The organism is Streptomyces durmitorensis (genome assembly GCF_023498005.1).
Classification (GTDB): Bacteria; Actinomycetota; Actinomycetes; order Streptomycetales; family Streptomycetaceae; genus Streptomyces; species Streptomyces durmitorensis.
Genome location: NZ_CP097290.1, coordinates 1 through 57,671, shown reverse-complemented (window position 1 = coordinate 57,671; position 57,671 = coordinate 1). Strand labels below are relative to the sequence as shown.

General features: G+C 71.6%; 24 protein-coding genes and 1 pseudogene (1 of these 25 running past the window's edge). 16 read left to right on the top strand and 9 right to left on the bottom strand.

What is annotated here, in order from left to right; all coding sequences use genetic code 11:
* The 4 genes and pseudogenes from M4V62_RS43265 to M4V62_RS43250 form a co-directional block, all read right to left on the bottom strand.
* Window positions 1–10,349, bottom strand: a pseudogene (locus tag M4V62_RS43265) (amino acid adenylation domain-containing protein) (its annotated part extends 4,432 nt beyond the left edge of the window); the annotation flags it as partial.
* Between the two features lie 225 nt (window positions 10,350–10,574).
* Window positions 10,575–27,644, bottom strand: coding sequence for a type I polyketide synthase (locus M4V62_RS43260; RefSeq protein WP_249593263.1), 17,070 nt, complete (start codon window positions 27,642–27,644; stop codon window positions 10,575–10,577).
* A 286-nt stretch (window positions 27,645–27,930) separates the two neighbouring features.
* Window positions 27,931–28,662 (bottom strand): TetR/AcrR family transcriptional regulator, encoded by a 732-nt coding sequence (locus M4V62_RS43255; protein ID WP_249593262.1) that lies wholly within the window; start codon window positions 28,660–28,662, stop codon window positions 27,931–27,933.
* 4 nt (window positions 28,663–28,666) lie between these two features.
* Window positions 28,667–30,283: an MFS transporter gene (locus M4V62_RS43250; protein WP_249593261.1), complete on the bottom strand. Its 1,617-nt coding sequence runs from the start codon at window positions 30,281–30,283 to the stop codon at window positions 28,667–28,669.
* Window positions 30,284–30,619: 336 nt separating this feature from the next.
* Here M4V62_RS43250 and M4V62_RS43245 point away from each other — a divergent pair, with 336 nt between their 5' ends.
* From M4V62_RS43245 to M4V62_RS43185, 13 genes are all read left to right on the top strand, one after another.
* Window positions 30,620–30,802, top strand: coding sequence for a DUF5302 domain-containing protein (locus M4V62_RS43245; protein WP_249593260.1), 183 nt, complete (start codon window positions 30,620–30,622; stop codon window positions 30,800–30,802).
* Window positions 30,803–31,167: 365 nt separating this feature from the next.
* Window positions 31,168–31,824 (top strand): TetR/AcrR family transcriptional regulator, encoded by a 657-nt coding sequence (locus M4V62_RS43240; RefSeq protein WP_249593259.1) that lies wholly within the window; start codon window positions 31,168–31,170, stop codon window positions 31,822–31,824.
* 185 nt (window positions 31,825–32,009) lie between these two features.
* Complete coding sequence (locus M4V62_RS43235; RefSeq protein WP_249593258.1) at window positions 32,010–32,834, top strand: AfsR/SARP family transcriptional regulator; 825 nt, start codon at window positions 32,010–32,012, stop codon at window positions 32,832–32,834.
* 95 nt (window positions 32,835–32,929) lie between these two features.
* Window positions 32,930–33,343 (top strand): acyl carrier protein, encoded by a 414-nt coding sequence (locus M4V62_RS43230; RefSeq protein WP_249593257.1) that lies wholly within the window; start codon window positions 32,930–32,932, stop codon window positions 33,341–33,343.
* Window positions 33,344–33,368: 25 nt separating this feature from the next.
* Window positions 33,369–35,198, top strand: a complete 1,830-nt coding sequence (locus M4V62_RS43225; RefSeq protein ID WP_249593256.1) for a beta-ketoacyl [acyl carrier protein] synthase domain-containing protein — start codon at window positions 33,369–33,371, stop codon at window positions 35,196–35,198.
* On the top strand, window positions 35,195–36,025 hold the full coding sequence (locus M4V62_RS43220) for a 4'-phosphopantetheinyl transferase family protein (RefSeq protein ID WP_249593255.1): 831 nt from the start codon (window positions 35,195–35,197) through the stop codon (window positions 36,023–36,025). The genes M4V62_RS43225 and M4V62_RS43220 overlap by 4 nt, the downstream gene beginning before the upstream one ends.
* 214 nt (window positions 36,026–36,239) lie before the next feature.
* Window positions 36,240–37,061 (top strand): AfsR/SARP family transcriptional regulator, encoded by an 822-nt coding sequence (locus tag M4V62_RS43215; RefSeq protein ID WP_249593254.1) that lies wholly within the window; start codon window positions 36,240–36,242, stop codon window positions 37,059–37,061.
* A 173-nt stretch (window positions 37,062–37,234) separates the two neighbouring features.
* Window positions 37,235–38,194, top strand: coding sequence for an aromatase/cyclase (locus tag M4V62_RS43210; RefSeq protein ID WP_249593253.1), 960 nt, complete (start codon window positions 37,235–37,237; stop codon window positions 38,192–38,194).
* 45 nt (window positions 38,195–38,239) lie between these two features.
* On the top strand, window positions 38,240–38,926 hold the full coding sequence (locus M4V62_RS43205; protein WP_249593252.1) for an acyltransferase domain-containing protein: 687 nt from the start codon (window positions 38,240–38,242) through the stop codon (window positions 38,924–38,926).
* A 183-nt stretch (window positions 38,927–39,109) separates the two neighbouring features.
* Complete coding sequence (locus M4V62_RS43200) at window positions 39,110–41,248, top strand: condensation domain-containing protein (RefSeq protein ID WP_249593251.1); 2,139 nt, start codon at window positions 39,110–39,112, stop codon at window positions 41,246–41,248.
* A 44-nt stretch (window positions 41,249–41,292) separates the two neighbouring features.
* The gene (locus tag M4V62_RS43195; protein ID WP_249593250.1) at window positions 41,293–41,475 is read left to right on the top strand and encodes a DUF5302 domain-containing protein; all 183 of its coding nucleotides are present in this window, start codon (window positions 41,293–41,295) and stop codon (window positions 41,473–41,475) included.
* A 249-nt stretch (window positions 41,476–41,724) separates the two neighbouring features.
* Complete coding sequence (locus M4V62_RS43190; RefSeq protein WP_249593249.1) at window positions 41,725–41,892, top strand: hypothetical protein; 168 nt, start codon at window positions 41,725–41,727, stop codon at window positions 41,890–41,892.
* Window positions 41,893–42,044: 152 nt separating this feature from the next.
* Entirely contained in the window at window positions 42,045–45,434 is a 3,390-nt protein-coding gene (locus M4V62_RS43185) for a type 2 lanthipeptide synthetase LanM family protein (protein WP_249593248.1), read from the top strand.
* Here the strand turns inward: M4V62_RS43185 and M4V62_RS43180 are convergent.
* From M4V62_RS43180 to M4V62_RS43165, 4 genes are read right to left on the bottom strand one after another with little or no spacing between them, the layout of a single operon-like run.
* On the bottom strand, window positions 45,356–46,735 hold the full coding sequence (locus M4V62_RS43180; RefSeq protein WP_249593247.1) for an acyltransferase domain-containing protein: 1,380 nt from the start codon (window positions 46,733–46,735) through the stop codon (window positions 45,356–45,358). The two genes, M4V62_RS43185 and M4V62_RS43180, sit on opposite strands and share 79 nt — an antisense overlap.
* Before the next feature lie 35 nt (window positions 46,736–46,770).
* Window positions 46,771–47,817: a polyprenyl synthetase family protein gene (locus M4V62_RS43175; protein ID WP_249593246.1), complete on the bottom strand. Its 1,047-nt coding sequence runs from the start codon at window positions 47,815–47,817 to the stop codon at window positions 46,771–46,773.
* Window positions 47,814–48,866 carry a terpene synthase family protein gene (locus M4V62_RS43170; protein WP_249593245.1) on the bottom strand — a complete coding sequence of 351 codons (1,053 nt, stop codon included), beginning with the start codon at window positions 48,864–48,866 and terminating at the stop codon, window positions 47,814–47,816. The genes M4V62_RS43175 and M4V62_RS43170 overlap by 4 nt, the downstream gene beginning before the upstream one ends.
* A complete protein-coding gene (locus M4V62_RS43165; protein ID WP_249593244.1) occupies window positions 48,867–50,273 on the bottom strand; it encodes a cytochrome P450 in 1,407 nt (468 codons plus the stop codon).
* A gap of 964 nt (window positions 50,274–51,237) precedes the next feature.
* On the opposite strand from M4V62_RS43165, the gene M4V62_RS43160 reads away from it, so the two are divergent.
* The 3 genes from M4V62_RS43160 to M4V62_RS43150 all read left to right on the top strand — a co-directional run bounded on the left by M4V62_RS43160 (window position 51,238) and on the right by M4V62_RS43150 (window position 54,357).
* Window positions 51,238–52,254, top strand: a complete 1,017-nt coding sequence (locus M4V62_RS43160; RefSeq protein ID WP_249593306.1) for a bifunctional DNA primase/polymerase — start codon at window positions 51,238–51,240, stop codon at window positions 52,252–52,254.
* Window positions 52,251–53,816, top strand: a complete 1,566-nt coding sequence (locus M4V62_RS43155) for a DNA primase family protein (protein ID WP_249593243.1) — start codon at window positions 52,251–52,253, stop codon at window positions 53,814–53,816. Before M4V62_RS43160 ends, M4V62_RS43155 begins: the two co-directional genes overlap by 4 nt.
* Window positions 53,817–53,967: 151 nt before the next feature.
* Window positions 53,968–54,357, top strand: coding sequence for a DUF6009 family protein (locus tag M4V62_RS43150; protein ID WP_249593242.1), 390 nt, complete (start codon window positions 53,968–53,970; stop codon window positions 54,355–54,357).
* Between the two features lie 42 nt (window positions 54,358–54,399).
* Here the strand turns inward: M4V62_RS43150 and M4V62_RS43145 are convergent, their stop codons facing one another.
* On the bottom strand, window positions 54,400–56,904 hold the full coding sequence (locus M4V62_RS43145) for a DEAD/DEAH box helicase (protein WP_249593241.1): 2,505 nt from the start codon (window positions 56,902–56,904) through the stop codon (window positions 54,400–54,402).
* Window positions 56,905–57,671: the final 767 nt, after the last annotated feature.

Below are 57,671 nucleotides of genomic sequence, written 5' to 3'. Positions count from 1 at the left end.
ACGCTCGGCGCGGTGAACCCGACCTTGTCGGAGCCGTCGTTGTTGATGGCGCTGCCGCGCACCACCGCGTAGACGGTGTCGCCCGCGGCGAGCGCGTCGGAGAGGCGGCGCAGCACGACCACGCCGACACCGTCGCCGAACACCGTGCCGGCGCCGTCCGCGTCGAAGGCGCGGCAGCTGCCGTCGGGCGAGACGACCATGCCCTCCTGGTACGGGTAGCCGTTCTTGAGGGGCACGGACACCGACGACGCGCCGACCAGGGCGATGTCCGACTCCCCGCGCAGCAGGCTCTCACGGGCCAGGTGCGTGGCGACCAGGCCGGTGGAGCAGGCGGTCTGCACGTTCAGCGCCGGTCCGCGCAGGTTGAGCTTGTGCGCGACGCGTGGCGCCAGGAAGTCTCCCTTCGTGCCGACCATGTTGCGGAAGAAGGACGACAGGTCGTTGATCTCGTGCTGCTGGTAGCCGCCGGACCCGGAGCCGCCGTACACGGCGATCGGGCCGTCGAACTCGTGCGGCACGATGCCCGCGTTCTCCAGGCCCTCCCAGGCGCATTCGAGGAAGAGCCGGTGCTGCGGGTCCATCGCCTCGGCCTCGGTACGGGAGTAGCCGAAGAAGGAGGCGTCGAACTGGTCGGTGTCCTCGACGTATCCCTTGGCCCTGACGTACGAGGGGTGCGTCAGGAGCGCTTCGGGGACACCGGCTTCGCGCAGTTCGGCCTCGGTGAACCGGCTGATGAGCTCGCGGCCCTCGCGCAGGGCCTGCCAGAAGGAGTCGATGTCGGGCGCTCCGGGCAGGCGGCAGGCCAGGCCGACGACGGCGATGGCGTCGTCGGCGGGATCACCGGACGCGGGCCGGGCGCTACGGGTGGCCGGGCCGGTGGGCGTGACCGTGCCGCTGAGGTGCGCGGCAAGGCGGCGCACGGTGGGGTGGCGGAAGACGGTCGCCAACGGGAACTCGCGGCCCAGCTCCGCGCAGATCGCCTGGTGGGCGCTGAGCGCGGACATGGACGTGCCGCCCAGTTCGAAGAACCCGGTGTCGCGGTCGACGCGCGCCAGCCCGAGCACGGCCTGCCAGGCGCGGGCGACGACGTCCTCCACCGCCTGCGCCGGGTCCGCCGCATCCAACGCGGGCGCCGCGTGGGCAGCGCCGTCACCGGTCGCACCGGCGAGCGAGTCGGGCGCGGGCGGGGCGAGGGCCTTGAGCGCGTTGCGGTCGGTCTTCTCGTTGGGGGTGTGGGGCAGCTCCGCCATGCGGACCAGCCGGGACGGGACCATGTACGCGGGCAGCCGGCCGGCCAGGTGGGTGCGCAGATCCGTGCCGTCGGCGCTGCCGTCGGCGGATGTCCAGTACAGGAACAGGGACGGATCGCCGGGGGTGTCCTCGCGGACGATGGCCGCGCACTCCAGGACGGCCGGGTGGTCACCCGCGACCGACTCGATCTCGCCGAGTTCGATGCGGTGGCCGCGGAGCTTGATCTGGGCGTCGGTGCGTCCGCAGAACTCCAGGGTGCCGTCGGGCCGGTAGCGGACGATGTCGCCGGTGCGGTACATCCGCGCGCCCGGCACGGGGCTGTGCGGGTCGGGGGAGAAGCGCTCGTCGGTCAGCTCGGGCCGCCCGTGGTATCCGCGGGCGACGCCGTGGCCACCGATCCACAGCTCACCGCGCGTGCCGCGCGACACCTGCTGCCCGTCGGCGTCCAGGACGTACAGGCTGTTTCCGTGCAGGGGCCGGCCCAGGGACACGTCTCCGGGCTCCAGGGGCCAGGCCGAGGACCAGACGGTCGTCTCGGTGGGCCCGTACATGTTGGTGATCCCACCGCCGCAGCGGCGCAGCAGCTTCTTGGCCAGCGCCCGGTCGAGGGCCTCGCCGCCGACCAGGAGGCGCTGCAGCCCGTCGAGCAGGGCCCGGCCGTCGCGGTCGGCCAGCAGCATGCGGGCCAGCGACGGCGTGCACTGCAGATGGGTGGGGGACAGCTCGCGGTAGCGGCCCCAGTCGGCGACGGTGCCGTCGGCCACGATCACCCGGTAGCCGCGCGTGAGCGTCCACAGCAACTCGACCGTGGAGATGTCGAACGAGGGACTCGTCACCGCCAGCCAGGTGTCACCGCTGCCGCCGCCCACCCGGTGGTCCATCGCCGTGCAGAAGTTGGCGAACTGGGCGTGCTCGAGCATCACGCCCTTCGGCTTGCCCGTGGACCCGGACGTGTAGATGACGTACGCCAGGTCCGTGAGGCCCGGCAGCACGGCGGGCTCGGAGCCGTCCGTGGCCGCCAGGGCGAACACGTCCAGGGGGAGCACGTCGATGTCGTCGCTCCCGGCGGCGAACACGCCTTCCGGCGTGGTCAGTACGGTGCGCATACCGCTGTCACGGACGACGTGCTCGATGCGGGAGGCGGGATAGGCGGGATCGAGCGGTACGTACGCGCCGCCGGCCAGCCAGGTGCCCAGGGCCAGCACCACGAACGCCGCGGAGCGCGGCGCGTGCACGCCCACCAGCACGTCCGGGCCCACGCCCCGGTCCTTCAGGAGGCGGGCGACCGCGCCCGCCGCCGCCGTCAGCTCCCGGTAGGTCAGCCGGTGTTCACCGTGGACGAGGGCCACGTCGCCGGGTGTGGCGGCGGCCTGCTCCCACACCCGCTGCAGAGCGGTCCGCGGGTCCTCCAGCTCCGGCGCGACGCTCCCGGACTGTTCGGTCAGCCAGGCGCGCTCGGACTCGCCGAGCACCCGCAGCCTGCTGAGGGGCGTCGCGGGGTCGCCCACGACCGAGGCGAGCAGTTCGGTGAAGTTCTCCGCCATCCGCTCGGCGGCCGCCCGGTCAAGGACGTGTGACTGGAACTCCAGCTCGCCCCGCAGCCCCGCCTCGTCGGAGACCAGCGTCAGACCCAGCTCGAACTTCGCCGCGCCCCGGACGTTGCCGAGCGCACTGCCCGTGCCGAGCGGCGTCCAGGCGTCGTCGTCCGCGCCGAGGGCGGGCGCGGCCGCGCCCAGGTAGTTGAACGCGGCACGGAAGAAGGGGTTCTCCTCGCCGGTGCGCTCGCTCGCCGCCGTCCGCACGATCTCCGTCAGCGGCACGCTCTGGTTCTCCAGGACACCCAGCACCCGGGGGCGCATGGCGGCCAGGAGCCCGGTGAACGACGGGTCGCCCGTCAGGTCGCAGCGCAGCGGAAGGGTGTTCGCGAGGAAACCGGCGATGTTCGCGGCGCCGGGCACCTGCCGGTTGCCCCACAGGGTGCCGACCGCGAAGTCGTCCTGGTCGCAGTAGCGCCTGAGCAGGACCGCGTACGCGGTGACGAGCACCGTGTACGGGGTGACGGACGCGTCGGCCGCCAGGCTCTCCAGGCCGTCGCGCAGAGCCGCGGGCACGGTGAAGTACACGGCGTCGCCGTCGGGACCGCCGTCCGGGGCCTCGGGTGCACCGGACGGGAACTCCAGGCGCGGTACGCCCGCCAGTTCCTCGCCGAAGAAGTCCAGGGCGGGGCCGAAGCGGCCCTCGCGCACCCAGCGGTCCTCCCACAGGGCGTAGTCGCCCAACTGGTGGTCCACCGGGGGCCGTTGGGGCTCACGCCCGTCCCGCAGGGCGTGGTAGGCCTCGTACAGGTCGTGCAGGAAGATGCCTCCGGACGACCAGCCGTCCGTGATCGAGTGGTGAAGGACGAAGCACAGCAGCTGCCCGCCGCCGGGGAGGTCGAGGACCAGGCCGCGCACCAGGGCGCCGCCGTCCACCGTGAACGGTGCCAGCTCCTCGCGGCGCACCCGCGCTTCGACCGTGGCCTCGTCGGCGTACGACAGGTCCTCGTGCACCAGCGGGACCGGCACGGACGGGTGCACGACCTGCACGACGTCACCGTCCCGCACGTGCAGCGTGGTGCGCAGCGACTCGTGCCGGTCCGCCACCCACTCCAGGGCGCGCGCCAGGACCTCCAGGTCCACGGGGCGCGCGGTGCGCTGCCTGCACACCGCGTTGTACTGCGCGGATCCCGGGTGCAGATGTTCCATGAACCACAGGCGGCGCTGCCCATGGGTCGCCGGGTACGTGCTGACGCCCTCCGCCCGTACCAGGGCGGCCGGTTCCGGCCCCCGCGCGTCCGCGGCGGGTGCGCCGGATGCCTCGCCCAGACCGGCGAACACCTCCGTGAGCAGGAAGCCCGCGATGGCCCGGGGCGTGGGGTGGCTGAACGCCAGGTCGGACGGGAGCGCGGCGCCCGACACGTCGGACAGGCGCTTGCGCAGCTCCACCGCCATGAGCGAGTCGATGCCCAGTTCCCTGAGTTCCTGGTCCGCGCCGACCCCGCTCGCGCCGGAGACCCCCATCACGACGGCGACCTCACCCTGCACGATCCCGGTGAGCAGCGCCGCACGGTCCGCCTCGGCGGCGGCGGCGAGCCGGTCGCGCAGGGACACGCCGGCGCCGGACGCCTGCGCGGCCTGCCGCAGTTCGGGCCGCGGCCTGACCAGTGCCCGCAGCAGCGCGGGCACCGCGGCTCCCGCGCCGCGCTGGAGTGCCGCCGTGTCGAACTTGACCGGGACGAGGTGGGTGTCGGGGCGCTCCAGTGCCGTGTCGAGCAGCTCCAGGCCCTCGGGCACGGTCAGTGCGTGCGCCCCCTGGCGGCGCATCCGGGCCAGCTCTGCCTCGCCCAGGTGGGCGGTCATGCCGGTTCCGCTCTGCGCCCACATGCCCCACGACAGGCTCGTCGCGGGCAGTCCCCGGTGGCTGCGGTGCGCCGCGAGGGCGTCCAGTACGGCGTTGGCCGCACCGTAGTTGCTCTGGCCGGGGGAGCCCAGGGTGCCCGCGGCCGAGGAGAACAGCACGAACGCGGCGAGATCCAGGCCCGCGGTGAGCTCGTGCAGGTGCATCGCCCCGTCGGCCTTCGGGCCGAACACGGTCGTCAGCCGCTCGGCGCTCTGGCCGGCCACCAGTCCGTCGTCGATCACCCCGGCCAGGTGCAGCACGGCCGTCCACGGCCGGTCGCCGGGTACGTCGTCGAGCAGGGCCTTGACCTGGTCGCGTGCCGCCATGTCGCAGGCGACGATGCGCACGGTGGTGGCGCCTGCCGCCTGGAGGTGGGTGATCAGGGTGTCGGCGCCGGGCGCGTCGGGGCCGCGGCGGGAGGTGAGGACGAGGTGGCGTATGCCGTGGTGGTGGATGAGGTGTTCGGCCACGGCCCGGCCAAGGGCCCCGGTACCGCCGGTGATCAGGGCGGTGCCCTCGGGGTCGAGAGCCCGGGGCAGGGTGAGGACCAGCTTGCCGGTGTGCCGGCCCTGCGCCATGAACCGGAAGGCTTCCGGTGCGTGGCGCAGGTCGTAGGCAGCGAACGGCAGGGGCGTCAGGACGCCTTGTTCCAGGAGTGCGGTGATCTCCAGGAGCATTTCCTGGACGCGGTCGGCGCCGCTGTCCATGAGGTCGAAGGCCTGGTAGCGCACACCGGGATGATCGGAGGCGACCTGACCCGCCTCACGGATGTCGGTCTTGCCCATCTCCAGGAAACGCCCGCCGTCGGACAGCATCCCCAGCGTGCTGTCGACGAACTCACGCGCCAGAGAGTTCAGGACCACATCGAAGGACACCTCCCGCCAGCCCTCCGCGAAACCGGTGTCCCGGGAGGAGGCGATGTGGTCATCGGCCAGACCCATGGCACGCAGAGCAGACCACTTGCCGGAACTGGCCGTGCCGTACACCTCGGCGCCAAGATGCCGGGCCAGCTGAACCGCGGCCATGCCCACACCACCGGCGGCCGCATGCACGAGCACCTTCTCGCCCGCCCGCAGCCCACCCAGATCAACCAGACCGTGATACGCCGTCAGGAACGTCAACGGCACCGTCGCGGCCTGGGCATACGACAGACCCTCCGGGATGGGAGTCATGACCCGCGCATCAGCCCGGACCTCCGTACCGAACGACCCCACCGCCAAGCCCATCACCCGGTCACCGACCCGCAGATGCTCCACCTGCGCACCGGTCTCCACGACATCGCCCGCGAACTCCAGTCCCAGTTCCGGGGCGTGGACCATGTCCAGTGCGTTGAGGACGTCACGGAAGTTCAGGCCGGCCGCACGTACCTGCACCCGGACCTCGCCGGGGGCGAGCGGCTCGCCGGTGTCCAGCGGCACCGCCTCGAACGTGTCGAGCCTGCCCTTCTCCCGCACGGTCAGATGCCAGGGCACGTCCCCGGCGGGCGGCTTCACCGCCGGACCGGTCTGGGCACGCACCAGGCGCGGAGCGCACACCCCGTCGCCGCGCAGCGCCAGTTCCGGCTCGTCGGCGACGGCCAGCGCGGCCCGCAGAACCGCGGGGTCCCACGGCTCCGCGCCCACGTCGACCAGGCGCAGCACCCGGTCCGGGTGCTCCACCCGGGCGGTGCGCACCAGCCCCCACACCGAGGCGTCCGCGAGAGCGCTCGCGCCGTCGCCGGGCTGGGCCGCGATCGCGTCCCGCGTCACCCACACCACTTCGGTGCCGGCGAACCGCTCCTCTGCGAGGACCCGCTGCACCAGCGCCAGCGCCTGTCCTGCCGCGGCGCGCGCCGACGCGGCGGGCGACGCCGCCGCCTGCGCAGCGCGACCGGCACCGGTCAGGTCCACCACGAGGCGACGCGGTGCGCCGTCCTCGGCGAGCTCGTCGACGGCCGCGACACCGAGGGCGTCGGCGACAGCACCGGCGCCGAGCACCACCAGTGCCTCCTCGTCGGGCCGGCCGGACGGGTCGACCGCCACCTGCCGGAAGTCCAGTCGGTACAGGTGCTCGGCGTCAGGGCTCTGAGCGGCCCGCAGCTGCTCCGCCGTCGCCCGCTGCATCCGCAGGCCACCCGCGCGCAGGACCGGGGCCCCCTCGGTGTCCGTCACCAGAACCGAAGCCACCGGGGTTCCGCCCTGCGGCTCCAACAGCTCGATACGCACCCGCAGTTCCGTACTGCCGGTCGCGTACACCTCCACGTCCGACCACGCGAACGGCAGGATCACCGTGTCGGCGTCCTCCGGCCGGTCCTCGGCCGACGTGATGCCGGCGAGCACGTGCAGCGCGCCGTCCAGCAGGGCCGGGTGCACGCCGTACCCGTCACTCGGTCCTGCCTGCTCCGGCAGCACGACCCGCCCGTACGCCACGCGGCCCCGGGTCCGCAGCTCCTGCAGGGCGCGGAACGCGGGCCCGTAGGTGAAGCCCTGCTCCTCCAGACCCTCGTAGAAGCCGCTCAGGTCGACGCCTTCGGTGTCCGGGACCGGCCAGCCGAGCAGCTCGGGTGCCTCGTCACCGGCCGCCGGGGCGTCCGCCAGTTCACCGGTCGCGTTCAGGTTCCACGCGCCCGGGTCCGGTGTGTCCTCGAACTGGCTGTAGACGGCGAGGGAACGGTGTCCGTGCTCGTCGGGCCCTTCGACCCGCACCTGAAGCCGCACCGCCGAGCCGGCGCTCAGGACCAGCGGCTTCGCCAGGGTCAGCTCCCGCACCCGTGCGGCGCCCACGGACCGCGCCGCCGCCAGTGCCACGTCCACCAGACCGCTGCCGGGCACCATGGCCGCGCCGAACACGGCGTGGTCGGCGAGCCAGGAGTGCGTACGCGCCGACAGCCGGCCGCTGAGCAGATGGCCGTCGCCGTCCGGCAGCGTCGCCACCGCGGTCAGCCAGGGGTGGCCGGCCGGCGTGAGCCCGGCCGCCGCGATGTCCGTCTCCGTGGTGGTTCCGGAGGACGCGGGCAGCCAGTAGCGCTGGTGTTGGAAGGCGTAGGTGGGCAGGGGGGTGGGGGTGGGGTGGCTGGGGGTGAAGAGGGTGTTCCAGTCGATGGTCCTGCCGTGGGTGTGCAGGTGGGCGATGGCCTGGGTCAGGGCCAGGGGTTCGGGGCGGTCCTTGCGGATGGCGGACAGGACCTGAGCCTGGGTGTCGGTGTCCTCGGGGAGGCTGGTGGTGGTCATGGCGGCGGCGGTGCCGTCGGTGCCCAGCTCCAGGTAGGTGGTGGCGCCCAGGGTGTGCAGGGTGGTGATGCCATGGGCGAAACGCACGGCATCGCGGATGTGCCGGGCCCAGTAGCCCGGAGTGCGGATGTCGTCGGTGGCCAGCTCACCGGTCAGGTTGGAGACGATGTCGATGGCGGGCGGATGGAAGGTGATGGTGTCCAGGGCGGTGGTGAACTCCTCCAGGACGCCGTCCATGTGGGGGGAGTGGAAGGCATGGGAGACGTTGAGCCACTTGGTTTTGCGGCCCTGGTCCTCGAAGAGGCGGGTGATCTCCTCGACCGCCTCGTCGTCCCCGGCGATGACCGTGGAACGCGGCCCGTTCAGGGCGGCGATCGACACCTGGCCGGTGCGGCCCTGGAGGTGGGGCAGGACTTCTTCCTCGGTGGCCTGCAGGGCGACCATGGGGCCGCCCTGGGGGGCGCTCTGCATGAGGCGGGCGCGGGTGGCGACCAGAGTGCAGGCGTCGGGCAGGGTCAGGATGCCTGCGATGTGGGCGGCGGTGACCTCGCCGATGGAGTGGCCGATGAGGTGGTCGGCAGTGATGCCGAGGGAGGCGGTGAGGCGGTAGAGGGCGACCTGGTAGGCGAACAGGGCGGGCTGGGTGTACTGGGTCTGGTGAACGTCCTCGCTGGTGAACACCAGCTCCCGCAGGGAGCGCCCGAGCAGCGGGTCGAAGTGGCGGCACACCTCGTCGAACGCCTCGGCGAAGACGGGATAGTGCTGGTAGAGATCGTGGCCCATGCCGGTGCGCTGAGTGCCCTGACCGGGGAAGACGACAGCCAGGCCGCCCCTGGCGGGCTGCCCGGTCACCACCTGAGGCGAAACCTCACCGGCAGCCAGCGCGTCCAGAGCAGTCAGCAGCTCCCCGGACGTGGCACCCATGACCACGGCACGGTGCTCGAAGTGAGTACGCGTGGTGGCCAGCGACAGACCCACATCGTGTACGTCGCTGTCGGGGCGGGCCCGGACATGCGCCGCCAGCCGCGCTGCCTGATCACGCACAGCAGCCGCCGTCTTCCCCGACACCGCCCAGGGCACGACAGGCAGGGCCACTCGCTCGGCGGCCGGAGCCTGGTCCGCGTCCGGCGCCTGGTCCGCGTCACCGTCGGAGACGGTGTCCTCCGGCTCCGGAGCCTGCTCCAGGACGATGTGCGCGTTCGTGCCGCTCACCCCGAACGAGGAGACACCGGCCCTGCGCGGTCCTTCACCGTCCCACGGACGCGACTGCGTGAGCAGCCGGACCTCGCCGGCGGACCAGTCGACGTGTGAGGTCGGCCGGTCGACGTGCAGGGTCTTCGGCAGGACCCCGTGCCGCATGGCCTGCACCATCTTGATGATGCCCGCCACACCGGCCGCGGCCTGCGTGTGACCGATGTTGGACTTGATGGACCCCAGGTACAGCGGCCGGTCCTCCGGCCGGTCCTGACCGTAAGTCGCCAGCAGCGCCTGCGCCTCGATCGGGTCACCCAGAGTCGTGCCCGTCCCGTGCGCCTCCACCAGGTCCACATCACGCGGCGTCAGCCGCGCATTGGCAAGAGCCTGCTGGATCACCCGCTGCTGCGAAGGACCGTTCGGAGCCGTCAGACCGTTGGACGCACCGTCCTGGTTGATCGCCGAACCCCGCACCACCGCGAGCACGTTGTGCCCCAGCCGACGCGCGTCCGACAGCCGCTCGACGAGCAGCATGCCCACGCCTTCCGACCAGCCGGTGCCGTCGGCCGCGTCCGCGAACGGCTTGCACCGGCCGTCGGCAGCGAGGCCCCGCTGCCGGGAGAACTCCACGAACGTGCCCGGCGTCGCCATGACCGTCACACCGCCCGCGAGCGCGTACCGGCACTGGCCGGTGCGCAGCGCCTGGATCGCCCAGTGCAGGGCGACCAGGGACGACGAGCACGCCGTGTCCACCGTCACCGCCGGGCCCTCAAGGCCCATGGTGTACGCGACCCGGCCCGAGGTGACACTGCCCGCGTTGCCGTTGCCGATGAACCCCTCGAGGTCCTCGGGCACGTCCCGCAGCCGGGCCACGTGGTCGTGGTACATGAGCCCCGCGAACACGCCGGTCTGCGAACCGCGCAGGGAGACGGGGTCGATTCCCGCCGCCTCCACGGCCTCCCACGCCGCCTCGAGGAGCAGCCGCTGCTGCGGGTCCATCGCCAGCGCCTCACGCGGGCTGATCCCGAAGAACGCCGGGTCGAACTCCGCGGCGTCGTACAGGAAACCGCCCACGTTCGTGTAGGAGGTGCCGGGGCGGTCCGGGTCCGGGTCGTACAGGGCCTCCAGGTCCCAGCCGCGGTCCTCGGGGAACGTCGACATCTCGTCCCGGCCCTCGGCGACCAGGTCCCACAGGTCCTCCGGTCCGCGGACGCTGCCCGGGTAGCGGCAGGCCATGCCGACGATGGCGATCGGCTCGTGTGCGGCGTCCTGGACCTGCTGCAGCTTTTCGCGGGCCTGATTCAGCTCTCCCGCGGCACGCGCCAGGTATTGACGGAACTTGTCCTCGTTTGACATGGGGCCCTCGCTGAGTTCTGCGTTGTGCTGACGCGTTGACGAAGTGAGTGGGCCGGCGCTGTGCCGGGCAGTACGGGACGGCCCGCGGGCATGACTGCTCGCGGGCCGTGGGACGGGAGGGAACGCTCAGATGCCGAGGTCCCGGTCGAAGTAGTCGAAGAGCTCGTCGTCCGAAGCGGACAGGAGCGTGTCCTCGATGGCGGGACCGCTCTGCGTCCCGGCGCTCTCGGTGTGCCTGGCGAGCACGGCCCGCAGCCGGTCCCGCACCTGATCGACGTCGTCCTGCTCCGGGGAGAGTTCGGACAGCAACTGCTCCAGGCCGTCGATCTGCTGGAACAGCCGGTCGGCCGCGGACTGCGGCTCCGGCAGGATCTGCTGCCCCAGGTACTCCGCGAGCAGCGCCGGGTTCGGATAGTCGAACACCAGCGTCGTGGGCAGCTTCAGACCGGTGATCTGACCCAGCCGGTTGCGCAGCTCGACCGCGATCAGCGAGTCGAAGCCCAGCTCGGAGAAGGACTGATCCGTCCCCAGGTCGCTCCCGGAAGCGTGACCGAGCACGGCGGCGACCTCCTCACGCACCACGCCGAGCAGCGTCTGCCGCTGCTCACCGGGCTGCTGCGCGAGGAGCCGCTGCAACAGGTCCGGCCCGAAGGACGCGGAGCCCGCCGCCGCGGCGGAACGCCGCACCGCGGGAACCAGCGACCGGAACAGCGCGGGCACAGCCGCACCACCCCTGCTGACGTCCAGGCGCATCGGCAGCAGCACGGCGTGCCCGGTCCGCCCGGCCGCGTCGAACAGAGCCATGCCCTCGGCGGTTTCGAGCGCCGTCATCCCACCGCGCGCCATGCGGGACCGGTCGGTGTCGCTCAGCTCCGACGTCATCCCGCTGGCCTGCGCCCACGCACCCCACGCGAGGGACTGCGCGGGCAGACCGGCCGCCTTGCGGTGCTGGGCCAGCGCGTCCAGGAACGCGTTGGCCGCCGCGTAGTTGCCCTGCCCCGGCGAGCCGACCGCGCCGGCCGCGGAGGAGAACAGGACGAACATCTCCAGGTCCGCGTCCGCGGTGAGCCGGTGCAGATGCCAGGCCGCGTCGACCTTGGGCCGCAGCACGCTGTCCACCCGCTCGGGGCTGAGCGACGTCAGCACTCCGTCGTCGATCACACCGGCGACGTGCACCACACCGGTCAGCGGGTGCTCGGCGTCGATCCCGGCCAGGAGCGCGGCAAGCGCCTCGCCGTCCGCGGCGTCACACGCCTCGACGCGCACGGACGCGCCGAGCCCCGTCAGCTCCGCGGCCAGCTCCCGCGCGCCGTCCGCATCCGGACCGCTCCGCGACGCGAGCACCAGGTGCCGCACGCCACGCTCGGAGACCAGGTGCCTGGCCAGCTCACCGCCGAGCACACCGGTACCGCCGGTGATCAGGACGGTGCCGTCCACGGACAGCCGTGCATCCGCGTCGGGCGTTGCCGCCCCGCCGCCGGCCCGGATGATGCGCGGGACCAGCAGGTCGCCGTCGCGCACCGCGAGTTGCGGTTCGTCCTCGCGCAGCGCCGCGGCCACCTGGGCCACGGGCGCACCGCCGAGGCCGCCGGCCCCGCCGACGTCCAGCAGCCCGATCCGGCCGGGGTTCTCCGACTGTGCCGAACGCAGCAGACCCCAGACGGCGGCCCCCGCCAGGTCGGTGACGTCCGCGTCGGGCGAGGTCGCCACCGCGCCGCGGGTCGTCACCACGAGCCTGGCCGATGCGAACCGCTCGTCGGAGAGCCACTGCTGAGCCAGCGCGAGCGCCCACCCGGTGGCCTTGCGGGCCGCCGTCACGGGATCGCCCGGCTCGCCCGGCCATGCCGCGAACACCAGCTCGGGCACCGGCTCGCCGTCGGCGACCGCCTTGCTGAGGGACTCCAGATCCGGGAACGACGGCCGGCCGTCCGCCGCCTCGCCGACGAACACGTACGACGCGTCCGCGGCGGGCGCGGCCTGCTCGGCGCGCCGCCAGTCCAGCTGGAACAGCGAGTCGTCGCGGGCCGCGGGACGGACGGCCAACTGCTCCTGGCTGACCGGCCGCAGCACCAGTTCCTCGATACGGGCGACGGGACTGCCCGCGACATCGGCGATGTCCACCGACACCGTGCCCTCGGCGCCCGTCGGGGTCAGCCGCAGCCGCAGGGCCGCAGCGCCCACGGCGTGCAGCGTGAGCCCGTTCCAGGCGAACGGCAGCATGGCCTGCTCTCCCATGGCCTTGGTCAGGCCGACCGCGTGCAGGCCCGCGTCGAGCAGGGCCGGGTGCAGCCCGAACGCGCTCGCGTCGCCCTGCTGTTCCTCGGGCAGCTCGACGTCCACCAGAACGGTGTCGCCGTCGCGCCAGACCGCGCGCAGCCCCTGGAACACCGGGCCGTACGCGAAGCCCGCCTCGGCCGAGCGGTCGTAGAACCCGTCGATGGCGACGGCCTGTGCGTCCTTGGGGGGCCACACCGACCAGTCGGGCGCGACGGGCGGTTCGGGCGCCGCGACGGCGAGCGTCGCCTCGGCGTGCTGGATCCACGGTCCGTCCCCGGACCGCGAGTGCACGGTCAGCCGACGCCTGCCGCGCTCGTCCGCGGAGCCCGCCGTCAGCCGCAGATCGGCCGCGCCGCGCTCCGTGAGCACCAGCGGCGCCTGCAGGGTGAGTTCCTCCACGTGCCCGCACCCGACGACGTCACCGGCACGCACCGCCAGTTCGACGAAGCCCGTGCCCGGGAACAGCACCGATCCCAGTACGGCGTGGTCGGCGAGCCAGGGGTGCGTGCGCAGCGAAAGCCGCCCGGTCAGCACCGTGCCACCGTCGTCGGGCAGTTCGACCCTGGCGGCGAGCAGCGGATGCCCGGCCTCGGCGAGACCGGCCGTGGCCAGATCGGCACCGGCTTCCCGTCCAGTACCGGGCAGCCAGTAGCGCTGGTGTTGGAAGGCGTAGGTGGGCAGGGGGGTGGGGGTGGGGTGGCTGGGGGTGAAGAGGGTGTTCCAGTCGATGGTCCTGCCGTGGGTGTGCAGGTGGGCGATGGCCTGGGTCAGGGCCAGGGGTTCGGGGCGGTCCTTGCGGATGACGGACAGGACCTGAGCCTGGGTGTCGGTGTCCTCGGGCAGGCTGGTGGTGGTCATGGCGGCGGCGGTGCCGTCGGTGCCCAGCTCCAGGTAGGTGGTGGCACCCAGGGTGTGCAGGGTGGTGACGCCATGGGCGAAACGCACGGCATCGCGGATGTGCCGGGCCCAGTAGCCCGGAGTGCGGATGTCGTCGGTGGCCAGCTCACCGGTCACGTTGGAGACGATGTCGATGGCGGGCGGATGGAAGGTGATGCCGTCCAGGGCGGTGGTGAACTCCTCCAGGACACCGTCCATGTGGGGGGAGTGGAAGGCGTGGGAGACGTTGAGCCACTTGGTTTTGCGGCCCTGGTCCTCGAAGAGGCGGGTGATCTCCTCGACCGCCTCGTCGTCCCCGGCGATGACCGTGGAACGCGGCCCGTTCAGGGCGGCGATGGACACCTGATCACTACGGCCCTGGAGGTGGGGAAGGACTTCCTCCTCGGTGGCCTGCAGGGCGACCATCGGGCCGCCCTGGGGGGCGCTCTGCATGAGCCGGGCGCGGGTGGCGACCAAAGTGCAGGCATCGGGCAGGGTCAGGATCCCGGCGATGTGGGCGGCGGTCACCTCACCGATCGAATGACCGATGAGGTGATCGGCAGTGATACCGAACGATGCGGTGAGGCGGTAGAGGGCGACCTGGTAGGCGAACAGGGCGGGCTGGGTGTACTGGGTCTGGTGAACGTCCTCGCTGGTGAACACCAGCTCCCGCAGGGAGCGCCCGAGCAGCGGATCGAAGTGGCGGCACACCTCGTCGAACGCCTCGGCGAAGACGGGATAGTGCTGGTAGAGATCGTGGCCCATGCCCGTGCGCTGAGTGCCCTGACCGGGGAAGACGACAGCCAGGCCACCCCTGACGGGCTGCCCGGTCACCACCTGCGCCGACGACTCACCGCCAGCCAGCGCATCCAGAGCAGTCAGCAACTCCCCGGACGTGGCACCCATGACCACCGCACGGTGCTCGAAGTGAGTACGCGTGGTGGCCAGCGACAGACCCACATCATGTACGTCGCTGTCAGGGCGGGCCCGGACATGCGCCGCCAACCGCGCAGCCTGATCACACACAGCAGCCGCCGTCTTCCCCGACACCGCCCACGGGATCACCGGAAGCGGCGTACCCGGCTCAGCCGGTGACTCCTCGGTGGCCGGAGCCTGCTCCAGGACCACATGTGCGTTCGTACCGCTGATCCCGAACGACGACACCGCGGCGCGCCGCGCACGCTCGGTGTCCGACCACTCCCTGGCCTCCGTCAGCAGCGCCACCTGCCCGGCCGACCAGTTGACTTCCGTCGTGGGCCGGTCGACGTGCAGGGTCTTCGGCAGGACCCCGTGCCGCATGGCCTGCACCATCTTGATGATGCCCGCCACACCCGCCGCGGCCTGCGTGTGACCGATGTTGGACTTGATGGACCCCAGGTACAGCGGCCGGTCCTCCGGCCGGTCCTGACCATAGGTCGCCAGCAGCGCCTGCGCCTCGATCGGGTCACCCAGAGTCGTGCCCGTCCCGTGCGCCTCCACCAGGTCCACATCACGCGGCGTCAGCCGCGCATTGGCGAGGGCCTGCTGGATCACCCGCTGCTGCGAAGGCCCGTTCGGAGCCGTCAGACCGTTGGACGCACCGTCCTGGTTGACGGCCGAACCCCGCACCACCGCGAGCACGTTGTGCCCCAGCCGACGCGCGTCCGACAGCCGCTCGACGAGCAGCATGCCCACACCCTCGGAGAATCCGGTGCCGTCGGCCGCTTCCGCGAACGCCTTGCAGCGCGCGTCCGGCGAGAGGCCCCGCTGCCGGGAGAACCCGATGAACGTGGCCGGCGTCGGCATCACCGTCACACCGCCCGCGAGCGCCAGCGAGCACTCGCCCGAGCGCACCGCCTGCGCCGCCAGATGCAGCGCGACCAGCGACGACGAGCACGCCGTGTCCACCGTCACCGCCGGGCCCTCGAAACCGAGGGTGTACGACACGCGGCCGGAGACGACGCTGCTGGTGTTGCCCGTCATCAGATGGCCCTGCACCTCGTCCGACGCCTGCGCGACACCGGACACGTAGTCCTGGCTGATGCTGCCGACGAACACGCCGGTGCGGCTGCCCCGCAGCGACGCCGGGTCGGTCCCGCTCTGCTCCAGGACCTCCCACGCCGCCTCGAGCAACAGCCGCTGCTGCGGATCCATCGCCAGCGCCTCACGCGGGCTGATCCCGAAGAACGCCGGGTCGAACTCCGCGGCGCCGTACAGGAAACCGCCCTCACGCGTGTACGAGGTGCCCGGGTTGGCCGGGTCCGGGTCGTACAGGCTCTCCAGGTCCCAGCCGCGGTCATCGGGCATGCCGCCGATGGCGTCGCGGCCCTCGGCGACCAGGTCCCACAGGCCGTCCGGGTCGGTGATGCCTCCCGGGTAGCGGCAGGCCATGCCGACGATCACGACCGGGTCGTTGTCGTCCGCGGCGACGGCCACCACCGGGGCGGCGGCGCGGGAACGCACGCCGGTCACCTCGGTGTACAGGTGAGCGGCGAGCACGGCGGGCGTCGGGTGGTCGAAGACGAGCGTCGACGGCAGTGTCAGGCCCGTCGCCGCCGCGAGCCGGTTGCGCAGCTCCACCGCGGTCAGCGAGTCGAAGCCGACATCCTTGAACGCCCGGTTCTCCTCGACCGCGGCCGCGGACTGCGCGCCGAGCACGGCCGTGGCGTGCGAGCGGACCAGGTCCGCCAGTACGGCGGTCGCCTCCTTCCGGGCGAGCCCGGCGAGCCGGTCCAGCAGCGCCGAACCCGCGGCACCGGCCGGAGCGGACGCGGCCGTACGGCGCACCACCGTCCCGGCCAGCCCCCGCAGCACCGACGGCAGCGCACCGGCCGCGGCGAGCTCCCGCAAGCGGCGCGGCTCCCAACGGGTGGGCAGCAGCACCGCATCCGGCCGGTCGAGCGCCGCGTCCAGCAGCGCCAGGCCCTGCTCGGAGGCGAGCGGGAGGATGCCGGCCTTCGCCATGCGGGCCAGATCCCGTTCGCCGAGCCGCGCCGTCAGGTCACTTGCCTCCTGCCAGAAGCCCCAGCCCAGCGCGTGCGCGGGCAGGCCCTGGGCGTGCCGGTGCGCGGCGAGCGCGTCCAGGAACACGTTCGCGGCCGCGTAGTTGCCCTGACCGGCAGCTCCGAGCGTGCCCGCCATGGACGAGAACAGCACGAACGCCGCAAGCGGCAGCTCGCGGGTCAGCTCGTGCAGATGCCAGGCGCCGTCCGCCTTCGGCCGCAGCACGGCGTCGATGCGCTCCGGCGTCAGCGACTCCACGACGGTGTCGTCCAGGGCGCCCGCCAGGTGCACCACACCCGTCAGCGGGTGCGCCGCTTCGATGCCGTTCAGGAGGTCCGCGACCGCCGCCCGGTCCGCCACGTCACAGGCCACGACCCGTACGCCGGCGCCGAGTTCCGTCAGATCGGCGGTCAGCTGCCGCGCGGCGGGCGCGTCGGGACCCCGGCGGCTGGTCAGCACCAGGTGCCGCACGCCGTGCACGGTCACCAGGTGCCGGGCCACCAGCGCGCCCAGCGTTCCGGTGCCGCCGGTGACGAGCACCGTTCCCTCCGGCGCGAGCGGACGGCCGCCTCCGGCCGGTTCCGTGTCGGCCCCGGTCGGCGGTGCGGCGTCGGCCGCCACCGCGAGCCGGGGCACGAGCACCTCGCCCGCCCGCAGCGCGAACTGGGCCTCCGTGTCGAACGGCAGGCCGGCGGGCAGCCGCTGGGCGTCCCCGTCAGCGGCGGCCGAAGCCTCGCCCCTGGGCAGGTCGAGCAGTGCGAAACGGCCCGGGTGCTCGGTCTGCGCCGAGCGCACCAGACCCCACACGGCCGCCGTGGCCGGGTCCGGCGCACCCGCACCGGCGTCGACCGCGCCGCGGGTCACGACGACCAGACGGGACGCGGCGAACCGCTCCCCGGCCAGCCACTCCTGGAGCGTGGCGAGGACCGACGCCGTCACCCGCCGCGTCTGTGCGGTCGGTTCGGCCGAGCCGTCCGCCGCCACCGGCACGAACACCACCGGCGGGACACCGTCGTCCGCCTGCGTGAGCTCCTCAAGACCGGCACAGCGCCGTACGGACCAGCCCGCACCGTCCAGCGCGGACGTCACCGGACCGGCATCGGAGCCCACGACCAGGCACTCCACCGGAGTGCCTGCCGGGGCCACCGGCACGGACGTCCACTCCAGGCGGTGCAGCGCGCCACCGCGCGAGGCACTGTCGGCGAGCCGGCCCGCGGAGATCTCCCGGGACTCCAGCGCGGCGATCGAGGCGACCGGACGGCCCGACGCGTCGGCCACCTCGACGGTGACCTCCCCGCCCGCCGCGGGTGCGATCCGCACCCGGACCAGCGTCGCGCCACGCGCGTGCAGTTCGGCACCGCGCACCCGGGCGACACCACGCGGCCGCCCGTCGGCGTCCTGATGCCACAGCGGGTGCAACGCCGCCTCCAGGAGCGCCGGATGCAGCACAAACGCACCGGCGTCCGCGGTCAGGTCCTGGGCCAGCTCGGCCTCGGCGAACAACTCGTCGCCGCGCCGCCAGGCGGCCCGTACGGAGCGCAGCGCCGCACCGAGCTCCAGGCCGCCGTCCGCCGACGCCTCGTACCACTCGTCCATGTCGACGGGCTGCGCCTGAGCGGGCGGCCAGGCCGCCAGATCGAAGGCGGGCGCGCCCGCCGCCCTGCCGAGCGTGCCGGAGGCGTGGTGGACCCACGCGTCCGCGGCGGCGCCCTCGGCGCGGGAGTACACGTCGACCGGGCGGTCCCCGGACGAGGTCTCCTCGCCGACGACCACGTGCAGATGCACCCCGTCGCCCGGCCCGCCCGCACCGTCAGGCAGTACGAGCGGCTCGTGCAGCGCCAGCTCCTCGACCCGGTCGAGGCCGGCCCTGTCCCCGGCCTGGGCCACCAGCTCCACGAACGTGGCATCCGGCAGCACCGCCCGCCCGTGCACCCGCCTCTCGCCCAGCCAGGGCTGAGCGGCCGTCGACAGCCGGCCGGTGAGCACCACCGACCCGGAGCGCGGCGACGTCACCTCGGCGGCGAGCAGCGGATGACCGAGGGCACCCAGGCCGACGGCGCCCGCGTCCCGCACCGCGGGCTTCGGCGACAGCCAGTACCGCTGCCGCTGGAAGGGGTAGGTGGGCAGCTCCACGTGTGCGGCAGCCGGCAGCAGCGCGGTCCAGTCGACGCGTACGCCCTCGGCGTACGCCTCCGCGAGCGACAGCACGAACCGCTCCGGTCCGCCTTCGCCGCGCCGCAGCGTCCCCACCGCGACGGCGTCCGCCCCGGCGTCCTGCACCGTGTCCTGCACCCCCATGATCAGGGCCGGGTGCGGGGACACCTCGAGGAACAGGCCGTACCCGTCGGCGAGCAGCGCCCGCGTGGCCTCCTCGAACCGCACGGTCTCGCGCAGGTTGCGGCTCCAGTAGGCCGCGTCGAGGCCACCGGTGGCGATCGGCGCGCCGGTCACCGCCGAGTAGAACGCGACCGGGGTGTCGCGCGGTGCCAGCTCGGACAGCTGCGCCTGGAGTTCGGGCAGCAGCGGGTCCATGTGGCGGCTGTGCGAGGCGCACGAGGCGTTCAGCCTGCCGCAGACGATGTCGTCGTCGTCGAGCTCGTTCAACAGGTCGACGATCGCGTCGGTGTCACCGGAGACCGTCACCGAGCGCGGGGTGTTCACGGCGGCCACGGCGATGCGCTCGCCGTAGCCCGCGATGCGCTCACGGAGCTCCTCGAGCGGCAGCTCGACGAACGCCATCTCGCCGCCGCCCCCGTCGCGGTGCAGCGCGCGGCTGCGCAGCGCGATGATGCGGGCACCCTCCTGGAGGGTGAGAGCCCCCGCGACCACGGCCGCGGCCACCTCGCCCTGGCTGTGCCCGACCACCGCGTCCGGCTCCACGCCCAGCTCCCGCCAGGCCGCCGCCAGCGCCACGAACATGGTGAACAGCGCGGGCTGCGCGATGTCGATACGTTCCAGCGGGTAGTCGCCCGCGGGCAGTTCACCGCGCAGCAGCTCCCGTACGGACCAGCCGATCACCGGCGCGAACGCCGCGTCGCAGGCGGCGGCGGTCTCGGCGAACGCCGGGCTGCGCTCCAGCATCTCCCGGCCCATGGCGTGCCATTGGCTGCCCTGTCCGGAGAAGACGAACACGGTCCGGTCCGGCACCCTCGTGGTGCCCTGCACGACCCCCGGCGCGGCCTCGCCCGCCGCCAGTGCCGCAAGCCGCTCACGCAGCTCGCGACGGTCCGCGCCGACCACGACCGCCCGGTGTTCGAAGGTGGCGCGGCCCCGGGCCAGGCCTCCCGCGACACGGGCCGCCGACACCTCGTCGTACGCGTCCACGTGCGCGAGGAGCTGCTCGGCCTGCGCCCGCAGCGCGTCGGCCGACCGGGCCGAAAGGACCCACGGCAGGACGCCGCACGGGGCCGCCGTCTCGGGGGCGGGCTCCGGCGCGGGCGGCGCCTCCTCGAGCAGGATGTGCGCGTTGGTGCCGCTCACCCCGAACGAGGACACAGCGGCCCGCCGCGGACGGTCCTCGCTCTCCCACGGCTGCGCCTCGGTGAGCAGCCGGATCGCACCCGACGACCAGTCGACGTGTGAGGCAGGACGGTCGACGTGCAGGGTCTTCGGCAGCACCTCGTGCCGTATGGCCTGCACCATCTTGATGATGCCCGCGACACCGGCGGCCGACTGCGTGTGACCGATGTTGGACTTGATGGACCCCAGGTACAGCGGCCGCTCCTGCGACCGGTCCCGGCCGTAGGTGGCCAGCAGCGCCTGCGCCTCGATCGGGTCGCCCAGCGTGGTGCCCGTCCCATGGCCCTCGACGACGTCCACATCGCCGGGCGTGAGCCCGGCACCCGCGAGGGCCTGCCGGATCACCCGCTGCTGCGAGGGCCCGTTGGGGGCGGTCAGGCCGTTGGACGCACCGTCGGAGTTGACGGCCGTGCCGCGCACCACGGCGAGCACGGGGTGACCCTCGCGCCGCGCCTGGGACAGGCGTTCCACGAGCAGCATGCCGACACCCTCGGAGAACCCGGTGCCGTCGGCCGCGTCCGCGTACGGCTTGCAACGGGCGTTCGGCGCCAGCCCCTTCTGCTTGTCGAACTCGTCGAACACCGACGGCGTCACCATCACCTGCACGCCGCCCACCAGGGCCAGCGAGCACTCGCCGGAGCGCACCGCCTGCGCCGCCAGATGCAGCGCGACCAGCGACGACGAGCACGCCGTGTCCACCGTCACCGCCGGGCCCTCGAGCCCGAAGACGTAGGCGAGGCGACCGGACATCACACTGCTGGAGACACCGGTCATCATGTGTCCCTCGACGCCGGCGCGCGCCAGGTCCGCCTCCGTGCCGTAGCCCGTCGACGCACCGCCGACGAACACGCCGACGGACGTGCCGCGCAGTGCGCCCGGCTCGATCCCGGCCCGCTCCAGGGTCTCCCAGGTCGTCTCCAGGAGCAGCCGCTGCTGCGGGTCCATCGCCAGCGCCTCGCGCGCGCTGATCCCGAAGAACGCCGGGTCGAACTCCGCGGCGCCGTACACGAACCCGCCCTCGCGGGTGTAGTCGGCGTCGGCGCCGGACGCCCATCCCCGGTCCGCGGGGAACGCGGCGATGGCGTCGCGGCCCTCGGCGACCAGGTCCCACAGGCCGTCCGGGTCGGTGATGCCTCCCGGGTAGCGGCAGGCCATGCCGACGATCACGACCGGGTCGTCGTCGGCGGCGACGGCCGCCGGGACCGCGGCCAAAGCCTCGCCGGCGCCGCCGATGAGCTCATCGGCCAGGTGCCGGGCGAGGGCCTGCGGCGTCGGATAGTCGAAGACCAGGGTGGCGGACAGCTTCAGGCCCGTGACCACGCTCAGCCGGTTGCGCAGGTCGACCGCCGTCAGCGAGTCGAAGCCGAGCACCTTGAACACCGAGTCGTCCCGGACCGCCTGCGCACCCGTGTGCCCGAGCACCGCCGCGGCGTGCTCGCACACCAGGGCGACGAGCAGCCTCTCCGCCTCGGCGGCGGAGAGCGCGGCGAGCCGGCCGCGCAGCGCCGAGTCACCGGCCGCCACGGCACCGCCCGAGGCGGTACGGCGCACGGTGCCGCCCAGGCGACGCAGCACCGGCGGCAGATCACCGGCGGCGGCACGGGCCTTCAACTGCCGGAAGTCCCACTGCACGGGCACGGTCGCGGCCTCGGTCGACGCGAGGGCCGCGTCGAACAGCGCCATGCCGTCCTGTGCGGGCAGCAGCACCAGGCCCGTCCGGGCGATCCGGGCGAGATCGCTGTCGCCGACGTCCCGCATCATCGTGCTGCTGTCCCGGAGGTCCCACGGGCCCCAGGCCAGCGAGTGGCCGGGCAGGCCCGAAGCCGCGCGGTGCTGGGCGAGGGCGTCCAGGAAGACGTTGGCCGCCGCGTAGTTGGCCTGGCCCGCGGAGCCCACGGTGCCTGCCATCGACGAGAACAGCACGAAGGCCGCCAGGTCCGCGTCCCGGGTCAGCTCGTGCAGGTTCCACGCCGCGTCGACCTTCGGCCGCAGTACCCGGGCGACCCGCTCAGGAGTGAGGGCGTCCAGGACGCAGTCGTCGAGCACACCGGCCGAGTGCACCACACCGGTCAGCGGGTGCGCCGGGTCGACCCCGGCGAGCAGCGCCGCCAGGCTGTCCCGGTCGGCGGCGTCGCAGGCCACCAGGTCCACCTCGGCGCCGAGCGCGTTCAGTTCGGCGAGCAGTTCCGGCGCACCCGCAGCGTCCATGCCGCTGCGGCTGGCCAGGAGAAGGTGCCTGACACCGTGCCGGATCACCAGGTGACGGGCCACCAGGCCGCCGATCGCGCCGGTGGCGCCGGTGAGCAGCACCGTGCCGTCGGGGTCGAGCGCGCGGGGCACGGACAGCACGATCTTGCCGATCTGCTGTGCCTGCGCCAACAGCCGGAACGCCTCGGGCGCCTGCAGCAGGCTCAGCGTGCGCACCGGCAGCTGCTCAAGGCCGCCGTCCGCAAGGAGCTTCACCACCTCGGAGAGCATCTCGCCGAGCCGCTGCGGGCCCGCCTCGATCAGGTCGAACGCCCGGTAGGAGACACCGGGACGGTCCCGCGCCACCTCGTCGGCGGCACGGATGTCGCTCTTGCCCATCTCGATGAACCGGCCGCCGCGCGGCAGCAGCCGCAGCGACGCGTCCACGAAGTCACCGGCCAGCGAGTCCAGGACGACGTCCATGCCCTCGCCGTCGGTGGCCCGCAGGAACGCCTCTTCGAAGTCGAGGTCCCGCGAGGACGCCAGGTGCGCCTCGTCGAAGCCGGCGGCGCGCAGCGCTGCGTGCTTGCCGGACGACGCGGTGCCGTAGACCTCGGCGCCCAGGTGCCGGGCGATCCGCACGGCGGCGGTGCCCACACCGCCCGCGGCGGCGTGAACGAGGACCTTCTCCCCGGCCCGCAGCCCGGCGAGGTCGACCAGACCGTAGTACGCCGTGAGGTAGGCGATCGGCACGGCGGCAGCCTGCTCGAACGACCATTCCCGCGGCATCGGCACGACCATCCGCGCGTCGGCCACGGCCACCGGCCCGAACGACCGGTCGACCATGCCGAGTACACGGTCGCCGGGCGCAAGACCGGTCACGTCGGGGGCGACCTCCAGGATCACACCGGCCGCCTCGCTGCCGATGTGCCCCTCGTCGGGGTACGTACCGAGCGCGATCAGCACGTCCCGGAAGTTCAGGCCCGCGGCCCGTACCGAGATCCGCACCTGCCCGGCCGCCAGCGGCTCGGCGGCCTGCGGGAACGGCACCAGCGACAGGTCGGCCAGACCGCCCTTGCCCGGGGCGAGCTGCCACACGGCCTCACCGGCGGGCACCGTCAGCGGCTCACGGGGCACCGCGGCCAGCAGTGGCGTGAGCCAGCCGCCGTCGCGCAGCGCCAACTGCTCCTGCGTACCGAGCGGTGCCCGCTCCAAGGCCCGCCAGGACTCCTCGGCACTCCCGGCGCCGACGGCCGGGTCCAGGTCGACCAGAGCGAACCGGCCGGGGTGCTCGGACTGTGCGGAGCGCACCAGGCCCCACACCGCGGCACCGGCCAGATCACGCGGCCCGGAGTCGGCGGCCACCGCACCTCGGGTCAGGAGCACGAGGCGGGTCGAGGCGAATCGCCCGTCCGCCGCCCAGGCGCGCACCAGTTCCAGCGCCTCGACGACCTTCGCGTGCACGACGCCGGGCCCGAACCCGGCCTCCGCGCCGGGCAGGAAGGGCGCGAAGACGGCCTCGGGCAGTCCACCGGCCTCCTCGGCCCGCTCGGCGAGGGCGGCCACGTCCTGGTGGACCGCGCACTCCCACCCCGCGGCCCGCAGCGACACGGCGGCACTCTCGGCATCAGGGCCCACCACCGCGCACCGCGCAACGCCAGGGACGTCGGCGGCAGGCACGGGCGACCAGTCGAGGCGGTACAGGGACCCCGAGGTGCGCTGGGCGACGTCGGCGAGCTGTCCCGCCGTCATCTGACGGGCCACCAGCGAATCGACCGAGGCGACAGGCGCGCCCGACCGGTCGGCCAGCTCCACCCGCACCACCCCGTCGCCCACCGGCGAGATGCGAGCCCGCACCGCGGTGGCACCGACCGCGTGCAGCGCCACACCCGACCAGGCGAACGGCAGCCACGGCCGACCCGGCTCGGCCGTCAGCGGCCCGAACCCGGCTGCGTGCAGAACGGCGTCGAGCAGTGCCGGATGCACGCCGAAGCGAGCCGCCTCGGCGTGCTGCTCGGCCGGCAACTCGACCTCGGCGTATACGTCGTCGTCCTTGCGCCACACCGCCGACAGGCCCCGGAACGCGGGCCCGTACTCAAGCCCGCCCCGCTCCGCCGCGTCGTAGAAGCCCTCCACCGTGGCCGGCTCGGCCCCGGCCGGAGGCCACTGGGCCGCCTCGAACGCGGGCTCCGGCAGCTCACGGGCCAGGGTGCCGTTGGCGTTGTGCGCCCACTGCTCCGACGGGTCGGCGTCCTCGGGCCGGGAGAAGACCTTCACCGCCCGGCGGCCGCTCTCGTCGACCTCACCCACGACGACCTGGAGCTGCACGCCGCCGCGCTCGGGCAGTGGCAACGGAGCCTGCAGCGTGAGCTCTTCGAGATACCCGCACCCGACATGGTCACCGGCCCGCAGGGCCAGCTCCACGAACGCGGTGCCGGGCAGCAGCACGGCCCCCATCACCTGGTGGTCACCGAGCCAGCGCTGACTGCCGCGTGCGAGCCGCCCGGTCAGCAGCACCCCACCGGAGTCAGGCAGATCCACTCCGGCCTTGAGCAGCGGATGCCCCGCTGCCCCGAGCCCCGCGGCCGTCACGTCGGCACCGCCGTCGAGGTCGTCCGGCCAGAAGTGTTCGTGCTGGAAGGGGTAGGTGGGCAGGAGAACGTGCCCGGTGGTGGTGGGGAGGATCTGGTCCCAGGGGGTGGGGTGGCCCTGGACGTGCAGGAGGCTGAGGTTGCGCAGGAGCTGGGCCAGGGAGCCGTGGTTGCGGGTCAGGGTGCCGATGACGATGCCGTCATGCTCGGCCGCGGCATTGGTCAGCGGCATCGACAGCACGGGGTGGGCGCTGATCTCGATGTACGTGGTGTGGTGGTCGTCCAGGAGACGGGTCAGGGCCTGGTCGAAGCGGACGGTCTTGCGCAGGTTGCGGCACCAGTAGCCGCCATCGAGATCCGTGCCCTCGGTGAGCTCCCCGGTGACCGTGGAGTAGAACGCCGTCTCCGTGCGGGTGGGGGTGATGTTGGTGAAGCCCGCCTCAAGGCCGGGAAGCAGGGGGTCCATGTGGGCGTGGTGGGAGGCGTAGTCGACATTGACCTTGCGGGCGTAGACGCCGTCCTCGGTCAGGCGGGCCACGATCGCATCCAGCGCTTCGGCTTCGCCGGAGATCACCGTCGAGGTCGCGGTGTTGACCGCGGCGATGGAGAGGGCTTCGCCGTAAGGGGCGATGAACTCCTCAACTTCGGCCTGCGGACGCTCGATCAGAGCCATGCCGCCCTGGCCGGAGCAGGTACGCACCGCCTGGGAACGCTGGGCAACGATCTGCGCACCCTGCTCCAGGGTGAGCGCACCGGCGACGACGGCGGCGACGACTTCGCCCTGGGAATGGCCGATGACGGCATCGGGCTCGATGCCGCGTGAGCGCCACAGCGCGGACAGGGCGATCCCCATGGCGAACAGGGCGGGCTGGATGACATCGACGCGGTCCAGCGGCGGGTGGTCGCCTCCCTCGCCGGTGAGGACTTCCCGTACCGACCAGCCGGTGAACGGCCTCAACGCTGCGTCGCAGGCGTCAACGGTGTCGGCAAAGACCTGCGACTGGGCCAGCAGGTCACGGCCCATACCCGTCCACTGACTGCCCTGACCGGGATAGACGAACACCGTCTTACCGCCCAGCCCAGCCGTCCCCGTAACGGCCCGCTCATCCGCCTGACCCGCAGCAACCGCCCGAAGTCCGGCCACCGCCTCATCGGCTGACGAGGCAAGGACGGCGGCGCGGGTGTCGAAGTGGGTGCGGTGCAGAGCAGCCGTCGCGGCCACATCGGCAAGCGGGACCTCGCCGTGGCTCTCCAGCCAATCCGCCCACCGCCCCGCCTGCTCCCGCAGCGCGGCCTCACTCCGCCCCGACACCACAACCGGCAACGCAAGCCCAGGACCCTCAACAACCTCAGGCACCTCGACCGCCTCAGCCACCTCGACAGCAGGCGCCTCCTCGATCACCACATGCGCGTTGGTGCCGCTGATGCCGAAGGAGGAGATGCCCGCCCGGCGGGTTCGCTCGCCGCGCTCCCACGGCAGGGCGTCCCGCAGCAGCTCCAGACCGGAGTTGTCCCACTGGATGTGGGGGCTGGGCTCGTCCGCGTGCAGGGTCTTGGGCAGGGTGTCGTGCTGGAGGGCGAGCACCATCTTCATGACGCCCGCGACTCCGGCCGCCGCCTGGGCGTGACCGATGTTCGACTTCGACGAACCCAGGAACAGGGGCCGTTCGGCCGTACGCGTGGGGCCGAAGACCTCGGCGAGTGCTCCGGCCTCGATCGGGTCACCCAGAGTGGTGCCGGTGCCATGCGCCTCGATCACGTCGATGTCGTCCGGCGACAGACGCGCGGCTGCCAGCGCGTCCTGCACCACCCGCTGCTGCGAAGGACCGTTGGGAACGGTCAGGCCCTGGCTGCGGCCGTCCTGGTTGACCGCGCTGCCACGGATCACGGCCAGCACACGGTCACCATCACGCTCGGCGTCCGAGAGCCGCTTCAGAAGCAGCACACCCGCGCCCTCCGACCAGCCTGCGCCGTCGGCGTCGGCGGAGAAGCTCTTGCAACGGCCGTCCGCGGCCATGCCCTTGAACTGGCTGGATTCCACGAACAGCGCAGGGTTGCTCATGACGGTGACGCCACCGGCGAGGGCGGTGTCGCACTCACCGTTGCGCAGCGCGCCCGCCGCGGAGTGCAGGGCGACGAGAGACGACGAGCACGCCGTGTCGATGGTCACGGCGGGGCCCTGGAGCCCCAGCACGTAGGAGACACGGCCGGAGATGACGCTGCTGGAAACGCCGGTGCCCTGATAGCCGTCCAGGTACTCGTAGCCGGTCTGGTCGTCCGCGTAGTCCGAGCGCATGGCGCCGAGGTAGACGCCCGTCCGGCTGCCGCTCAGGGCCTCCGGACGTACGCCGGCGCGCTCCAGTGCCTCCCACACGGTCTCCAGGACGATCCGCTGCTGCGGATCCATCGACTGCGCCTCACGCGGCGGGACACCGAAGAACTCCGCGTCGAAGCCCTCGATGTCCTCGATGAAACCGCCCTCACGGGCGTAGGACTTGCCGGGGGACTGCGGCGTCGGGTCGTACAGGTCCAAGGCGTCCCAGCGGGCGGGGAAACCGCCGATGGCGTCCCGCCCTTCGTTCAGCAGGTCCCAGTACTCCTCCGGGTCGGCGATCCCGCCGGGGAATCGACAGGCCATCGACACGATCGCGATCGGTTCGACGCGCTGGTCCTCCAGCTCGGCGTTGCGCTGCTGAAGCTGCAGCACCGCGGCCATCGCGCGACGCAGGCGGTCATCGTTCCCGGGCCTGTTCACATCCGTCATTCGACTCGACTCCGTCACTTTTCCCTACGGCGGGCACTGGAAGGTGGAATGTCGATTCCTGGGCAGGTATCGGAGCACCCACAAAACGCAAGAGAGCCGTATCGCCCAGAGGCAATACGGCTCGTGAAGAATTTCTATGGATATTTCGGGGGTGCATCCGAATTACGGCACACCACGCCTGTTCGAACAGTGTGACAGCAGACCCGCTCCGCCGTCAATGTTGTTCTGCCCAGAGGCCCGGCTCAAGGAAACCTCGAAAAGAAATCAATCGCTTTTCAAGTGGTTCTCAGCTTTGCTTGGTCCCCTTGGCGCGCATGCCTGCGATCATGCAACTCAGACCGAACTCGAAATGGTCGTCCCAGGCCCGGGACTCCCCGGCCTCCAGGTTGGCCCGCATGCGGGGATAGGCATCGCTGACGAGTTCGAGGACCGGAGACAGCCAGATCTCCTTGATGTCGGCGGGCCCGATGTCCGCCTCACGCATCTTCAGGATCCATTTCACCTCGTCCGCCGCGAACCCGAGGACGAAGTTCACCAGCGTGCCCACCGCACGATAGGCGTCGGGCGGGGCGAACCCGCCCGCCTCGACGAGCACGATGAGCTGCTCGTGCATCGCCAGCGAATTCGGGCCGACGAGTGCGAAGCTGCCGGCCAGCGGGCTGGTCCAGGGGTGTTCACGGATGATGCGGCGCAGGTCCTGGGAGATGTGCTCCATCTGCTCGCCCCAGTCGGCATCGGGCCTGGGCGTCAGGTCCAGCTCGCCGAACGCCTCGTCGAGGGCGAATTCGAGAACCGCGTCCTTGGTGGGGACGTGCCAGTACAAGGACATCGCCGCGACACCGAGCTCTGCGGCGAGGCGTCGCATGGAGAGGGCGGCGAGACCTTCCCGGTCGAGCAGGCGGACAGCCGCCGCGACGATCTGATCACGGCTCAGTGCGGTCTGACCGCTGGGCGGCTGCCGGGCCGGCCTGGACAGCCAGATGCTGCCCAGGCTCGGTTCGGGAAGGTTGCGCGACATGGGATCAAGATACGCCCGTGGCGTCCGCCGTCTTCTCGGCCCCTGAAGCAGCCGCATGCTCCGTGGCCTCGCCGGACTGCGACGCGGCCGCCTCGGGCGGGACCGAATTCCTGCGCAGCAGCGCCCAGGCCACCACGCCTGCGGCGACGGCGGCTGCGGCACCGATGCGCATGCTCGCCGAGAAGCCGGAGACGAACGCGTCCCTCACCTCTTCGACGAGCTGCGCCGGGGAGTCGCCGTCGGCAGCCGCACCCAGGGCCTGCCCGATGGAGTTCGTCGCCTCGTCAGGAATGGTGTCCGGAAGGTGCGAGGCGAACAGCCCGGCGGCCAAGCTGCCCATGACGGCCACACCACAGGCGCTGCCGAACTCCTGCATGGTGGAGTTGATCCCACCCGCCATTCCGGCGCGCTCCACCGGAATCGCGCTCACCATGGCGGTCGACGCGGTCGGCATGGCGATGCCGGCGCCGGCGCCCATCACGGCCAGGCCGACCAGGGCCAGGAGATAGCCGGAGTCCCGGCCCAGGAAGCTCAGGACGACGAGGCCGATGCCCATCACCGTCAGACCGGTGGCCATCGTGCCGGGCGTCCCGATCTTCTCCGCGATCTTCGGGCCGAACGGCGTCATCAGCATGAGCGCGAGCGCCATGGGCACGACACCGAGCCCCGCCTCCAGCGGGCTGTACTCCATGACGAACTGCAGGTACTGGGTGAACAGGAACAGCGAGCCGGCGAGCGCGAGATAGGTCAGCGCCGTGCTGCCGACGGCTCCGCCGAAGGCGGGGTTCCTGAAGAGCGCGACGTCCAGCATCGGCTCCTCGCAACGGCGCTCCCAGTACGTGAAGGAGATCAGCGCCGCCACGCCGACCGCGAAGGGGACCAGCACCTGGGCGGAGCCCCAGCCGTGCTCCGGCACCGAGATGATCGCGTACACCAGCCCGACGCTCATCAGGATGGACAGCACCACACCGGGGACGTCGGTCCTGCGGTCCTGCGGATCGCGCGATTCGGGGATCAGGATGACCATCGCGATCAGCGCGGCCACTCCGAGCGGCACGTTGATGAGCAGGACGGAACCCCACCAGAAGTGGTCGAGCATGAACCCGCCGAGCACCGGCCCGAGGGCCACGGCGGCCGCGGCCACACCGGTCCACACGCCGATGGCCTTCGGCCGCTCCTTCTCGTCGAACACCTGCATGAGGACAGCCAGGGTGCTGGGCATCAGCAGCGCGGCGCCCACACCCATGCCGATCCGCCCGGCGATCAGCTGGGCCGGGCTGTCGGCCATCGAGGCCACACCGGAACAGAGGGTGAACAGCGCCACACCGATCAGGAGCGCCTTGCGGCGCCCGATCCGGTCGGCCAGGGAGCCCGTCGTCATGAGCAGACCGCCCACGGCAAGCGTGTAGCCGTTCATCACCCACTGGATCGACGAGGTCGAGGCGCCGAGTGACTCCGTCATCGACGGGATCGCCACGGTCAGCACCGTGTTGTCCAGCAGCACCAGCAGCACGGCGAGGCAGAGCGTGCTCAGGATCAGCCAGCGCTGGGGGTGGGGGGCGGGCCCCGTGGTCGGATCCTGCTTGTCCGCAGTCGTTCGCGGCTCAGAGGCCTCAGTCATGAAGGCTCCCTTCCAAAAACTTTGACTTACTACGTAAGGGGAGTACGGTACAGTGTAAGCGGAGGAGGTTGCACCGCAATGACGCCCCATGAGTATGGGGCGGACGAACAGGTTATGAAGAGGTGGTTCCGGTATCACTCGACTCGCCCTCAAGGGCGATGCGGTGAAACGGGACCCGATGGCCGACAGGTACCGGGTGCGGTGGCCAGAACGCGCATTTCGCGGGTTTTGACACTGACTTATTCGAGGGGGTTTCCGGTGATTCTCAAGTGAGACTCAAGCGCTTTTCGAGCGGCGCTCCGCTCGACTCGAATCCTCTCGACCCAGGAGCAACGTATGGCTGACGTGACCAAGCGGAATGCAGCAGACTCCGATGTGCAGCTCCAGTTCAAGGAAGTGCTCGCGCGCAAGCAGCGCCAGCAGCGGACCGGAGAGGCGCACGGCGACAGGGGCCTGAGGTCCAAGGGCGTGAGCGGCCCGGTACCCCAGAAGAAGATCTTCCGTCGCAAGACCGGCTGACCATCCCCCGTTGCTAGCCGGGCGACGGATTGAGCGCCCCGGCGGTCTCGTCCTCAGTGGCGAACCGCCGGGGCGTCCGCGCGTCCTGGGCACATCCAGCACGGCGAGGCGCCCTCACCTCACAGGCAAAACAGACAACAATGACTGTTTCTGTTGGGGTCGAGGAGACGCGAAGAGCCCGGCGGGAAGCGGCATTTCCCTCCCGCCACCTGTGCCCACCTGCACCCACCTCGACAGTTTGGGCACGTAAGACTCTCGTAATAAACCGTCATGATGGTTTACTGGTCCCATGATTCGTCCGCTCGCGGTCCCCCGTGCGCGGACTCCCATGGCGGGCGGCTGTCCCGTGATCAGGAGACTTCTCGATGGTGAAGCAGGGACGATCGGCGCACACTCGGCAGACGTTGATCCGGGCCGCCGGCGAGGAGTTCGCCCGCGGGGGCTTCGAACCGGTGTCGCTCAGCCGGATCAGCAAACGGGCCGGGGTCAGCTACGGAGGGCTGCACCACCACTTCTCCGGCAAGCAGGACCTGGCCGGGGCCGTCGTGGCGGAGGCCGCCGCCATCCTGCGTGACGAGGTGTGCGGAGGCGCCGGCCCCGAGCCCGGCGACGGCGGGCGTGCCGCGCTGGCGCGGCTCGTGGAGTCCACCTACCGCCTCGTGGGCCGGCTCGACCGGGACGCGGTGGTCCAGGCGGGGTTCGTCCTCACCCTGGACATCTCAAGCCCCGACCTCGGAGAGGATCTGCGCGAGCAGTGGCGGTGCTGGGTCGAGGAGACCCTGGCGCAGGCCGAGCGGGCGCAGGAGCTCGGTGCGGGGATCCGCGGCAGCGACGTCGCGACGGCCGTGGTGGCGGCGACCGTGGGATTCGAGGCGCTGAGCGTGCGGGACCGGGCCTGGCTCGAGCCGGATGTCGTCTCCCGCTTCTGGCGGCTGCTCCTGCCGCGCGTCGCCTCACCGGCGACGGCCGCCGCCCTGCGGGCCGACGACTGCCCGCCCGTCGGACACGAGGCGACCCCGTGATCAAAAAAGAGTCACTGCGTCCTCTTTTTGACCCTCACTCGGTGAAGATGTTACCTGATCGGACCTGGTCTGTAGTCAATATGTGAGCTTAAGTCCGATTCTGAAGTGCACTTCTTGCATTGACAAACCGATCGTGCTGTTTTTTACTTCGGTGAGAGGTTGCACAACAAACAGGGGAGACAGTTGTGGACATCGGGGTTCTGGGGGCTCTGGAGGTGAAGGTGCGGGGTGTGTCGATCACACCCACGGCACCCAAACCGCGGCAGGTACTGGCGATGCTCGCCTCACGCGTGGACCGGCTGGTCCCGGTGGAGGTACTGACCGAGGAACTGTGGGGCAGCTGTCCGCCCCGCAGCGCCCGCACGACGCTGCAGACCTACGTGCTGCAGCTGCGGGAGCTGATCGCCGCCGCCCTCGCCTCGCAGCAGGGGGCGGGCGACCGGGAGCCGCAGGACACCGGGGCGAAGGACGTCCTGATGACGCTGCCCGGCGGCTATCGCCTGGCAGGCAGCGAAGGCGGCTGCGACGTCAGGGAGTTCGAGCTGCTGGCCGGGCGCGGCTACCGCGCCATGGACGCGGGTGAGTTCACCCAGGCGTCCGCGCTGCTGCGCCAGGCCCTCGGACTGTGGTCGGGCGAGGCCTTCGCCGACGTCCGCATGGGAGCACAACTGCAGTCGGAGGCATGGCGTCTTGAGGAGTCACGGCTGTGCGCGCTCGAGCAGTGCTTCGAAGCGGAACTGCGGCTCGGCCGGCACCGTGAACTGCTGTCGGAACTGACGGTGCTGGTCAACCGGTACAGCACGCACGAGAACCTGCACGCCCAGTTCATGCTCGCGCTGTACCGCTCCGGACGGCGTGGCGAGGCGCTCCACGCCTACCAGCGCCTGCGCGCCACCCTCGTACGCGATCTGGGACTCGAACCCTCCGCGCACGTGCGGCGGTTGCAGCGCTCGATCCTCATGGCGGCGCCGGACTCTCCCGCCGCTTCCGTGCCCTCCCTGACCGGGTGAGTGAGCCGGACCCCTCAGCCCATCCCCGTGCGGATTCGAGACGGCCTCGCCCCTGCTTCCGCCGCGGCCAGGACGTGACTTGGAGAGAAGCCATCGTGTTCAACAACCCGAACCCGGCCCAGTCGGCACCCGGCGGTGACGTGCCGCGGGTCCTCGACGCACTGCGCGAGATGCTCGGCACGATCCTGCGCTGCGACCCGTGGGAGATCGAAGAGAAGGCGACCTTCCACGTACTGGGCCTCGACTCCATCCTCGGCGCCGAGTTCGTGGACGCCATCAACACCCAGTACGGCCTGAAAGAGGAAGCCTTCACCCTCTACGACCACCCCACCCCCGCCGCCATGGCCACCCATGTCGTCGCCCGCACGGCAGCAAGGACGCCGAGCGCGCCCCGGGCCGCCCGCGCGACCGGCCCCCGTGCCGGGATCGACACCCTGCTCGACGCCGTCCGCGACGACCGGCTGAGCGTCGACGAGGCCGTCGCTCTGCTCGCCGCGGACAGGGCCTGACCCGGCCCGCCCGCCGCACATGCGTATGGACAACAGGGACATCCTGACTCGGTTCAAGGACGGCACACTCGGCCGTCAGCAGGCCATGCAGCTCCTCACCGAAGGAAGCGGCCCGCCCCCGCAGCCCTCTGCCCCTCACATCCAGCCCTCTGCCCCTCACATCGCCGGACCCGAACTGGCCAACCCCCGCACCACGCCCGCGGGTTACGCCGTCATCGGCATCGCCGGGCGCTATCCGCGGGCCGGTGACCTCGACGCCCTGCGGCGCCTTCTGCGTACCCGGCAGGACGCGCCCGCCGATCCGCCGGCCGGCCGCCTGGTCGACGAGCGGGGCATCGGCGGCCACTACCTCGACCGGGTCGCCGACTTCGACCCCGACTTCTTCCGGCTGACGGCCAGGGAAGCCGCCCTCACCGATCCCCAGGAGCGCCTCTTCCTCGACGTCGCCTGGCAGGTGATGGAGGACGCCGGTTACACCGGAGCCCGCCTCGACTCCCTGGTCGGCGCCGACGGTGAACCGCGCAGTGTCGGCGTGTACACGGCGGTGAGCTCCTGCGACTACGCCCTGCTGGCCGCGGAGCTGTGGGCCGACGGCCACCGGGCCATGCCCCGCAGCGGGCACGGGAACGTGTCGCACCCGCTCTCCGCCCTGCTCGACCTGCGAGGGCCCCACTGGTCGGTGGACACCGCCGACTCGTCCTTCCTCGTCGCCCTGCACCAGGCGATCGGCGCGCTGGAGTCCGGCGAATGCGCCGCCGCCCTCGTCGGCGCGGTGGAACTGCGGCTGCACCCCTCCCGGCAGTTCCCCGGAGCCGGGGAAGGAGTGGGCGCCCTGCTCCTCAAGCCCCTGGACCGGGCACGGGCGGACGGCGACACCCTGCACGCCGTCATCCGCTCCAGCGCGGTGGGCCGCACCGGCCGTACCGGGATCACCGGCAGCACCCGTACCCCCCATCGCACAGAACGGGCCGACCACGCAGGCCCCGGCGGCGGGCACACCCGCAGCCCCGTCGAGGACCGCCTGGTGCGCCGTGCCCTGAGCGCGGCGGCGATCGACGCCCAGACGGTCACCGTGCTCGAAACACCCGACAGCGCGGCCCGCACCGTCGGCCGGGCCGGCGCGGCCACAGGGGTCGCCGCCCTCACCCGGGCGGTGCTGCGGCTCAGCGAGAAGGCCGACCGGGACGGCTCCTCACCGCACCGCGCCGTGGTGATCGCCGGAGACGAGTGCGGCACCCGGGCCTGCGTCGTCGTCGAGGCGTGCCCGGGGCAGCCGGCCCCGCGCCCCAGGGCGGAGACCTCCACCGGTCGGCCGCCCTCGGAACCCGGTGACCCGGCAGGTAGCCCCGAGCTGATCCTGCTGTCGGCACCGACCACCGGCCACCTCGCCGCCACGGCCCGCCGCCTGGCCGACTGGCTCACCGCAGGTCGCGCACCACAGCTGCCCGCGCTCGCCCATGCCCTGCGCACCGGCCGGGCCGCGCTGCCGTGCCGCCTCGCCGTCACCGCCCGCAGCCACGCCGAACTGGCCGAACTGCTCAGGGACTTCGCCGCCGCACCCGGTGCCCGCGCGGGGCGGCGTCTGCGGATGGCGGACCTGCGGACCGCGCAGGACGATCCGCTGCTCCTCGACGAAGCGCCCGAGACACGCGGCTACCTGTCCGCGCTGTGGCGAGCCGGACGCCAGGAACAGCTCACCGGGCTGTGGCTCGGCGGCGTCGACGTGACGCGGACGGACCAAGCCGCCGACGGCCGTGAACCCGGGCCGCGCACGACGGCGCCCGGCTCCGCCCTGCTGCCCAGGCCGCTGTGGCTGGGCAGCGACACGGAGGCGGACGCGGAGCCGCCGACGTGATCACGGACAACGGCAGGAGCGAGGACCCGGCCCGCCCCGTCCAGCTGTGGTTCTGCACCAACGACGACCTGCCGGCGGACCAGGCGGCCCTGCTCGCCGGGCACTGGTTCGACGAGGAGGAGAAGCAGACCGCGCAGGCCTTCCTCTTCGAGCGCGACCGGCGCCAGTACCTGGTCGCCCACACTCTTGTGCGACGCGTACTGGCGCTGGAAACCGGCCTCGCCGAGGACGAACTGCACTTCTGGCGTTCCTCGCGCGGCCGGCCCTTCCTGCGCGTGCCGCCGGGCGGACTCCTGCGCGGGGGACGGCAGCTGGACTTCAACCTGTCGCACGCCAGTGGCTGCAACCTGATCGGCGTGACACGCGCGAACACCATCGGCGTCGACGTCGAACGGCTCGACCGGGACCCGCGTTCCTTCCACACCATTTTGCAGACCTTCGCGACGAGAGAGCGGCACTGGGTGGCCGAAGCGGCCACCGGAGCGGCGCGCGACCGCAGGACGATGCGGCTGTGGACCCTGAAGGAGGCCTATGCCAAAGCGCGCGGCCTCGGCCTCGGGCTGCCGTTCGACACTTTCTCGTTCACGCTGGCCGACGACCGCGGCGTACTCGGATTCGATCCGCCCGCCGACGACAGGTATGGGCAATGGACGTTCATCGAACTCGAGCCCGCCCCCGACGTCCTCGCCGCGGTGGTGATCCAGACCGCCCCCTTCACGGATCCCGTGATGCACCTGCACCGCGGATTCCCGTGGGCACGGGCGGCACCGCACCGCATCCCCCTGCCCGCGCCGCCCGCCGTCGCCCTGCCCGCGGCCTCCTGGTGACCCGCCGCGCCCCGCACCATCTCGAGCGAATTCCGAGCGGCACTCCAGCAATTGACGAGCCATTGCACACCATTCGGAATTCAGCGAATTCCGTCGTCCACAACCGCTGGAGAAGAACTGGAGAATCAAGCGTGCACGCTCTGTGCCCCACTAGCGTGCAAACAACCAAGCGTGTGTGCCCATTGAGCGCATCTCGCCGAGAGCGGGGGAGAACATGAAGATTCAGGTACTGGGTCCGCTGAGGGCAGAGGTCAACGGCGGATCGATCGTTCCCACGGCCGGAAAGCCACGTCAGCTCCTTTCTCTGCTGGCCCTCTATCGAGGACGTGTCGTGCCGGTGCAGACACTCATGGAGGAGATATGGGCGGTTGACCCACCACTGAGCTCGCTCACGACACTCCAGACCTACATCCTCCAGCTGCGCCGCCGCCTGGGCACCGCCATGGGCCCGGACGTCCCCGGCAACGCCAAGGACATCCTGGCCACCCGGCACGGCGGCTACGTACTGCAGACCCCCGCGGACTGCATCGACGTGCATCAGTACGAGCAGCGGGTGGCGGAGGGACGCACCGCCTTCGAGGCCGGTGACGCCGCACTCGCCTCCGACCGGTTCCGCGCGGCACTCGACCTGTGGGACGGGTCCGCCCTGGTGGACGTGCGCCTGGGCCCCGTCCTCGACATCGAGGTCGTACGGCTCGAGGAGAGCCGCCTGGTCACCACCGAGCGCCGCATCGACGCTGACCTGCGTCTGGGCCGGCACGCCGAACTGCTCGGGGAGATGCGGCAGCTGACGATGCACCACCCGCTGCACGAGGGGCTGCACGCGCAGTTCATCCTGGCGCAGTACCGCTCCGGCCGGCAGGCCGACGCTCTGGGAACGTACCGCGGACTGTGCGTTCGGCTGCGCGAGGAGCTCGGCGTCGAGCCCGCACCGCAGCTCCAGCGGCTCTACCAGGCGATGCTCACCACGGCTCCCCGGCTCGACGTCCTGGCAGGCCCGCGGGGCGCCTCCACGTTCGACCTCTTCGCCGCCTGACCGCACGCGCGCCCCTCGGGACCCGCCGTCGGACGCGACGCTCAAGGCACCCTCGTCCCGCCCTCAAGTGATCCAGGACACAGTCGGCACAACGGCCTCTGCCCGCCGGTGCTCGGGGCCGTGACGCCATGGGGCCACCGGCCCCGGGCTGTGACCTGGAGGAGGGCGGACAGATGCCTGCCGAGCGGATGCGCTGTGCGCAGCACGACGTGGTGATCGCCGCCCCCGCGGGCGTGGTCTACGGGCTGGTGGCCGATGCCGCCCACTGGCCCCGGTACTTCCCGTCCGTCGTGCACGTCGAACAGCTCGAGTCCGACGGGCGGCAGGAACGCCACCGCCTGTGGGACACCGCCGAGGGCCAGGTCCGCTCGTGGACGACGCGCCTGGTCTTCTCGTCCGACCTGCGGCGGGTGGACTTCTGGCAGGAACAGCCGGCACCACCGCTGACGAGCATGCGCGGCAGCTGGACCGTGGAAGCCCTCGGCGAGCGGCGCACCCGGCTGACCCTGCACCGCACCTTCACCGTTGCCCGGAACGACCCGGCGAGTGCCGCCTGGGCGGAGCGCACCCTCGACACCACGGCCCGCACGGACCTGGAGGGTGTGCGCCACCACGCACAGCACTGGAAGGACCTCGACGGGCTCATGTTCTCCTTCGAGGACTCCACCCGTGTCAACGGCCCCGCCGAGCTCGTCTACGACGTGCTGTACCGGGTACGGGACTGGCCCCAGCTCCTGCCTCAGGTCCCGCCCGTCGACGTGCGGGAGGACCCGCCCGGTGTGCAACTGGTCAACTGGCAGAGCCACACGACGGACTCCCTGCCCGCCCGGACCGCCCAGGCCGTACGCATCTGCTTCCCGCACGCCGGACGCATCGTGTTCAAACAGACCGCTCCGCCGGGTCCGCTGGTGGCCCACACCGGGGAGTGGTCCGTCCTGCCGGACACGACGAGCGTGACCGTCACCGCCCAGCACCGTGCCGTCCTCGACCCGGACCGCATCGAGGCCGTCCTCGGCGCCGGCACGGACACCGCCCAGGCCCGGCGCCACGTGCGGGAGAGCATCGGGCAGGAGAACCGGGCGGTACTCGAACTGGCCAGGCGACACGCGGAGAGCGCGGTCCGGGTGCTGTGACCCGCGTACCGCGGCGGATTCGCCACGAGTGCTCGAGAGGGGCCCATGAAGTCCGACCCGCACACCCGGGACACCCCCCGGCCCGCACTCCTGGCCTGCTGCGCCGGCCCGGGTGCCACGCCCGCCGTCCGCGGCGACCTCGCGGTGCTGTTCCCCGACTGGGACGGCCGCCCGCCCACCACGACCAGGACGCTGTACGGCACGTTTCCCGCCTTCCGGGCCGCCTTCGACGCCCTGCGCGACGCGCTGGACTGCTGTCTGCCCGTACCGCTGGTCGCCGCCGTGTTCGCGCCCCCGCACGGAGTCGACGCCCAACTGCTCGAAGACCCCCGGTACGGCAAGCCCGCGCTGTTCGGATACCAGGTGGCGCTGTTCCGCCTCTGGCACGCCCTCGGCATCGACGCCACCGCGGTCACCGGACACGGCACCGGCGCGCTCGCGGCGGCCCACGTGGCAGGAGCCCTCGGTCTGCGGGACGCCGCCCATCTGACCCTCACCGAGGAGGGCGGCCCCTGCACCGCACGGACGTCGCACCCCGCGGGCTTCGGCAGGGTCCTGCGATGCGAGCCCGTCCGGGAGACGCCCTCGGTCGCCGCCGAGCCCGGGGCATGGATGGCGGCTTTCCGCCAACTGCAGGTGCGGGGCACCGCGATCGACTGGAACCAGCTCATGGCATCGGGAACCGCTTCAGGGCCGCTCGAGGAATCCGGCGTCAGCTCGCTGAGTGTCTAATCTGGCCGCAATGTTCCTCGCCGGCCCCCACGCCTGCGCGCTTCCCAGGGGAGTCCGAGCGGCTCCTCTGCTGACGCACCGTCACGAAACACGTCCTGCCGAACCGCCGGCGGCGTCCGCACGCGCCGACCGGACAACCGGACGGCACGACCGATCACGACACGACAAGGGGAGGGTGCACGGATGACCAGCGACGGCCACCAGCCCTCCGGCGCACCCCGCCCCACCCCGGACCCCGGGTCCGCACCCGAACCGGAGGCCGTGACCGTGACGGTCACCTTCGACGGCGCCCCCGAGGCACGGCAGGCCGTCGTGGACGTGCACGGTCCCGTGCCGACCGCCCTCCTCGGCACCGACACCGCGACCACCGCAGCCCGCTTCACCGGGCAGGCAACGGTCGCCCCCGCCTTCGCCGGCCTTCTCGCCGACCAGCTCACCCGCCGCACGACGACGACGGCGTCGCCCGCCACTGCCGAGGCCCAGCCGTCGGAGGTCTTCGCCACCACCCCCCTGCAACGCGATGTCCTCGCCGACGCCGTCGACCACCCGGACCACCACGTGGAGCAGCTCGCCTGGTGCTGGCACGGTCCGCTGGACACCAGCCGTTTCACCGCCGCCTGGCAGTCCGTCTTCGACCGCGAGACCGTGCTGCGCGCCGCGTTCGTCTGGGATCCGCAGCCTCAGATCTCCGTGTACCGCCACGCAAGCCCGGAGGTCGTACGGCACCCGCACGGAACGTTCCCCGGCCGCGCCGCCCTGATGGAACACGAGCGTGTACGCGGCTTCGACCTGCGCCGCCCCGGGCTGCTGCGCGCCGCCCTCCTCGACGGCGCGCCCCCGGGCACGCCGGGCGGCACCGCGACCACCGACGTCCTGGTCACCTACCACCGCGCCCTGCTCGACCACCGCAGCGTGCACGCCCTGCTCCGTGAGTTCTACCGCGCCTACTGCGCCGACGGCGTCCTGCCCGGCGGCGAGCGCCGCCCCGACCTGCGCGACTACGTCCGCTGGCTGGGAGCCCAGGACCCGTCCGCCGCACGGGACTTCTGGTCCCGGGAAGCGGCGCTTCCCGCGGTGCGCCTGCCGCAGGCCGCACCCGGTGCCGCCACCGGACAGACCGGCACCGCACGCACCCGCATCCGGCTGACCGGCGACGAGGCGGCACGCCTGGCCGCGTGGGCGGCGCACCAGGGCGTCACCGAGAGCGTCGCCGTGCACGCGGTGTGGGCGATGCTCCTGCATCGCGCGTCGGGCGCGGCCGCGGAGCCCGCCCGGGTGCGCTTCGGCGTCACGGTCTCCGGCCGCGGCGTCTTCCTCGGGGACATCGAGCGCGCTCCCGGCCCCTTCGCCAGCCCGCTGCCGGTCTCCGTCGAGGTGGACCCCGACTCCCCGGTGTCCCGGCTGCTGGGGGCCCTGCGGGACTGCGCCCTTGACGTGTCCGGGTACGAGTGGGTCGCCGCGGGCCAGATACGCGACTGGCTCGCGGAAGGCCCGGCGCCGGCCGACGCCCTCGTACCCCCGGACGCGCACAAGGACGCGGCGGCCGTACTCGCCGACTCCCTGCTGGTCTTCGAGCACCGCACGGGCGAGCTCGGCGAACTCGGCGAACTCGGCCCCGGCCTGGCCGCGCGCGGCGTCCGCGTCGACGCCCCCGACATCGTCCCCGCCCGCCCCCCGGTCCCCATCGGCATCGTCGTCCACCACGACCACCAGGGCGGCCTGGTCCTGACGTCCGTGCACGACCGTGCCCGCCTCGACGACGCGCGGGCCTACGCCCTGCTGTCGCACAGCGCACAGCTCCTGCGCGACCTGCCGGGAATCGCGGGGGATTCGGTGAACGTCGCCGACCTCCTCGACGGCCTGCCCGGCACGGACCTGCCCCTCCTGCACGAACGCCCCGGGCCCCCGGCCGGGCAGGGCGCTCCGCTGGTCACCCTGCGGACCGCCGACGGGCCCCGCACCGGAACCGTCTGCCTTCTCACCGCACAGGACACACCGGCCTCCTGGCTCACCGGGTTCACCCTCGCCGCCACCGGAGCGCACTCCGTCGTGGCGCTGTACCCGGCGGACCACGGAGCCCGGACCTGCGTCACGGCACTCCGCCGCCACCTGCGCACCGCCGACGGTCCTCTGGTGCTCGCAGGCCCCTCCGGTGTCGGCGCCGTGGCCTGCGACATCGCCCTGGGCCTCGCGGAAGGCGGCGGTGTGCCGCCGCCCGTGGTCCTGGCCGACGGCGATTCGGTCGACGCGCTGGCCCACGCGATCGAGACAACTTTGAGGCGGGCTGAGGCCAAACTCGAGTGGCCCTCAAGAGAACAGTGATGCCCTGGGGTACGGGACTAGTCGTCGAACGCCAGGAGGCAGCCATGGCTGACACGCCCCCCGCGAACCACAGCGAGGAGGAGGCGAAGCGCCGTTTCCAGGAAGCCCTGGAGAAGAAGGCGCGTACATCGCAGGCGCGCGCGGCTCACGAAGAGGGCCGACTGAAAGTCAAGAACATGAGCGGCAACGACGGTCAGAGGCGGTTCTTCCGGCGCAAGACCGGCTGACGGCCCCCGGCCACCGCGCATGGCGCAGAGAACGCCGTGCCCCGATCTCCGTATCGGGGCACGGCGTTCTCGTTCCCCCTTCGGTGCTCCTCGGTGAGGCGCTGCCCCCGTGCTGCCCCGTGCTGCCCCCGTCCCAGACCGGCTCGACCGGCGCTCCACCGGTGCGACCTAGCGTCCCAGTGATTTCAGCGGGGGCGGGCCACGGACCGGCCACCGCGCTGCAAGTGCCGACCTACCGAAGGGGATTCAATGGACATCACCACGACTGTCTGGCAGGACGCCACGTACCAGGAGGGCCTGACGGCGACTCCGGGGCACCCCGCAGGCGCAGTGGACCTCACCGCCGACCTCCCCACGGGCGACTCCGTGGCCGCCTCCACCCTCTCCACGCAGCCCTTCTTCAACTGCTGCGGCTGACAACTGCTGCGGCTGACGACCGCTGCGGCTGACCGCTGAAGTGCCGGGGGTGGCCGCCCAACTGCGGCCACCCCGCGCATCATCCGGCGCCGGATCGTCGCGCACCGGCCGGCTCCGGCCCCGCCTCGCCATCCGGTCGGAAAGGACTTCCCATGCCGTTCAGCAGCCCGCCCGGCGGACACCAGGACTCCCTTCCCGCCGGCTTCTGGGCCGCGGCCAGCTCCGTACAAGAACGCCTCACCGCCCCCTCCGCGCCGGCCGACCCGCCGGACCCAAAACGGGCGACGGCCCGGCTCGCCCGCTGGCGCGCCCTGGCAGCCTTCAGGGGACCGGAGGAACACTTCACCGGCCAACTGCGCGCGGTCGGAGTGACGGCGCCCGCGCTGCACCGGCTGCTCGGCGAGGACCATGAGGCGCTCGCCGCCCGCTTGTCCGGCCGCCCGGGTTGGGCGGACCGGGTGCGCTCGGCCCGGCCAGGGCCCGACCGGCCCGACACGCCGCCGCTGCCCGGTCTGCTGCGCGTCGCCGAACCCCTCGTACGGCAGGCACAGGACCGGCTGCGCAGCGCCCTGCGCGCTCTTGGCCCCTTCCCCGCGGAACTGGACGGTCTCGGCGAAGCCCTGCTGGCGGGCGTGCCCGTCACCCGCCTCGCCGTGGTCCTGAAGCCCACCATGATCCTGGAGATCAACCTGGCCCGCGTCCAGGGCCGGCTGGCGTCCGGGGCGACCTCCACCGCCCGCTACCAGCTCTACGTCGACTCCCTGGCCGAACCCGGTGAACAGCACCGCCTGTGGACGCGGTACCCGGTGCTGGCCCGCTGCGTCACGGAACTGCTCGACGACTGGGTCGCGGACCGTACGCGCTTCGCCCGGCACCTGCGCGACGACCTCGAAGCCCTCTGCGAGGACCTGTTGTGCGGCGTCAGGCCGGGCGGCGTGGCGGCGGTCGGCTTCGGCCAGGGCGATGTCCACCGCCGGGGAAGCTCGGTGTGCCGCGTCGACTTCCACGACGCGCCGCCGGTGTTCTACAAGCCGCGATCACTCGCCGTGGACGAGCAGTTCGGCAGGCTGGTGCACCGCTTCAACCAGGACGGCCCACACACCCTGCGCACCCCGCGCACGCTGACCCGGCAGGACCACGGCTGGGCGGAGTGCGTGAGTGCACAGCCCTGCGCGAACGCCCGGGACGTGGCCGGCTTCTACTGGCGCACCGGCGCGCTGCTGGCCCTGGTCCACGCGCTGCGCGGCACCGACTTCCACCAGGAGAACATCATGGCCGTCGGGGAGCACCCGGTGCTCGTCGACCTCGAAGCACTGCTGCACCCCCGTGCCCCGCGAAGGACGTCACGCAACGGCGCGGGCGGACCGCAGGGGGAGCCGGAGGAACCGGCCCTGGCCGCCTTGCGCGAGTCGGTGCGGGCCACCGCGCTGCTGCCCACCAAGGTGGTGCTGGACGGTGCCCCGGCCGGGGCACCCGTCGGCGACTACAGCGGACTCGACGGAGCGGACGGCCAGCCGTCGATCACCCCGGTGCCCGTCGAGAAGAACCCGGGGACCGACGAGGTGCACATCGTGTGGGAGCACGTGCGCTCGCCCGGCGCGCAGAACCGGCCGCGACTGCCGGACGGTACGCCCGCCCGGGCCGCCGACCACCTCACCGACGTACTGGCCGGTTTCCGCCACGGCTACGACTGGATCAGCGCCCGCCGTACGGAAATCCTCGCCCCCGGCGGCCTCCTGGAGGGCTTCGCCGGCACGCCGGTGCGTTTCCTGCCCAGGCCGAGCTTCGTCTACGGCAAGGTGCTCACCGAGAGCATGCACCCGGACTTCCTGCGGGACGCGCTGGACCGGGAGTGCAGCACGGCCCGGCTGTGCGGCGAGCGGTACGCGGGCCCGGCCGGGGAAGCCGTCGTACGCGCCGAGATGGACGCGGTGCTGCGCGGGGACATCCCGCTGTTCGAGGCGCTGCCCGGATCGCGCGACCTCCTCCTCGACGACGGGCGGAGCGTGCCCGGCTTCTTCGACGAACCCGCGCTCGGCGCCGTGCGCCGCCGCATCGAGGCCATGGGCCCCGAGGACCGGGAGCTCCAGGAACGGATCATCGCCGGATCGTTCGTCGGCGGTGTGGACGTCAGCCTGCTGGAGCAGCCTCCGGCACCGGCCGACGCTCGCCGCCGGACGCGGACCCGCAGCGCCGACCCCGCGGAACTCGTCGCCGCAGCCACCTCGATCGGCGACCGGGTACGGCGCCTGGCGACCGTCAGGGAGGGCCGGATCGGCTGGATCGCGCCCCAGCCGGTGGCGTACGGCGTCTGGGACCTCGCCCCGCTCGACGCGGACCTCTACTCGGGACTGTCCGGCATCGGGCTGTTCCTCGCCCGGCTCGGCCTCATCAGCGGCCACCCGCGCTTCACCTCACTGGCGCTGGACGTCGCCGACGAAGTGGTCCGCCGCGTCCGCGCGAGCGCCACGGCCGACGCAGGCGCCGGTACCGGCGGGGAGAAGGACATCGGGGCGTTCGGCGCCTGGATGGGGCCCCTGTACTTCCTGGCCCACCTCGACCGGCTGCTCGGCGGTACCCCGCATCTGGCCGCCGTGCGCGAGCCGGTGCTGGCCGTCGCGGAGCGCGCCCTGGACGGCACCAAGACGTTCGACGTCGTGGGCGGCTCGGCGGGCTGCGCCCTTGCCCTGCTCGCCGTGGTCGAGGCGGGGCAGGACCCGGACGGACGCGCCGCGGCTCTCGCCCGCCGCACCGCCCGGCACCTGGTCACCGGCGCCGTCCCCGGCGGCACCGGGCGGGGTCTGGCCTGGGAGCATCACCACATCGACAGTGCACAGCCGCTCACCGGGTTCGCCCACGGCGCGGCGGGCATCGTGACGGCCCTGGCCCGGCTCGCAGACGTCGCACCCGACGAGGGCTGCGCCGAAGCGGTGGCAGGCGGACTGGCGTACGAGACGGAGGCGTTCGACCCCGAGGCCGGCAACTGGCCCGATTTCCGGGCCGAGGCGCTCTCGCCCTTCCGCTCCCTGTGGTGCCACGGGGCGGCGGGGATCGGCATGTCCCGGCTCGACCTGATCGGCCGGCCCGCGACGGCCGGGCTCGAGCGGCAACTGGCCGCGGACGCCCTGGCCGCGCTGCGCCCCGGCGAGCTCGACCCCGCCGGCGGTCCGGACACCGGGGCGCACCGGCTCACCGGCCGCGGCAGCGACAGCATGTGCCACGGCGACCTGGGCAATCTCGAACTCGTGCTGCTCGCCGAGCGCGGCGGCCGGGCGGAGCCGGGTCGGCTGATGCGGCAGCTCGGGGAGAAGCTCGATGCCGCCGCGGAGTCGGACTGGGTGTGCGGTTCGCCGACCCGAGCGGAGACCCCTGGCCTGCTGACCGGGCTCTCGGGCGTGGGGCATCAGTTGCTGCGGTTCGCCTGCCCGGACGAGGTGCCCTCCGTGCTGCTGCTGCACCCCCCTCACACGGTTCCGACGGCGCTCCAGTCCACGTCGAACCCTTCGCACCACAGTTGTGCCGCCAGGTCCTCCAGACCCTGACGTGGTGACAGATCCCGGTGGGACGCGGCCAGGACCGTGGAGCGTGTGCCCTCGATGGCGTTCAGTGTCTGCTGCACGGAGTACATGGCCACCGGGTGAGGGGAAATCTCGACGATACGCAGCGCACCCCGGCCCGTGAGGTGCCTGACCCCCTCTTCCAGCAGGGTGGGTTCGCACATGTTGCGCACCCAGTACGCCGCGTCGAGCGCAGCACCGTCGACGAAACCGCCGGTGACCGTCGACCAGTAGGGAACAGCCGGGCGGCGGGTGCGCAACGTACCGATCCTGCGTACGAGTTCGGGGCCGATGGCGGCCAGCAGGGAGCTGTGCCCGGCGTAGTCGATGGGAGTGCGCAGCGTCTGGACCCCGCGGGCGGACAGCTCGTGTTCGGCCTCGGCGACACCGTCCGGGGTTCCGGACAGGCACACCTGGCCGGGAGCGAGATGACTCGCGACGAAGACCCGCCCGCCGCTGTGTGCGCTGAGACGTTCGGCTTCCTCCAGCGGCATGTCGCAGACGATCAGAGTGCCGTGCCCCGACGCGCGCTCCGCCACGAGCCGGGACCAGGTGGCGATGAGCCGCGCTCCTTCCTCCAGCGGCAGCGCACCGGCGGCGACGACCGCGGCCACGTCCCCGATGCTCGCCCCGAGAACGAGATCGCTCCTCAGCCCCCACGCGTGCAGGGTGCGGGCCAGGGCGATCTGCACGGAGAACAGGACCGGCTGGAGGACGTCCGTGGGCACAAGGGTCTGACCGTCGTCGGCCAGAAGCGTCTCGATGACGGACCAGCCGGTGACGGCACGCACGGCACGGTCGCACTCGTCCAGGGTGGCGCGGAAGGCGGGTTCGGCCAGCAGGGCGCGGCCCGTGCCGATCCACTGCGGCCCGCCGCCCGAGAACAGGAAGGCCAGCGCGGGGCGCTCACCGGCGTGGGGTGCGCTCCTCTCGTCCAGCCGTGCGAGAAGTTCGTCCCCCAGGCGGTCCGGTCGGTCCGCGGCGGCGACGACGCGGTGCGCGCCCGTGCCGTGCACGGCAAGCCGCTCGGGGTGCGCCCCGCCCGGGTGCGCCTGCCCGGCGAGGCCGCGGACGGCTCGGCGCAGTGCCTCGCCGGTGTCGGCGGCGACGGGCAGGATGAACCGCCGCCGGGGGGCGCCTGCTTCACCTGTTCGGCCTGCTTCACCTGCTTCACCTGTTCCACCCGCTTCGACGGGGGAGGCGGTGCCCGGCCCTCCTGTGGGCGCCCCCACCGGCTCCGGGACGGGGTGGGGCGGGGATGCCAGGATGTTGTCGGTTCGGCTCATGAGCTCGGTCTCTCCCTCTCTTGTCCGGCCGTCGGTCAGCGGTCGCGCTGGGTGATCAGCCGGGCCAGGGCGAGCAGCCCTCGTGTCGCCTCCGGCTCCAGGCGCGCACGGGAGAGTTCCTCCTGCGCCTGCTTCCAGTGCCGTACGGCCTCCCGCTCGGCCCACTGCCGGCCGCCCGCTTCCTCGACCAGCCGGGCAACCCGGGTGACGTCGCCGTCGTCCAGCGGACCGGGCAGGGCGTAGAGCTCGGCGAGGCGGCGCCCCGCCTCGCTGTCCCCGGCGAGGGCCGCGACCACCGGCAGGGACTTCTTGCGCCGCCGCAGGTCCCCGCCGGTCACCTTGCCGGTCGCGCGGGTGTCTCCCCAGATCCCCAACAGGTCGTCGACGAGCTGGAAGACCATGCCCACGTGGTGTCCGAATCCCCGCAGAGCGCTCACCTGGTGGGGCGCCCCGTCCGCGGACAGCACGCCGAGCGCACAGGCGGCGGCCAGGAGCGAGGCGGTCTTTCCCGCCGCCATCGTCAGGCACTCCTCCAGGCCGACCTCCGCACGGCTCTCGAACGCCAGGTCGGAGCCCTGGCCGGCGACCAGCTTCAGCAGGGCCCGGCACAGTTCCTGGGTCGCGGAGGCACTCGCGGGGGGCGGCGGCGCACAGGCCAGGGTGTCCAGCGCGAGAGCCAGGAGGCCGTCACCCGCCAGCACGGCTTGGGCCTCGCCGAAGACGGTCCAGGCCGCGGGGCGGCCGCGCCGGACACGGTCACGGTCCATCAGGTCGTCGTGCAGCAACGAGAAGTTGTGCACCAGTTCCACCGCCGCCGCGCCGCTCAGCGCCTGGTCGGCAGGGCCACCCACCGCCTGCGCACTGGCCAGGACCAGCGCGCCGCGCACACCCTTGCCCCACCCGTCCTGCGTGGGGGTGCCGTTCTCGTCGCACCAGCCGAAGTGGAAGCGGGCGATGGTCCGCACCGGTTCGCTCAACTGCTCCACGGCATGCTGCAGCCGCGGTCCTGTGAGCTGCCGGTAGCGTCGCAGCAGCGCCCACGCGTCCCGTGTGTCCGGGGCCAAGGTCAGGGTCAGGGTCACTGGGTCACTCCTATGAGAGCCCGCTCCACGTAGTCGGCAGGACGCGCCCAGGACGCCGACGTCCCGGCCTGGTAGCGCTTCGTCCGCCTCGACCAGTCGAGGTTGCCGCGGATCCACGTCCGCATCCCGGCGGCGTAGGGAGCCAGCAGCCCGGTCTCCTGGGGGTGGGCCGACAGCAGCTGCCTCTCGGCGGTCAGGAAGCGCTCGGTCTCCGTGGACGTGGCCGCGCACACCTCGGCCAGGGCCTGCTCCCGGTCCAGCCCCCGGTGGTGCTGCGCCAGATAGGCGATGTTGTGCACCTCGCCCAGCGAGCGCTCCTTGTCCAGCGAGTAGACGTCGTTGGTCCAGCAGACGACGTTGCAGGCGGCATCCAGGGCGAGGGTGAACTCCGCACTGCCGTAGAGGCCTTCGGGGACGTCGAGCCCCTCGACGATGTCGATCAGGTCCATGCAGACGTAGATGGCGCCCGTGTGACGCCTGTTCTCGATGTACGTCACCTCGTCGGGCACGGTGCCCCGAATCCGGTTTCCGCCCTCCCACACCGTTGCCGTGACCAGGCAGTCGCGCAGATGCCGGATGAACCGGCGGCGCCAGTGAGCCGGGGCGTCCACGGCGGTGCGCTGCCACAGCTCGGCCAGTGAGGCGACCGCGGGCGGCACGTTCGGCCCGCTCAGCAGGCTCACCCCGAAGTCCGGCGACTCCAGCACGACTTGCATGCCGCCGACCATCTGCTCCATCTGTGCCGGGCTGCGGCCCGCACTGCCGTCGTCCAGCTGGTCGTCGACCAGGAACAGCCAGGCGAACCAGTCCGCCATCAGTTCGAGGTGCCGCCGACTCGCGGTGGGATAGACGAGGGCGGCGAACCAGCCGAAGTCAGCCTGGTCGAAGCGCTTCCTGGCGGACTCGCGGTTCACCAGGCCCGTGCGGTGCACCCAGGCGGCCAGGTGTGCGCGCGCCCGGTCGGCGTGCGGGTTCACCCGGTAGGGGAAAGGACAGTGGATCTCGGGTATGTGCGCGAGGCCGGCACCACCCGTGCTGATCGTGCTCATTCAGCGCCGCTCCAGACGAAGGTGCACGCCGTTCTTGGGGTGCAGGGTGATCAGGGCGTCGGGAAGCACCTCGGGCGCTCCCTCGGGCGTCACCAGCCGGTACTTGCGCGCGATGGTCGCCATGGCCAGGCAGATCTCGGTCAGCGCGAAATGCTTGCCGAGACAGACGCGGGGCCCGCTGCCGAAGGGAACGTAGGCGTGCTTGGGCCGCTGGGCGATCTGCTCCGGGCTGAAGCGCTCCGGATCGAAACGCTCGGGGTCCTCCCAGAAATCCGGATGGCGGTGCAGCAGATAGCTGTTGACGAGGACCTGAGTACCGGCCGGCACCCGGTATCCGTCGATGACATCTTCCTCGCGGGTGTGCCGCATGAGCTGGTACGCCGGTGAGTAGATGCGCAGCACCTCGTCAACGATCATCCGGGTGTACGTCAGCCGGGGCATATCCTCGAAATCCGGCACCGTGCGGTCGCCGAGCACTCCATCCACTTCTGCATGGAGCTTGCTCTCCACTTCCGGGTGCCGTGCCAGCAGGTAGAAAGCCCACGCCAGCGTATTGGTGGTGGTTTCGTACGCTCCCACGCATATGTTGAGCACTTCATGGTGGAGCTGCTCGAGATCCATCCCCTTCCCGTCTCCCTCGTCCACGGCATGCAGGAACAAGGAGAGCAGATCCGGTTCGTGGCCGACCTCGACCTCGTCGGTCAGCCGTTTCTGGATGAACTGGGAGACGAACCCGTCCATCTTGTCGATGGCCCGGCGCAGCCGCACATGGCTCGGCGTGGGGAAACTCAGCGGCGGGAAAGGAAAGCTGAAGAATTTCCCCAGGACCGTATTGGCGAGCTGGAATGCACGCTCGAAGGCCTGAGCCGCATCGCCGACCTCGGCACTGAAGAGCGACCGGCTGACGATGCGGAGGGCGAGCTGCCCGAACTCGTCGGTGACGTCCAGCGGCGGGCCTGCTTCGGGACGGGCCTCCCAACGCTCCAGCATGCTCGTCGTCTCGTCCGTCATGTTGTGAGCGAACTTGCTCACGGTGCGCGGAGTGAAGTAGGGCGCCATCATCCGCCGCTGCCGACGCCAGAGCTCCATGTCGGGGGTGGCAATCAGCCCGTCCCGCAGGACGGGCCTGGCTATGCGGAAAATGGCGGCGTTTTTGTCGTACTGCTCGCTCTTGTCCACCAGGACATGCCGAATGTAATCCGGATGATTGAGCATGACCATACGCATGTTGAGCAGCCGGAAACGATAGATGTCCCCGAATTTCTCAAGCCCCCCGCGAAGGAAACCGAGCTGGTCGCGACGGAACGTCCGAATTCCACCAAGCCCGTCCCTGACTCGCAGGGCAGGGATTTCCTTGGCAGGAAGGTCATGCTGTGTGTGCGCGGACTCGTTCAGTGCTGTGGCCACCGGTGCGTACCTCGTTCCGGGTCGGAGGTGACACGCTTGCAGGGAATTCCCCTCCGCGATCCGATCTCTCCGATATGCATGCTGTCAACGGATGTGGACCGTTCTGCTTGGCTTCCTCTAGTGAAGTTCCAGCAGTGCTCCACCGATTCGGGCAGGGTTGACGCAGCTTCGAAAGCACTGTCATCCTCATTTCACGGATGAATTGTTTTCCTCCCTGCCTCGCCCACTTCTTCTCTTCGTACCCGCGGCGGTAAAAATCCCTGGCGAAGATCGAGTCTGAGCTCCTCCAGTCCGCAGTCCCGGCAGCCGGGAGTGGGGGCGACAGACAAATGCGGAACCCGCACCAGGCCCCGCCGCATCTGGGCAACTTCTGTGCGGGCCTAACGGGGCTGAACTTCCCGCACGGCCCGGGAGGTTGCCCCAGGAGCCTCAGCCAGCGGGTCTCAGTCCCGCGCCTCTTTGGTCCCGTACCTGAAGGTGAAGAGAAAGCGCAGGTCAGAAGGGGTGAGCTTACAAACCACGGGACTGACGGGACCCAGCCTGGTAGTTATCACCCAACGAACGCACTACTAACACGCGCGCGCACATACTGATGGACCTTCATCCTGAACAGCTGATAACTACGAGGGTCAGTCCCGTCAGTCCCGTAGCTGGAGGCTCAACTCGCTCTGACCAGGACTTTTGTGGAACGGGACCAAAACCTGCGCTCGCCTTGCGGGACTGAACCAGCCGCCCGCTGCCAGCTGCTGCGGGACTGACGGGACCCAAAAAAGCCGACACGCCAGGGGCGTGCTTTCTCTCCCCCCTCTGTGGGCTACGCTCGTGCCGCAAACCCGAAACCTCAGTCCCTTCAGACCCGTTGATCCCGCTGAAGACCGGCACAAAACGTGACAAGGACGATCCGTTGACCCGCCAGCCCTCGACCGTGCCGATGGCCCCGGACGAAGCCGTGCACGGAAACGCGATCGCCCGGTGGTGTGCCCAGGCCGGCTGGCCGGTGCACCCCCTGGCCCCGCAGCAGAAGGTCCCGCCGGCCAACTGCCAGGCCTGCAAGGAGGACCGGCATGCACCGGCGGCCTGCCCGTGCAGGCAGGCCGGACGCTGGTGCCACGGGTTCCATGCCGCCACCACGGACCTCGAGCGCATCGACGCCTGGTGGCATGACCAGTCGCGTTTCGGTGTGGGTGTCTCCTGCGGTGCCGCGGACCTGGTGGTTCTTGATGTGGACGCCCATGCCGCGGAAGTTCCTGACAGATCCCGGCTCCTGCCGGGCATCCCCATCTCCCCTCAGGTCAACCTCGCCGGTCTGGCCACGGGCTTCGACACCCTGGCCTTGCTGGCTGCACTCCGCGGCCAGCAAAGTCCGGCGGAGGACACGGAAACACTGCGCGTGCGGACTCCCTCCGGCGGACTGCACATCTGGTACCGCAACCCGCACCCCGCCACGCGCTACCGCTCCTCCACAGGGTCCAGCCCGAAGATGGCGCTGGCCTGGCAGGTGGATGTGCGCTCCGACAACGGCTACATCGTGGCCCCCGCGACCCGGACCACCGCAGGCACCTACCGCCCCGTGGGAACAGCCCGCCACCCTGCGCCGCTGCCCCAGTGGCTGGCGGCAGAACTCGTACGCACACACCACGTTCCCGCCCCGATCCGGCGGCCCGCCACACCCGAAGCCCCCCGCCGTCGGCGCCGCTCCGTGAAGGGCGCCGAGCGGCTTCTGGACCCGCTCCTGGCCGAGGTCGCCGCCTGCGCGGCCACACCGGAAGGAGCGAGCTTCACCGAAAAGCTCAACCGCGCCGCCTACACAGCCGGGGGCTTGGTCCAAGCAGGTCACCTCCCCGAGGCCCAGGCCCAGGACTTGCTGTTGGAAGCAGCAAGCTCCGCACGCCCCGCCCAAGAGAGCCGCAACCTCACGATCATCGAGTCCGCTCTGTCTGCGGGCGCCCAGCGCCCACTCCACCCACGAGGACGCTCATGAGCGCCGAGCCCGCACGCTTCGACGCCGAAGCGGCCGCCGCCCAGATCCACCAGCAGAGCCTCGACCTCGCGCTGCCAGAGCCGCATCCCAGCCTCCCGGCCCAGCAGACCGATGCCCGCTACCCTCCCGCGGCCGCCCCGGACGTGCTGATGCCCAGCTCCCTGACCGACCGGGGCAACGCCAAGCTCTTCGCCCGCCTCTACCGCGACCAGTTCCGCTACGTCATCGGCATGGGCTGGCATTGCTGGGACGAGTACCGCTGGAAACTGACCGGCGGCGACGAGGCAGCGGTATGGGCAGCGGGGGAGATGGCCGAGCAGATCCCCGAGCACGACCCCCGGGGCCAGTTCAGTGACCGCGCGCTGGCCGCGCACCGTCGGCACTCCGAATCGACCTCAGGACTCAAGGCGCTCCTCTACCAGGCACAGGCCGCACCCGGCCTGCGCCTGGACCCGGAAGTCCTGGACGGCGACATCTACGCCCTGTGCACCCCGGCCGGGGCAGTGGACCTCCGTACAGGGACGCTCCGCAAGCCGGACCCGCTGACGGACATGCACTCACGGGCCACGCTCGTGGCCCCCCATGCCATGCCCATCCCGCGTTGGGAGAGCTTCCTGCGCGACACCTTCGGGGACGACGCGAAGGGTTTGGAGACCACCCGCTTCCTGCATCTGCTGCTCGGCTACTCGATCACCGGAGACGTCGGCGCGCAGGTCCTGCCCTTCCTCTACGGCTCGGGCGCCAACGGCAAGTCGGTGCTGCTGGAGGTGATGACGCAGATCCTGGGCGACTACGCGAACGCAGCCCCACCAGGGTTCTTGATGGAAAAGGGCAAGTTCACCGAGCACTCCACGGAACTGACCGAGCTCCACGGCCGGCGCATCGTGGTGTGCAGCGAGCTCAAGCCCAACGACAAGTTCAACGAGGCCCGCGTCAAGCTTCTCACCGGCGGCGACACCATCACCGCCCGGCGGATGCGGCAGAACTTCTTCACCTTCACCCCCACGCACAAGCTGTGGCTCCTGGGCAACCACCGTCCCGAAGTCGGCACCGGCGGCTACGCGTTCTGGCGGCGCATGCGGATCATCCCGTTCGAGCGCAGCGTGCCCGACGAGCGGAAGATCGACAACCTGGCCGCCGAACTCGTCCGCGACGAGGGGCCTGGCATCCTGCACTGGCTGATCGAGGGGGCCAAGCGCTACCTGGCCACCCGCGACTCCCTCACCGGACCGGCCTCCGTCCGGGTGGCGACCGCCGCCTACGAGACCACCGAGGATCACGTCGGCCGCTTCCTCACCGAATGCTGCACCAAGGACCCGAACCGCAGCGCCAACTCTGATCTGCGCGTCGAGCAGAAGCTGCTGTATGAAACCTACGGGCGCTGGTGCTCGGACGAAGGAATCAGACCTTCCACCAGCCGTGCCTTCGCCAGCCGCATCCGGCAGGAACTCGGCCTTGCCTCACCCGCAGAAATGATCAAGAACAACGCGACCAAGCTGTACCCCGGCCTCGGGCTGCTCACGGACGACAGCTCCGCCGGTGATGGAGGCGGGCGGTTGTGATGGGTCGTTGCGGGTCCTTTGAGGTTGTGTGTCGACCGTACGATGGACGATGCCTGTTTGTCCGGCTGGCTGTTCGCAGAGCTGGGATGCAGGCCCGTGTGAATGTCGCATCCGTTGGCCGGTGTCCGGCCGCCACGACTCAGGAGGCCTGATGAGCGCGATTCCGCAGGAAGGCGATCTCGTCCAGGAAGCCGAGGTCGTGTGGCTGGAGGACACCGAGGACCTCGACTATGTCCGCCAGGCCCTGGACAAGGTCAGTACCCGTAAGGGCAAACCGCGCTACGAGCGGGACGGCCGGATGATCGGTTACTCGAACCTGGCACCGAACGCGCCCCGCAGCGCCGACAGCGGCCTCTTCGCCCGCCGCACCTTCTACCTGCTGCCGCACGACCGCCCCAACCGGCCCGACGACCCCGAATGCCCCTACCGGGTCGGCTCACCACTGGAAGCCATCGACCCCCGCACAGTCAAAGCAGGCAAGACCGGAACAAAAACCCCCCGGTCCCAAGCCACCGGCGAGATAGCCCCAGCCCGCTCGTGACCTGGTGTCAGGAGAGTCGGATGAAGGCGGTCCCGGCCCTGATCATGTCCAGCGCATATCGATGTTGGTGAGTTGTTCGATCCGTTCTGGTGTCAGTGTGGCGGCGCGGGTGCGTTGGTTGCTGATCCAGGCTCCGAGTTTGAGTTCCCGTTCTTCTTGGTTGTCGCCGGTGATCGTTTCGGTGTGTTTCCTGGGTACTTGTAGGTGCCCCTCGCGCTGGTAGAACTGGCGGGCTGCGGCGAGGTGAAGCGCCCATTTGTCGGCTTGGGTACGGCGTGGTTTTGGTTTTTCGTTGTCGGTTGCAGGTGTGATGCCGAGGACGTGTTCGCACATCCACTGCTGCACGGCCGTGAGCTGATCCCACCCGAGCCTCACCGACTGCACCCACCGCCCCAGATCCTCGCCCTGGCGCAAGACCTCGTCCGCCGTGGTGGGCAGTGTGTCGCCGGCCTCCAGGTGGAGCCGGACGAGGTGGAAGCAGCGCTGCCAGGTGACGGGCCATGCCGGGCACCAGGAGGGGTCGATGTCCTCCAGTTGCTCGCGCCGCTCGTCCGACAGCGCCCCGGCCGACGACTCCACCGGCAGCCCTTCAGAGCGCCGCCGCTCGATCTCCTGGGCCTTGCGGGCGGCGGCCCGTGTGTTCTTCAGCCAGATGCCGACCTTCGCGCCTTGGAAGGTGGCGTCCAGTGGTGCCAGGAGGTGGCCGTGTTCGGTCGCCCATCCGCGTGCGGCGGCAAGTCCCTCGGCCCACGCGACGTCGAAGTGGGACCAGATCATGCCGAGCTTTTCCAGCTGTTCGACACGGTCCTCGTCCATCTCACCGCGGGTGTAGAAGCGGCGCGCGTCAGCGGTCCACTGCCCCAGCGGGAAGGACATGAGCGAGGCCGGCCACCCGGCAGCTTCGGCCTCCTGCCCCTCTGGGACGCGGTAGGTGAAGGGCACGCGCAGGTCGCCGTGGAGCCGGTGGTAGATGACGGCGGCTTCCACGCCGCGCCGCCAGTGCTCGTGGTCGGGGTTGAGGACTCGCAGGTTGATGAACGCCGCGAGGGCGGCTGGGTCGCGCGGCGTGGAGAACTTCAACAGGGCTTTGGCGGGGGCGCTGACGGCTCCGGAGCCGCCGCTGTTCCCGTTCGTGCTCTGCCCGCTCTCGTCCTTGCTGAGGGGCTTGTAGTGGCTGGGGGCCTGCTGTTCGGCGAGCTGCTCCACGACGCGTGCGTCGTGTGCCCGGAGCGCTTCCAGCAGCTTCGCCAACCCGCCGTACGCCCGGGAGGTGAGCATGTTGTCCGCTGTCTCGCCCGGCCCGAGCAGCACCGGCACCAGGAGTGAGGCCATCTTGCCCTCGCCTGGCTGCATCCGCAGTGCCCGGCCCACGGCCTGGACCAGATCGGGCATGGACCCGCGTACATCCGCCCAGTAGACGGAGTCGCAGTTCTTGGTGTCGACACCCTCCCCGAGGACTTTCACGGAGCTCAGACAGCCCTTCTCCATGACCGTACCGTCCGTGGCGATACCGTCGGCGAACTCTCCCAGGACGCGGCGGCGGTGGAGCGGCTTGTGGTCGCCGCAGAGCCAGTTGGCCCAGATCGTCTTGGGGTACAGCTCGGGAGCGCTGGCGTGCAGCTGCGCGGCGACGCCGGGAAGGCCAGCCGCGAACGCTTCGGCCTCCCTCACCACATGGTGGAACACCAGCGTGCGGCGGAAGCCCTCCTCGGCGGACGCCTTCACCAGCGCGGTCTGCAGGGCGGCCAGCCGCACCCCGCGGACCTCGGCCGACCGGCCTTCGGCGCCCAGGAGCTGCGCGGCCTGGAACCGGGTGTCGGTGACGTCCACGCATACGACCTGGTAGGGGGCACAGATTCCACGGTCGATGGCTTCGGAGAGCGTCAAGGTGAACACTCTGCTGCCGAAGGGCCCGGCGGGGTCGTCTTCCATGCTCGCGACCAGCTCGCCGGGCGCGCCGGCCTCGTCCTCGTCCCCGAGCTGCCACAGCCGGGGCGTGGCGGTCATGTAGAGGCGGCGCAGGGAGGGGATCTTCTGGTTGTCGTGGACGACCAGCCACGGCTTGCCGATCCGGCCCGAAACCCGGTGGGCTTCGTCCACGACGATCAGGTCCCAAGCCACCAAACCCGCAGCGTGCGCCCGCTCCAATGTGCCCAGACCGAGGCTGGCATAGGTGGCGTACACGGTCACCTTGTCCAGGCCCCTCGTCCACTCCACCAACTCGTCCACGTCCGTGGTGTTGGGGAAGGGCACCTCCGCGCCCCGCAGCGACGACACCCCGATCATCGGCCCCCGGCGGCCTCCCTCGCGCCACGCAGCCTCAGTCTGGGCAAGCAGATCCAGAGAGGGCACGAGCACCAGCACACGGCCCGCGTGGAGCTCCTCCGCGCTGCGGACCGCCACCCTCGTCTTCCCCGACCCGGTCGCCATGATCACCTGCGTCCGTAGCCCCCGCTCGGGCACCAGAGATCCCGCGGACACCTCGAGCGCACGCAGGACAGCATCCACGGCTTCCCGTTGATGGGGACGCAGTCGGTTCACTGCCATTTCGATCTGCCTTCTTCCTCGGTCCGCGCCTCTGGCACCACGCGACAGCGGGCGAGCGGCCAGCATGGGCCCTGCCATCCGATCAGATCCGGAGAGCACGATCGGATGGCGGTGTGAACCTGAGTGAGAGTGTCACTGGGGTTGCGGTGGGTGTTACTTGGTGGGTATCGGGCTTGCCTGGGGTTTTCGGGTTGATGTGTCATCGGCGTGACGTGCTGTTGGTGACAGGGGGATGCAGAGATGCCGGCCAGTTTGGTGCAGATTCCTGAGCGGCGGGGGATGGGAGTAGGTTGATTCCAGAGTCTATCTTGCCGTAAACAATGAAGCACTCGACCGTGTGGGGGTTCTCAGTGGTGCTTGGATCTTGCTGCCGTTCCCTTGTGGCGCCCCCGGGAAGGCAGCCTGACGGCTGGTCAGTGTGAGTCCTACGGAGCGAGGCCGACCTCTACTCGCAGCCCCACCATCAGCACTACCTTTTGCTGCCGGACTGCCAGGTCGGTACCTCGTAGTCAGCCTGGCTCCTGTAGCGGGCCTTGACGGTTTTGGAGATGAGGCCGGAAGGGCTGTTGGGTGGGGGAGCGAAGCGGACCCACTGGGCCGGAGCGCAGCGCTGCACTCCGGGAGCGCAGCGGACGGGTGTCACCCGCCTTGCGCAGCAAGGCGGGTGAGCGTGGGGCGCAGCCCCACGCCAGCGCTCCCGCGGAGCGGAGCGCAACACCCGGGCACAGCCCGGGTGTTCGCTGCATATCGCGCAGCGATATGGTACC

Excerpts from the sequence above, each read along its gene's own strand:
- M4V62_RS43260 (WP_249593263.1), bottom strand. The coding sequence starts at position 27,644 with ATGACGGATGTGAACAGGCCCGGGAACGATGACCGCCTGCGTCGCGCG.
- M4V62_RS43255 (WP_249593262.1), bottom strand. The coding sequence starts at position 28,662 with ATGTCGCGCAACCTTCCCGAACCGAGCCTGGGCAGCATCTGGCTGTCC.
- M4V62_RS43250 (WP_249593261.1), bottom strand. The coding sequence starts at position 30,283 with ATGACTGAGGCCTCTGAGCCGCGAACGACTGCGGACAAGCAGGATCCG.
- M4V62_RS43245 (WP_249593260.1), top strand. The coding sequence starts at position 30,620 with ATGGCTGACGTGACCAAGCGGAATGCAGCAGACTCCGATGTGCAGCTC.
- M4V62_RS43240 (WP_249593259.1), top strand. The coding sequence starts at position 31,168 with ATGGTGAAGCAGGGACGATCGGCGCACACTCGGCAGACGTTGATCCGG.
- M4V62_RS43225 (WP_249593256.1), top strand. The coding sequence starts at position 33,369 with ATGGACAACAGGGACATCCTGACTCGGTTCAAGGACGGCACACTCGGC.
- M4V62_RS43215 (WP_249593254.1), top strand. The coding sequence starts at position 36,240 with ATGAAGATTCAGGTACTGGGTCCGCTGAGGGCAGAGGTCAACGGCGGA.
- M4V62_RS43210 (WP_249593253.1), top strand. The coding sequence starts at position 37,235 with ATGCCTGCCGAGCGGATGCGCTGTGCGCAGCACGACGTGGTGATCGCC.
- M4V62_RS43205 (WP_249593252.1), top strand. The coding sequence starts at position 38,240 with ATGAAGTCCGACCCGCACACCCGGGACACCCCCCGGCCCGCACTCCTG.
- M4V62_RS43200 (WP_249593251.1), top strand. The coding sequence starts at position 39,110 with ATGACCAGCGACGGCCACCAGCCCTCCGGCGCACCCCGCCCCACCCCG.
- M4V62_RS43195 (WP_249593250.1), top strand. The coding sequence starts at position 41,293 with ATGGCTGACACGCCCCCCGCGAACCACAGCGAGGAGGAGGCGAAGCGC.
- M4V62_RS43190 (WP_249593249.1), top strand. The coding sequence starts at position 41,725 with ATGGACATCACCACGACTGTCTGGCAGGACGCCACGTACCAGGAGGGC.
- M4V62_RS43185 (WP_249593248.1), top strand. The coding sequence starts at position 42,045 with ATGCCGTTCAGCAGCCCGCCCGGCGGACACCAGGACTCCCTTCCCGCC.
- M4V62_RS43180 (WP_249593247.1), bottom strand. The coding sequence starts at position 46,735 with ATGAGCCGAACCGACAACATCCTGGCATCCCCGCCCCACCCCGTCCCG.
- M4V62_RS43170 (WP_249593245.1), bottom strand. The coding sequence starts at position 48,866 with ATGAGCACGATCAGCACGGGTGGTGCCGGCCTCGCGCACATACCCGAG.
- M4V62_RS43155 (WP_249593243.1), top strand. The coding sequence starts at position 52,251 with ATGAGCGCCGAGCCCGCACGCTTCGACGCCGAAGCGGCCGCCGCCCAG.
- M4V62_RS43150 (WP_249593242.1), top strand. The coding sequence starts at position 53,968 with ATGAGCGCGATTCCGCAGGAAGGCGATCTCGTCCAGGAAGCCGAGGTC.
- M4V62_RS43145 (WP_249593241.1), bottom strand. The coding sequence starts at position 56,904 with ATGGCAGTGAACCGACTGCGTCCCCATCAACGGGAAGCCGTGGATGCT.